Origin of the sequence: Paracoccus zhouxuedongae (assembly GCF_041927815.1) — a bacterium.
GTDB lineage: Bacteria > Pseudomonadota > Alphaproteobacteria > Rhodobacterales > Rhodobacteraceae > Paracoccus.
The window spans coordinates 1-47,116 of record NZ_JBHFHM010000016.1 but is presented as its reverse complement, the minus strand read 5'-3'; the positions used below and the strand labels follow the sequence as shown (position 1 = coordinate 47,116).

The window sequence follows — 47,116 nt, the reverse complement described above, 5'->3', positions numbered from 1 at the left end:
CCTTTGTCATCAGCCATGCCCGGTGTCATGGGCATAGCGGATCGACCGGCCGTCGACCTCGATCCGGGCCATGCGAATGCGCGGCTCGGTCTTGGGACGGTTGACGATGAACGACATCACCACCGTCTCGAAGCCGCGATTGCTGTCAAAGGCGTTCAGGCGAATGTAGTCGTCGCCATGCGCCTTGCGGCAATCGGCCAGCTCCATCATTACGCCCTTGGCATCCTTCAGGTCGAACATGGGGTTGCCCCACATTTCCCAATAGGTGTTCCGCGGGTGCGGGTCGTCGGTATATTCGACCCCGATGGCCCAGCCTTTCGACAGGCAATATTCGACCTGCGCAGTGATCTGCTCATCGGTCAGATCGGGCAGGAAGGAAAAACAGCCCTGAGTAATCCGCATCTTGTCTCTCCTTAGCTGACGCCCGGCGTGGGCACGAAGTCCGACGTGTCGGTCGAGGTATAGTTGAAGGTGATGTTGCCCCAGGTATCCAGCGCGGCCTCCAGCGGCTTGCACCACTTGGCGGCGGCGCGCAGGATTTCCGGGCCTTCGGTGGCAATCGCGCGGCCTTCGTTGCGGGCCAGAACCATCGCTTCCAGTGCGACGCGGTTGGCGGTCGCACCGGCCTGGATGCCCATCGGGTGCCCGATGGTGCCGCCACCGAATTGCAGCACGACATCATCGCCGAACAGGTCCAGCAGCTGATGCATCTGCCCGGCGTGGATCCCGCCCGAGGCCACCGGCATCACCTTTTTCAGATCCGCCCAGTCCTGTTCAAAGAACAGCCCGCGTTGCAGATCGACCGCGTTCACGTTCTCGCGGCAGATGTTGTAAAAGCCCTGCACGGTCATCGGGTCGCCCTCCAGCTTGCCGACGGCGGTGCCGGTATGCAGGTGGTCCACCCCGGCCAGGCGCAGCCACTTCGCGATCACGCGGAAGCTGATGCCATGGGTCTTTTGCCGGGTATAGGTGCCATGCCCCGCGCGGTGCATGTGCAGGATCATGTCGTTCTGGCGGCACCATTCGCTGATCGACTGGATCGCGGTCCAGCCGACGATCAGGTCAACCATCACCACCACGGACCCCAGTTCCTTGGCGAACTGGGCGCGACGATACATCTCCTCCATCGTGCCGGCGGTGATGTTCAGGTAATGGCCCTTGACCTCACCCGTCTGCGCCGACGCCTTGTTCACGGCCTCCATCACATACAGGAACCGGTCGCGCCAGTGCATGAAGGGCTGGCTGTTGATGTTCTCGTCGTCCTTCATGAAGTCCAGGCCGCCCTTCAGCCCTTCATAGACGACGCGGCCATAGTTCTTGCCCGACAGGCCCAGCTTGGGCTTGGTCGTCGCGCCCAAGAGCGGGCGGCCGAACTTGTCCAGACGCTCGCGCTCCACCACGATGCCGGTGGGCGGCCCCTTGAAGGTTTTCACATAGGCGACGGGGAAGCGCATGTCCTCCAGCCGTGCGGCCTTAAGCGGCTTGAAGCTGAAGACGTTGCCGATGATGGATGCGGTCAGGTTGGCGATGCTGCCTTCCTCGAACAGGATCAGGTCATAGGCGACCCAGCAGAAATACTGCCCCGGCGTGCCCGGCACCGGTTCGACCTTATAGGCCTTGGCGCGATACTGATCGCAGGCCGTCAGGCGGTCGGTCCAGACCACCGTCCAGGTCGCGGTCGAGGATTCGCCGGCCACGGCGGCGGCGGCCTCGATCGGGTCCACGCCCTCTTGCGGGGTGATGCGGAACAGCGCCAGAAGGTCGGTGTCCTTGGGTTCGTAATCGCCATCCCAATAGCCCATCTGCGCATATTTCAGCACACCGGCGGCATAGCGTTTCTTCTTGTCGGTGATTTCCGTCTTGCTTGCGTCGTCAGCCATGATGGTCCCTCCTCAGACGGTTTTCGGGTCAAGCGACCCATTCGCGTAACGCTTGGCCATCTCGTCCATCGGGATGACCTTGATCTTGCTGGCGTTTCCGGCGGTGCCAAAGGCTTCCAGCCGGTCGCGGCACAGGTCGCGCATGGCGTCCATGGCCGGTTTCAGGAACTTGCGCGGGTCGAATTCGCGCGGGTTTTGCTGGGCGATCTTGCGGAACTGGCCGGTCATCGCCATGCGGCAATCGGTGTCGATGTTCACCTTGCGCACGCCGTGCTTGATGCCTCGCACGATTTCTTCCACCGGCACGCCAAAGGTCTGGGGCATCTCGCCGCCATGGGCGTTGATGATGTCCTGCAATTCCTGCGGCACGGATGAACTGCCGTGCATCACCAGATGGGTGTCGGGCAGCTTCTTGTGGATCGCCTCGATCACCTTCATCGCCAGGATGTCGCCATCGGGCTTGCGGCTGAACTTGTAGGCGCCATGGCTGGTGCCGCAGGCGATGGCCAGGGCGTCAACCTTGGTGGCCTTGACGAAATCGACCGCCTGATCGGGATCGGTCAGCAGCATCGAATGATCCAGCTTGCCGGTCGCGCCGTGGCCGTCCTCGGCCTCGGATTCGCCCTCCAGCGAACCAAGGACGCCCAGTTCGCCCTCGACCGAGGCACCGACCCAATGCGCCATGCGGCTGACACGCTCGGTGATCTGGACGTTGTAATCATAGCTGGCCGGCGTCTTGCCGTCGCCTTCCAGGCTGCCGTCCATCATCACGCTGGTAAAGCCGTGGCGGATGGCGGTCATGCAGGTGGCTTCGTTGTTGCCGTGATCCTGATGCATGCACAAAGGGATCTCGGGATAGATCGCGGCCAGGGCCTCGATCATCTTGGCCAGCATGATGTCATTGGCATAGGACCGCGCGCCGCGGCTGGCCTGGATGATGACCGGCGCATCGGTGGCGCGCGCCGCCTCCATGATCGCCAGGCCCTGTTCCATGTTGTTGATGTTGAAGGCGGGCACGCCATAGCCATGCTCGGCGGCGTGATCCAGAAGCTGTCGCAGGGTGATAAGTGCCATGGGTTACTCCTTGCAGGCGCGGCGCGCGGCATCGGCCACGGCCTCGGGCGTGATGCCGAAATGGCGGTAAAGGGCGGGGGCGGGGGCGGATGCGCCAAAGCCCGTCATGCCGATGAAGGCGTCGGTCGGGCGCAGCATCAGCCCGTCCCAGCCAAAGCGCAGCGCGGCCTCGATGCCGATGCGCGGCGCGGTCCCCAGGATCTCGGCGCGATAGCCTTCCGACTGGCGGGCGAAGGCGTCGAAGCTGGGGGCGCTGACCACGGCGGCGCGGATGCCTTCGGCGGCCAGGGCCTCGGCGGCGGCGATGGCGATCTCGACCTCGGACCCGGTGGCAATCAGCGTCACATCGCGGCCATCGGGGGCGCGCAGCAGATAGGCCCCGCGCGCCGACAGATTGTCCGCACCGACGCGTTCGCGCAGCAGCGGCAGGTTCTGGCGCGACAGAACCATCAGCGTGGGTCGGTCGGTCGCGGCCATGGCGATTTCCCAGGCCTCGGCGGTTTCGACCGCATCGGCGGGGCGCAGCACGGTCAGGTTCGGCATGGCGCGCAAGGACGCCAGATGCTCGACCGGCTGGTGGGTCGGGCCGTCCTCGCCCAAGCCGATGCTGTCATGGGTCATGACATAGGTGACCGGAACCCCCATCAGCGCCGACAGCCGGATCGAGGGGCGGCAGTAATCGGCAAAGGCCATGAAGGTGCCGCCATAGGGCCGGAACCCGCCATGCAGCGCGATGCCGTTCATCGCTGCCGCCATCCCGTGTTCGCGGATGCCGTAATGCACATAGTTGCCGCTGAAGTCGCCGGGCTTCACCGATTGCTGGCCCTTGGTCCGGGTCAGGTTCGATCCGGTCAGGTCGGCCGATCCGCCGATGGTGTTGCTCAGCGCGGCATTGACCACGCCAAGCGCCATTTCGCTGGCCTTGCGGGTGGCGACCTTGGGGCGGTCGGCGATCAGCCCGGCCTTGTAGTCGGCCATCGCGGAAGCCAGCCGGTCCAGCCCGTCGCCCCGCTGGGCGGCGTCGAAATCGGCGGCCTTGGCACTGGCCTTGTGGCGCGCCAGCCAGTCGGCGCGGGCTTTGGCACCACGCGCGGCGACGGCGTGCCATTGGTCATAGACAGGCTGCGGGATGACAAAGGGATCATGCGGCCAGTCCAGCCACGTGCGGGCAGCGGCGATCTCGTCCCCGCCCAGGGGGGCGCCGTGAACATCATGCCCGCCCTGCTTGTTCGGCGCGCCAAAGCCGATGACCGACCGGCAGGCGATCAGGCTGGGCCGGGCGTCGGCGCGCGCGGCGGAGATGGCGCGGGCGATGTCGGCGGGGTCATGGGCGTCGCAGGCCTCGGTATGCCAACCGGCGGCGGCAAAGCGCGCGCGTTGGTCGGTCGAGGTCGACAGATCGGTGTCACCGTCAATGGTGATCTTGTTGTCGTCCCACATCACGATCAGCCGACCCAGGCCCAGATGCCCGGCCAGGTCGATCGCCTCATGGCTGATGCCCTCCATCAGGCAGCCGTCACCGGCGATGACATAGGTGTAGTGGTCCACCAGATCATCGCCCCAGCGGGCATTGGCCAGACGTTCGGCCAGGGCCATGCCGACTGCGGTGGCGATGCCCTGACCCAAGGGGCCGGTCGTCACCTCGATCCCGTCGGCATGGCCGTATTCCGGGTGCCCCGCCGTGCGCGCGCCAAGTTGGCGAAAGGCGCGCAGCTGATCCATCGGCATGTCGGCATAACCCAGCAGGTGATGGATGGCATACACCAGCATCGAGCCATGCCCGGCGGACAGCACGAACCGGTCGCGGTCGGGCCAGGTCGGGTTGGCCGGATCGACGCGCATGAACTGGTCAAACAGCACCGTCGCCACATCGGCCATGCCCATCGGCATCCCCGGATGGCCCGAATTGGCCGCCTGAACCGCATCCATCGCCAGCGCGCGGATGGCGTTCGCCATCGCGCGGTTGGTCATGTCGGGGCGGGTGATCGCAGCGTGGCTCATGGTCTCAGGCCCTTTTCGCGGTGTCGACGATGCGCAGGATCAGCGGCGTCAGGATCAGTTGCATCGCCAGATCCATCTTGCCGCCCGGAATGACGATCGAGTTCGCGCGGCTCATCCACGACCCGTTGATCATCGAGGTCAGATAGGGGAAGTCGATGCCGCGCGGGTTCTTGAACCGGATCACGACCAGCGATTCATCCGCCGTGGGGATCCAGCGCGCGACAAAGGGGTTCGAGGTGTCGACCACCGGCACCCGCTGAAAGTTCACGTCGGTTTCGGTGAATTGCGGGCAGATGCAATGGACGTAATCATGCATCCGGCGCAGGATCACATCGGTTACCGCCTCGGTCGAATAGCCGCGCTGCGCCCGGTCGCGGTGGATCTTCTGGATCCATTCCAGGTTGACGACCGGCACCACGCCGACCTTCAGATCGGCAAGCGCCGACAGGTTCACCGTGTCATTGCGCACCGCGCCATGCAGGCCTTCGTAGAACAAGAGGTCCGACCCGGCATCCAGTTCGCGCCAGGGGGTGAACTCACCGGGGGGGGTGCCGTATTTCTCGGCCTCGGCGGCGTCATGGACATAGTTGCGGGTCTTGCCCATGCCGGTCGCGGCATAGTCGCGGAACACTTCCTCCAGCTTTTCCAATTCGTTGGCATCATAGGAGAAGTGCGAAAACGTGTGGTTGCCCTCGGCGGTGCGGCGCGCCAGTTCGGCTTTCATCTCGGCGCGGTTATAGCGGTGGAAGGCATCGCCCTCGATGCTGACGGCGGTGATCCCCTCGCGCCGGAAGATCTGGTCGAAGGTGTGCTTGACCGTCGATGTGCCAGCCCCGGACGAGCCGACGACCGAAATGATGGGGTGTTTCTTGCTCATGGCTCAGCTCCTGAACAGGCTGCGGTTGCCGAACAGGCCCGAGGTCTCGGCGGTCGGCAGATCGTGATAGGCGGCGACGCGGGCGACCTTTTCGGCCGACCCAAAGACAAAGGGAGTGCGGGCGTGCAGCCGGTCGGGGGTATTGCCCAGGATGCGGTCGCAGCCGTCGGTGGCCTGACCGCCGGCCTGTTCGACCAGCATGGCAATCGGCGCGCATTCATAAATGTGGCGCAGGCGGCCGCGCTCATATCCTTTGCGGCTGTCGCCGGGATACAGGAACACGCCGCCACGGGTCAGGATGCGGTGGGTTTCCGCGACCAGGCTGGCGATCCAGCGCATGTTGAAGTTCTGGCCGCGCGGACCCTCGGCACCCTTCACCAGATCGTCGACAAAGGCCCGGATCGGCGCCGGCCAATGCCGGTGGTTCGAGGCGTTGATCGCATATTCGCTGGTCGTCGCGGGGATCGGCGGCAGCGCGCCCACGGCGACAAAGGTGCGGCTGTCGGGGTCCAGGATCCAGCGCCGCACCCCCGCGCCGGTGGTCGCCACCAGCACGCATTGCGGCCCATAGATCACATAGCCCGCCGCCACCTGATCGCCCGCCGGGCGCAGAAAGGTGGCATCGCCGTCGCCCGCTGCGGGCATGATCGAAAAGATCGTGCCGATCGACACATTGGCGTCGATATTCGATGATCCGTCCAGCGGGTCGATGGCCAGGCCCAGGTTGCCATCGGCGTTCAGTTCGACCACATCGGCCTGTTCCTCGCTGGCGAAATAGCGCACGGCGCTGCCCGCCAGGGCGTTGCGGAACAGGTCATCCGCGATCACATCCAGCGCCTTTTGCGCATCGCCATGGTCGCTGGCATCCACGGTGGCGGCCAGATCGTTGCCCAGGCCGCTGCCCGCGATGACCCGCGCCAGCTCGGCCGCGGCGCCTGCCACCCGCGCCAGCACATCCGCCAGTGCCGGGTCGTCCGCCAAACTTGACCGGTCGATGATCTGCATGACAAAGCCCCCTGCGTCCTGTCCTGCGCCAAGACTTGCCAGCGGGTTCCATAAATGAGAATTATATTGTCATGGTCGAATATTCAGAAAAATTGAACACCTCAGCCCTGCGGGCGATGGCCCCGCGCGGGCTGCGGGCGCTGCTCGCCGTGGCGGAAACCGGGTCTTATGCGGCGGCGGCGGATCGGCTGGGGCTGACCGCCCCGGCGCTGCACGCCCAGATCAAGACGCTTGAAGGCTTGCTGGGCGCCGACCTGCTGCGCCGGGTCGAGGGCGGCGGCTCCGCCCCGACCGAGATCGGCGCCCATGTCTGCGACACCGCGCGGCGCATCGACGAACAATTGCTGCGCATGGCCGAGGATGTCGCGGCGCTGCGCAGCGGCCGGGCCGGGCGGGTGGTGCTGGGCACCGTGTCCACCGCCAAGTATTTCGGTCCGCTGCTGGTGCGGATGCTGCAACAGGCCCTGCCCGAACTGGAACTGCGACTGCGCGTCGGCAACCGGCAAGAGGTGATCGACGGCATCGCCAGCGGGCGGCTGGATCTGGCGATCATGGGCCGCCCGCCCCGCGCCCCGGCAGTCGAGGCGGCGGTGATCGGGCCGCATCCCCATGTCATCGTCGCCCCGCCGGGCCACCGCCTGTCTGGCCAGCCCGCGATTCCGGTGCCCGAACTTTACGCCGAGACCTTCATCCAGCGCGAGGATGGGTCGGGCACCCGCATCCTGGCAACCCGCTGGCTGGACCGCGTGGGCGAGGGCTATCCCTTTACCCAGATCGAGATGGACAGCAACGAAACCATCAAACAGGCGGTGATGGCGGGCATGGGAATCGCCCTGCTCAGCCAGCACACCGTGACGCAGGAACTGGCCGATGGGCGGCTGGTGACGCTGCCGCTGCCGGGCCTGCCGATGGAACGCCACTGGTTCCTGGTGCGCGCCGCCGACCGCCCGCCGAACCCGGCGCGGGCGCGGGTCTGGGATCAGATCGTGGCGATGCAGGGCAGCTTTCTGCCCAGCCCGCCCTAGGCCAGCAGCGCCCGCCCCTGTCGCAGGTGCCGCGCGGCCAGATCGCGCGCGTGGGCGCCCTGCACGATTGGCCGCACCGGGTCGGGGAAGGTGCCGTGGTCGCGCAGATCGGGGAACAGCGCCAGAATCTCGTGCTGCGTGTCGGCATCGACAGCGGCCATCGACAGCGGCGCGGGCAGGAAGCTTTCGGTCGCCGCGCCTTCGGACAGCACCAGTTCATGCCGATCGAACAGCAGGTGGACATAGGTGACGCGCGGCTGATCCTGCGCGATCTCGACCCCCGGCAGGGCCAGCAACTGCCGCGCGGCGACCAGCACCTCGGGCGTGCCGAACAGCCGCTGCGCCAGGTCGGACCGCAGCAGGATGCGGTGCTGCGGCGATACCAGCAGATCACGCACCGGCACCCCTGGCGCCAGCGACCCGGCCCGCAGGCGGATCGGTCGAAGCTGCGGATTGTCGTCCAGATCGGCCGCCGACAGCCGCCGCATCCCGACCCAGCGCAGCGGGCGCGGGCCGCGATCCAGCGTCACCACCAGATCACCGGGCCGCAGCCGATGCGCGGCCACCGGCCCCGAGGGCGTCAGGATCCGCGTCTGCGCGGCAAAGCACAGCAGCTTGCGGGTAAAGCTGGCATCGCGGTCGGTTCGGAAATAGCCATCGGTCCGCCCGGTCAGGTTGAAGCCAGGGCTGACGTTCAGCTCGACCTGCTGGCCGGTCTGATTCAGCGTTCCCGCAAAGACGATATTGGCGGTGTCCGACCGGATGATCGTGCCGGTAAAGCTGCGGGCAACGGGCGGCGTGGCGGCGTTGTTATCGTTATCGAACAGAAAGCTGATGGTGACCGTCGCGCCCACCGACATCACGAAACCGCTGTTGCCGCTGGTGGTGATGGTCAGATTCGAGGTGGTCGTGACATTCTGATAGCGCGTCATCGCGCCACCGCTCATGTTGCCGATGCCAGTGCCGAAGGCGACCGAAAAGGCCGTGTTCGGGATGTCGGAAATCGTCTTCATCGCCGCCCCCCTGCGTGGCGGCGATTCTTATCATTGCCGCAGCCTTGCGGCACGGGAATAATCGCGGGAAAGGATCAACTTTCCCGCGATTTTCACCCTAGAAGCACAGCACTTCAGCTTCGGCCTGCGCGCGCTTGAGTTCTGCGAAAATCGCCGCGGCCGGGGCGCTGTCGCGGAAGATGCTGGCCCGCTCGCCCGAGGTCTGGCGCATCGCCATCACCGTCTCGGCCTCGACATAGCTTTCATAGGGCAGGATCGAGGCGATCGTGTCGATCGAACAGGAACAGCGCCGCAACGCATCGGCGGTCTGGCCGTTCACCCCCATGCAGGCAAAGACATATTCCGCGCGCGCCTCGGTCGGATAGTCGTTCAGATGGGCGGTGTCGGCAAAGGCCGAAAGTGGCACTGCCAGTGCCAGAACCGTCGCGCGGATCATGGCTTCACCCGCGCGGTGATCGCCTCATGATAGCCGCCCTCGACGGTTTCGGCGGTCAGGCTTTCGAAATAGCCGGGCAGGCCGTCCTTCATGCGGATGGTCAGCTTCAGCTTGGCAAAATCGCCCATGCGCGGCGCGTTCGGATCTTCGGCAAAGGGCTGCATGACGACCTGCGTCACGCCGTCGCCCGCCGGTTCGGCCTTGGCCTTGCTCAGCGCCTCTTTCATGCGGTTGCGGATATAGAACGGGCTCCCGCCGGCGATGGCCGCCATCGATCGGGTGACGTCCTCGAGGAACACCATCAGCACCGGGTTGCCGCCCGAGGCCGGGAACTCTTGCATCTCGCGGCGTTGGCCGTTCTGTTCAATGGCCATCTGCACGGCGGGTTCGGCCCCGGTCTCGGCCGCCTTGGCGGTCAGGATGATCGCGCCGCCCTCGATCGTGCGGAAGCCCTCGGCCTTGGGGCCGCTGCGGGTCTGGTCATAGGTCACCACCTGGCCGGGGGTCAGGGCCTCGACCACGCCGGTGCGGAACATGGCATCCGATCCGGTATCGGCATGGCCGGGCAACGCCAGCAGAACAGCCAGCGCGGGGATCAGGGTCAGGGATTTCAGAATGGTCACGCGCTTTCCTCCAGCATGAAGCCGCGCCCGCGCAGGGTGCGGATGGTGACGCCCGCGCCGGGCAACTGCGCCAGCTTGCGGCGCAGATAGCCCAGATAGACATCGACATTGTTTTCGGTGGCCCCGTCATGGGCGCCCCAGACCTGATCGAACAGCCGGTGGCGCGGCACTACCTGACCCGCCTGCGCCAGCAGACAGGCCATCAGCGCGGCCTCGCGTTCGGTCAGGCTGACGGGCGGGTCGCCGGGCGCGGTCAGCTCGCCGCGCACCGGATCAAAGGTCAGCGACGCCAGCCGCATTGGCGCATCACCGGGGGCGGGGCGCGGCGGGGCGGGCGGGCGCGGGGCCTCGGCCCGCAGCAGCGCGACCCGCAGCCGGGCGGTCAGTTCGGCGAACTGGAACGGCTTGACGACGTAATCATCGGCACCGGCGGCCAGCCCCTCGGCCCGATCCTCGACCCGCGACAGCGCCGACAGCACGATCAGCGGAAGGGTGACGCCGCGTCGGCGCAGGTGCTGGATCAGGTCCAGCCCGTTCTCCGGCCCCAGCATCCGGTCGATGATCGCCGCGCCAAAGCCGGGCAGGCTGAGCATGTCCAGCGCCGCGCCAGGGTCGGCAGTCCAGTCGGGGGCGAAGCCCTCGGCCCGCAGCCCGCGCATCAGCACCGAGGCGATGTCAGGGTCATCCTCGACGATCAGAACCCGTGTCATGCCACCCGCCTTTCGCCCGCAGCCACCAGCGGCAGCGACAGGGTGACGGCCAGCCCGCGCCCGTCCGGCCCACGGCCCAGATCCAGCGATCCGCCATGTTCACGCGCCACCCAGCCCGCCAGGGCAAGGCCCACGCCGAAGCCGCTGCCCCCCGCATCGCCGCGTCGGAAACGGCCCGGAACGGCGGCATCGGGCAGGCCGGGGCCGTCATCTGTCAGCACCAGCGCGGCGTGGCCCGCACCGCTGGCGCGCGTCGTCAGGGTCACCTGCGCGCCATTGCCAGCGTATTTCACCGCATTGTCGATCAGCCCCGACAGCACCTGCCGCAGCCAATCGCCATCGCCCGCCACCACCAGACCCGGTTGCAGATCCAGCACCGGGTCGATGCCCGCGCGGCGCAGCAGGGGCGCCATGTCATCCACCGCCAGCCGCGCCATCGCCGCCAGATCGACCGGCGCGTGATCCAGATCCAGCACCCCGGAGTCCGACCGCGCCACGCGCAGCATGTCGTCGATGCGCCGGTTCAGCCGTGCGGCGCGGGTGCGGATCACCGACAGCGCCGCCGCAAGGTCGGGGTCGTCGGTGCGCGCCAGCTCGGTCTCGGCCAGGATGACGGTCAGGGGGGTGCGCAGCTCATGCCCGACATCGGCGAAGAACCGGCGGCGGTCGGCGTCGATCTGCGCCAGCCGGTCGTGGGCTGCCTGAAGATCGGCAGTGCGCGCGGCGATCAGCGTCTGAAGGTCGCGCCGGTCCGCCTCGACCCGCGCACGGCGGCGATCCAGACCGGCGGTGACGCGGTTGATGCGGGCGAACAGCAAGCCCAGTTCGTCGCGCGCGGTGACCGGCAGCCGCCCCGCCGCCACCGCCCCCGAGGCCGCGCCGATGCGCCGGATCAAGGGCCGGATCACCCCGGCATAGACGGCGGCCAGCACGACCGGCGCGGCCAAGGCGATGGCGATGGCCAGCCACAGGCTGCGGCGCGCCCAATCCTGCGCAGCGGCCAGCGCGCCATCGCGGCGGACACGGGCGGCGTTGATCTGTTGGTCGATCACCGGCGCATAGGCAGCGCCAAAGGCATTCAGCGCGGCGTCGCGCGCGGCGGTGTCATCACCGGCCTCGCGCAGGCCCTGATCCATGCGGTCGACAAGCCCGCGGATCAGCGCCAGATCGCGGGCGGCGCGGGCGGCGGCCTCGGTGCGGGCGAGGTCGGGGGCGGCGGCAAGGTCGGCACGGATCAGCCCGTCCAGCGCCGCCAGTCCGATGCCGACCCCGGCCATCGCCTCATCCGCTGCCGCATCGCGGGCCAGCACGCGGGCGGTGATGCGGGCGGACAGGGCGCTGTAGGCCTCGATCCGGGCCTGCGCGGCATCGGCCTGGGCATTCCAGTGATCGGCGCGGGTCAGCGCCAGAACCGCACCCCCGGCGGCCAGCATCGCCAGCAGCGCAAGCGCCGCCGCCGCCACCGTCAGCCGGACGCGCAGCCCGGTCACGGCGCCAGCCCCAGCAGGCCGCGCAGCGCGGCACGCAATTCCTCGGGGGCGACGGGTTTTTCCAGCACGCCGATACCGCGTTCGCGGCAGTCGCGCTGCATCGCCGGGTCGCGGTTGGCCGTCACCACCACCGCCGGCAGGTCGGGCTTGCGCAGCCGCGCGCGCACCGCATCGATCGCCGCTACGCCGGTATCGCCGCCATCCAGATGGTAATCGGCCAGGATCACCTGCGGCGGTGCGCGACGGGTCGGCAGATGCGCCAGCGCCTCGGCGGTCGAGGCGGCGGGCATCACCTTCATCCCGGCCTCATCCCCCAGCACAAGCCGATAGGCATGGGCCATCGCGGCATCGTTTTCGATGACCATCACCCGGCGGCCACGCAGCAGCCCCCGGCGCTTGGCCGGTTGCGGCGCCGGGCCGGGGGCGGCGGCGGGACCGGTGACGATCGGCAGGCCGATGCGGAACACCGAGCCGCGCCCCGGTTCGGATTGCAGGCTGATCGGATGGCCCAGCTTCTGACAGGCGCCGCGCACGATCGACAGGCCCAGCCCCATGCCAGGCGCGGATTGGTCGGGGTTGATGCGCTGAAACTCATCGAAGATGCGGTTGCGATCCTCGGCGGCGATGCCCACGCCGCTGTCGCGCACCTCAAGCCAGGCACGCGCCCCGCGCCGCCGCACCCCCACCAGCACGCCGCCGCGCTCGGTGTATTTCAGCGCGTTCGACACCAGATTCTGCGCGATGCGGAACAGGAAGGTGGGGTCGCTGTCCACCCGGACCGAGCTTTGCGCGAACCGCAGTTCCAGCCCGCGTTCATGGGCGACATGCTGGAACTCGGCGTTCAGGCGCTGAAACAGGTCGCGCAGGGCGACAGGGCGGCGGTTGAACTCGATCCGCTGGCTGTCCAGGCGGGCGATGTCCAGCACGGCGTGCATCAGTTCCTCGACCAGCCCAAAGGCACTGGCCAGCCTCGCCACCAGATCGCCCTGACCTCCGTCCAGATCGGTATCCTGCAACATCGCCAGAAACAGCTTGGCCGCCGACAAGGGTTGCAGCAGGTCATGGCTGGCGGCGCGCAGAAAGCGGTTCTTGGCGCGGTTCGCCTCGACCGCGGCGGCGCGGGCCTGGGCCAGTTCGGCATTGCGCTGCGACAGGTCGGACAGCGCCTCAAGCAGCTCGCGGTTGCGGGTCTTGATCTCGCGCTCCAGCGCCATGGCGGCCTGGAAGGTGGCATAGGCCGAGCCGCGCGCTTCATCCTGGCGATCCAGGCGGCCGATCAGCGCAGCGTTGATCCGTTCCAGCTTGGCGATGCGGTCGCGCAAGTCGGCGGTTTCGGGCAGCGGGGTCAGGCCTGGGGTCGTCATGTCATTCGGCGGCACGGCTGGACCCCTGCGGCAGGAAGGCCAGCCCGACAAGGGTCTGGTTCACATGCATCCCGCCGTGCTGTTCGCCATAGGTGTTGAACCCCGCCAAGCGATACCGCGCGGCCAGGGCGCCGATCTGCGGCCCCAGGCCCAACTGTTCCACGGCGATTCGCCGAAGGATGCAGTCAAAGGTTAACACAAGACAGGGCGGCGCGGGCAGGGCGTCGAGTTGCGCCTGCAAACCCTCGGTCAGATCCTCGGCCAGGCCCAGGGTCAGCACCGAGCCGGGTTCGATGGCCGACATCAGCTTCAGCCCGTCATCGCGCGTCACCTCGCTGATGGCGCGGACGTAGTGGCGACCGCCCATCCGCACCATCAGCGGATGGCGGGCAAAGACGCGGGGCGACAGGTCGGCCACCGGCACCCCGACCAGCCGGGCGTATTCCTGCGCGGCGGGTTCGGCGTTCAGTTCCAGCATCAGCCGATCCTCGGGGCGGGCGTCGGTCACGACCATGCGGGTCGCGGTCGGGCGGAAATGCGCAAAGACGATTTCGTGCAGGTCCAGATCGGTTTCAAACAGCCCGAAGATCGCGGCATTGTTGAAGCCCTGATCGTCCAGCACCAGCAGCGTGCGGGTGAAATCCAGCCCGTCACCCGCGGACCCGCCAATGATCGGCATCCCCGGCAGGGCGGCATCCAGCGTGGCGACGACGACTTCCTCTTGCCCCGACAGGCCATCGGCCAAGAGCAGGCCAAAGACCGACCGGCCCGGCGTGCGGCAGCAGGTCTCGCGCAGGCTGCGGATCTCGGCCATCCAGTCCGAGACCGGCAGACGGTCGACATCACGCAGCACCGAAACCGCGCCGGCAAAGATCGACGCCGGAAAGGCAATAGCGGTGACGGTGCCGCTGCAATAGCCCGCCGCGCCGACCTCACCCGCAGATGAACAGCCCAGGATGCGGCAATCCTGCGGCAGCAGCGGGCGCAGCGCACGGGCGACATTCAGCACCGCGTCATGGGGCGAGGCGAACAGCAGCACAAAGGCCGGGTCGGCCCCGATCCGCGCCGCGATCTGGCGCGCGGCCAGTTCGGCATCCCCCGCCGGAACCGAGGCCGACAGCGGCGCCCGCCCCTCGGCGCAGACCGGCGCACTGTCGATTGCCTGATCGGCCAAAGCGCCCCCTTAATCCGCCGGGAACAGCCGCGCGGCATTGGCCAGCAGAACGGCCTGGGTGCGGCGGCGGGTGTTGATCTTGTTCATGATCGCGGTGACATGGGTCTTGACCGTCGCCTCGGCGATGTTCAGCTCATAGCTGATTTCCTTGTTCGCCTTGCCCGCGCAGATCAGCCGCAGGATGCGCATCTGCTGCGGCGTCAGGGTGGCGAACTTGCGGGCCAGTTCGGCGCGCTTGTCCTCTTTCGAGGGGTCGTGCTTGTCCAGGTCGATGCCCGGCGGCAGAACGGTTTCGCCCGCCCACATCCGGCGCAGCCCCGAACACAGCACATCGCGCGAGGCGGTCTTGCTGATGTAACCGGCGGCCCCTGCGGCGACGACCGCCCCCACCATCTCGGGGTCGACCTCGGCCGAAATCACGGTGATCGGGGTGTCGGGCAGCATCCGGCGCAGCGTCACCACGCCTTCGGCACCGCGCGCGTCGGGCAGGTTCAGGTCCAGCAGCACGGCATCGGGCCGCCGCCCCGACCGCAGCGATTCCACCGCCGCGGCAAGGGTCTTTTCGGTGCGCACATGGCGCAGGCCAAAGGCCATTTTCAGGGTCAGCGCCAGCGCGTCGCACATCAGCGGGTGATCGTCGATGATCAGCAGATCATCCACGGTGACCGGCGCGGCGGGCGGCGGGTTCTGGTCGGGGCGCCGGGCGGCACCCGTGGTCGCGGCAGATGCCATTGTCTTCCTCCATCGACGCAGGCGGCGGCGCAACGGGGCGCGCGCCCCACCAGCCTAAGGCTTGCGGCGGGTCGGGCAACCCGAAATCCGGGCGCTACGACTTTGGATTGATTGAAGCGCCCCTGAAGCGATGCCATCCTTTTGGCGGATCACGCAAGATGGGGTGGGGCGATGACGACGATGTGGGGCAAGTGGTGCGCTGTCGCTGTGGCGGTGCTGGCGCTGACAGGCGCGGCCGAGGCGCGCGAGTTGAAGGTCGGCGCGCTGAAATCCGGCACGGTGAACTGGGAATTGCAGACCATCCGCGACAAGGGCTTCGACAAGGCCAACGGCTTTGACCTGACGGTGACCGAGCTGGCCGGCAACCCCGCCACCCAGGTCGCCTTTCAGGCCGGTGAGGTCGACACCATCGTGACCGACTGGCTGTGGGTCGCCCAGCAGCGGGCCGAGGGGCAAGACGTGGTGTTCATCCCGTTCTCGACCGCCGTGGGCGGGCTGATGGTCAAGGCCGACAGCCCGGTGCAGACGCTGGCCGATCTGAAGGGCGCCAAGATCGGCATCGCGGGCGGCCCGGTCGACAAAAGCTGGCTGATCCTGCGCGCCTATGCGCAAAAGGAATACGGCATGGATCTGGCGGGGCAGACCGAACAGGTGTTCGGCGCGCCGCCGATGATCATGGAAGCCGCGCTGTCGGGCGAGGTCGGCGGGGCGATCAACTTCTGGCACTTCATGGCCAAGATGAAGGCCAAGGGGATGCGTCAGGTGGTCAGCGTGGCCGATGCTGCCACCGCGCTTGGGCTGGACCCGCAGACGCCGCTGCTGGGCTATGTCGTCAAGGGCGATCTGGTCCGCGACGAACCCGACCTGGTGGACGGGCTGCGCAAGGCCTCGCGTCAGGCCAAGGATCTGCTGGTCAACGATGACGCCGCCTGGGACGGACTGCGCCCGATCATGAATGCCGCCGATGATGCCGAGTTCACGGCCCTGCGCGACGGCTGGCGCGCCGGTGTGCCGGCGACCGATGCGGTCGACGTTGCCGAGGTCGCCAAGGTGTTCGCGCTGATGGCCGAACTGGGCGGGGCAGAGCTGGTGGGCAAGGCCACGACGCTGCCCGATGGCGTGTTCCTGACCGCCGAATGATCCGCGGGTGAGGGGCAGCAGCCAGACCAGCGGCCTTGTGACCGCGATCCTGTCGGCGGCGGGATTCGTCGCGGTATGGGCGGCGGCTGCGGCGTTGATCGGGCAGCCGCAGCGCCTGCCCTCGCCCGCCGTGGTGGCGGCGGTGATGGCGGATGAGGCGGCCTCCGGTCGGCTGTGGCTGCATCTGGGGGCGACACTGGCGCGGGTCGCGGCGGCCTTTGTGCTGGCCCTGTCGATCGGCGCGGCGCTTGGCCTGGCCCTGGGGCGGATGCCCCGGCTGGACCGCTGGCTGAACGCCTGGGTGGTGATCTTCCTGAACCTGCCCGCCCTGGTCGTGATCGTTCTGTGCTATATCTGGCTGGGCCTGAATGAGGTGGCGGCGGTGCTTGCCGTCGCCATCAACAAGATCCCCATGGTCACCGTCATGCTGCGCGAAGGCGCGCGCGCGCTGTCGCCCGCGCTGGACGACATGGCCCGCGCCTTTCGCATGTCGCCCGGCGCGCGGCTGCGCCATGTGGTGATCCCGCAACTGGCGCCGCATCTGGCCAGTGCCGCCCGCGCCGGGCTGGCACTGATCTGGAAGATCGTCCTAGTGGTCGAGTTCCTGGGCCGGTCGAACGGCGTCGGCTTTCAGATCCATCTGGCGTTTTCGATGTTCCGCGTGGCCGAGGTGCTGGCCTATGCCCTGGCCTTTGTCGCGGTCATGCTGGCCGTCGAATATGCGGTGCTGCGCCCGATCGAGGCGCGGGCGAACAGGTGGCGGCATGATCCTTGAAATTGCAGGAAAATCCTTTGGCAGCCGCGCCATTCTGGGGCCGATCCGGCTGGCGCTGGACCCCGGCGAACGGGTGGCTGTGCTGGGCCCGTCGGGGATCGGGAAATCCACGCTGATGCGGATCGTGGCGGGGCTGGACCCGGCCTTTCCCGCCCCTGCGGCCCGCACCGCGATGGTGTTTCAGGAACCGAACCTGCTGCCCTGGCGCGACAGTCTTGCCAATCTGGTGCTGACCACCGGCTGCACCGCCGATGAGGCGCGCGGCTGGCTAGCCGCCACCGGCCTTTCCGGGCATGAGGGCCATGTGCCGCGCCAGTTGTCGCTGGGCCAGCAACGCCGCCTGGCCCTGGCGCGGGCCTTTGCGGCGCGTCCCGATCTGCTGTTGATGGACGAACCCTTCGCCTCGCTTGATCGGGAAACGGCGGGTCGGATGCTGGCGCTGACCGACGATCTGCTGACCCGCACCGGCGCGGGCCTGTTGCTGATCACACACGACCCTGCCGAGGCCGACACGCTGCGCGCCCGCCGGATGCGGCTGACCGGCAGCCCGGCGGTGCTGGTCGACGATCAGAAGGTCTGATCCCAGCTTCCGCCCTCGGTATCGGTGGCGTGGACGTGAATCGGCTGGCCGTTCGGGCGATAGGCAAAGACGAACACCGGGTTTTCGGAAATCGAGATCCCGGCCTCCATCCGCCACAGCAGTTCGTCGCCCTGGCGCAGCTCAAGCTGGTTGATGAAATGCGCCGGAATGTCCAGCAGCGTCACCTGATCGCGTTGCAGGCCCGAGTTATTCGGGTGCCTTATCATCAGCTTGCCCTGCGACCGGCCATCCGGCAGCGGGGTCGCGGTGAACCGCATCTGGCCCATCTGATCAGCCCCCGACTTGCCCGCCGGTGCCGCGCATCCACCCGAGGCGCGCACAAACCTGCCCGCCATCAGCCGATTGCCGTCATCCAGATCGGCGACGGCGCGGACGTTGGAATAGGCGTTGACGCGCAGCCGCAGTTCAAGATCCAGAGGCGCCATCGCGGGGCCAAAGGCGAAGGTCGCGGCGACCGGCGCGGGGTTCTCATCAACCACGACCGAGGCCGCGGTGATCGTCGGCTGACCCGCAGCCTGCACCAGATGCACCGGCACCAGGGCCGGATCGGCCGCGCGCAACGGCGCGATCAGGTCAAGCCGGGCAGGGTCGACGGGCGGGTCTGTATCGTCGGGAACGACCGTGGCGCGCAGGTCGGACCAGGTCGTCGTGGTGGTGTCCAGCGGGTTGTCGACCGGCTGCGCCAGACCCGCGCCCGCCCAGACCGAAACCGCCAGCAAACAGATCAGATGGCGCATATCCGTTCCCCCCTGTCGCCAGTATCGACGGGGCTACCCCATGGGCATAGTGCGACTTTCGTCGCAGATGTCGTGCCCCATCCCTGTGCTAGGCTGGCGGCGGAGGTGCCGATGTTCCACCTGATCGCCAGCCTGTGCCTGACCGCCCAACCCGGTGTCTGCGCCGACACGCTGCTGCCCGCGCCGCAGGCCGAGACCGCCGCCGAATGCAGCGCCCGCGCGCCGGGGCGGATCGAGGATTTCCAGCGCGATCATGGGGTTACGGCAACCGGCTGGCGTTGCACCGATGCCCCGCCTGCGCTTGATCTGACGCCGGTCGCGCCGGGAATCTGGGCCTATTTCGCGACGACAGAACCTTTGTCGCCCGCCAATCGCGGCATGATCGCCAATGCGGGGGTGATCATCACCGATCAGGTCACAGTCATCGATCCGGGCGGCACGCGCGCGCAGGGGGCGGCGCTGTTTGCGGCGATCCGGGCGCGCACGGATGCGCCGATCCGGCGCGTCATCCTGACCCATGGCCACCCCGATCACATCTATGGCGCCGAGGTTTTTATCGAGGCAGGGGCAGAGGTTACGGGGCATCACGCGCTGCCGGACTTCGTCGCGGCGCGGGCAGAGACATGGGCGGAATCGATCCCGCGTCAGATCGGGGATGCTGCGTTTCTGGGCAGTCGCGCGGTGCTGCCGGGCCATGTCGTCACCACCCCCGAGCTGATCGACATCGGCGGCGGTCACGTGCTTGAACTGACCCCGCAGATGCCCGCCCATACCGGCAACGACATGACCGTTTTTCACCCGGCCAGCGGCACGTTGTTCACCGGTGATCTGGTGTTTCACGGCCTGACGCCGGTGGTGGATGGGTCGCTAACAGGTTGGATTGACTGGCTTTCCCAGCCACCCGATCCGCGCGTCAGCCGGGTCGTGCCAGGCCATGGCGGTGCCGCGATGGGCTGGGATCAGGCGACCGCGCCGATCCGGCGATACCTGACCGGGCTGGCCGATCAGACCCGGGCCGAGATTGCCGCAGGCGCCCCGATCAGCGAGGCGGTGACCCGGATCGGGCGCGATCTGTCGATGATGGACGGCAGCCACCCCTGGGCCGGGTTCGACGAAACCAACAGCCGCAACGCGACCGCCGCCTTTGCGGAACTTGAGTGGGAATAGCCCGTCATTTCGCCGTATCTCTGGCGTATCTTCCCTGTATCTTTTGCGTATCACGTTTGTCGATACGCCCGCTTAGGGTGGCGGCAGATGCGCGGCGATGGCGCGGGACAGCGCATAGGCGCGCTGTTCCAGGATGACCGGGGTTTCGCAGACATAGGTCAGCGACTGGCGGCGTTCGTCGAAGATCCGCGTGTCCCAATCAAGCTGCTTTTCGGCGGCGTCGATGGCGTCGAAATCGGGCTTGGCGGCGGCCTCAAGCTGGGACATCTGCGCGCGACCCTGTTCCAGCCGCGTGGCAAGCGCCTGTTGGCCGATGGCATAGCGGTCGATACCGTCGATCAGGCGTGCGCGGTGCGTGTCGATGCGGTCGAACACCGCCTGAAACAGGCCCGTCAGCGTGGCGGCATCGGCGGTCTGGGCGAAATCGGCGATGGCGGCCTCGGCCTGGTCCATCGGGGTGCGGCGCAGGGCGAGACGGTCGGCCAGCGCCTGCACCGCGGGGGTTTTCGCGGCGGCGTCGCTGGCGGCATCCGGCACCGGGCCGGTCCACAGCGCGCCGACCGACAGCCGCGGCACCTTGCGCTGGATGCAGGGCCAGTTCGGATCGGACGGGTCGGCGGCGGCATGGGCCACCCCGGTGGTCAGCATCAGACAGATCAGTGCCGAACGCAGCATCTTAGCCCCCCTTGCGTTTCGCCCACAGCCCCTTGGCCGGGTCATACATGAACACCGCCGCGCCGAAGAACAGCACCAGGCAACCCAGTGTGACGGCAAAAGCCAGCGGATTGAACTGCTGATAAAGTGCAAAGCGGATCAGCTCGACCGCGTGGGAAAACGGGTTCCATTCGCAGATCCGCGCCAGAAGGACCGAGGATTCCCGCATCCGCCACAGCGGATAAAGCGCGGTCGAGGCGAAGAACATCGGGAAGATCACGAAGTTCATCACCCCGGCAAAGTTTTCCAACTGCCGGATCGCGGATGAGATCAACAGGCCGAGCGCCCCCAGCATCAGCCCGGCCAGGATCAGCGCGGGCAGCACCGTCAGATAGCCGATCGGCGGCGGCTCGACCCGCCAGAACCAGGCGATCGCCAGGAAGGCGTAGACCTGCAACACCGCGACCAGCACCCCGGCCAGCAGTTTCGACCCCAGCAGGAACCAGCGCGGATAGGGGCTGACCAGCAGGGTGCGCATCGCCCCCGTCTCGCGGTCGTAGACCATGGATAGCGACGACTGCATCCCGGAAAACAGCAGGATCATGCCGCACAGGCCGGGGGTGACGTAGACCTCATACAGGACATAGGTCTGATAGGGGGGGGTGATCGACAGGCCCAGCACGGCGCGGAAGCCGGCGGCAAAGATGAACAGCCAGACCAGCGGGCGGACAAGCGCGGCCAGAAAGCGTTCGCGCTGGCGGATGAAGCGCAACGCCTCGCGCCACAGGATGCCGCGAAAGGCGACGGTCCAGCCAGTCATGCGGGCGCCCCGGTCATCGACAGGAAGGCGGCGGACAAATCACCGCCCTGGGCGATGTCGCCCGCGCGGCCATCGGCCAGCACCCGGCCCCGGTGCAGGATGGTGATGCCGTCATCGGGCTGCACCTCGTCAAAGATATGAGTGGCCCACAGCGCGGACACCTGCCCACCCGCGATCAGGCGGCGGACAAGGGCCAGAACCTCGGCGCGGGATTTGACGTCAAGGCCCACGGTGGCTTCATCCAGCAGCAGCAGCTCGGGGCGATGCAGCAGCGCGCGGGCGATTTCGGCGCGGCGTTGCTGGCCGCCGGACAGCGCGCTGACCCGCGCCCCGGCACGGTCGGACAGATCAACCATCTCAAGCACTTGCGCCGCGCGTTCCCGGCCCTGACGGGGCGGGATCCCGTGCAGCGCGGCGTGATAGGCCAGGTTCTGCGCCACCGTCAGATCGGCATCCAGCGCGCGCGACTGGAACACCACGCCAAGCGCCGCCAAGGCCCGCGACGGCGCGCGGCGCAGGTCATGCCCGGCAACCTGAATGCTGCCGGACGCATTGGTGTAAAGCCGGGTAATCAGCGAAAACAGCGTGGTCTTGCCCGCGCCATTCACCCCCAGCAGCGCGTGAAAGGCCCCGCGCGGCACCACCAGCGACACGTCATCCAGCGCCTTCACCTTGCCGAAGGCGTGACTGACATGGGCGATGTGCAGCGCGGGTTGATCCATCACTGGATGGTAAACACGGCCTGCTGGCTTTCGCCAGAGCTTCCGGGGATCGACAGCGTATAGCGGCCCGGCGTGACGGCGACAAAGCTGATGCGCGCCTCGCCCGCGTCGTCGAACTCAAGGCTGTGGATGCCCAGGGGGCGGATTTCGATGCCGTTGATCACGACCTCATTCACCCAGATCGCGCGGAAGAAATCGCCGCCCGACAGCGCCAGTTCGGCCGAGCCGTCGGCGGTGATGCTGATGCGATAATAGCCGCCCGATTTCAGCGTGTATTCGCCACCTGCCACCGGCTTGCCCGAGGCCAAGGTCAGCGGCGCCAGATCGGTGCGGTTGTCGCGCGCCATGATGCCCGAGGGGCCAAAGTCGAACTTGCCCGCCGCCTGATAGGTGCCGGAGGGCGCGGCCTCTTGTTCGGCATCGTCATCGGCTTCGGCCTCGGCGGCCATGCCCTCCATCCCGGCCATGCCCTGCTGCCCCTCGGCAAGCGCGGGCAGGGTCATCGCGGCGGACAGGATCAGCGCCAGGGTTGCGTCTTTGATCTGCATGGGGTTCTTCCTTTCGGGTCAGTTGGGGGCGACGACGACGCCCCAGGGCTGTTGGCCGACGGCCACGGATTTCACGACCTTGCGCGCGGCGACGTCGATCACCGACACATCGTTCGAGTTGCCATTGGTGGTGAACAACAGGCTTTCATCGGGGGTGAAGGCCATCTGCCACACGCGCTGACCGGTCAGCAGATAGTCCTCGACCTCCCATGTCTCGCCGTTGACCACGGCGACGCGGTTGGCGGGGCCAAGGGCGACGAACACCGTCTTGCCGTCGCCGGTGACGCGGACGCCGACCGGCTGGATCGCCTCGGGCAGGACGCCGGGAATGTCGAAGGTGATCTTGTGGATGATCTCGCGCGTGGTGGTGTCGATCACGCTGACCGTGCCGCCGATTTCGGCGCTGACATACAGATATTTGCCGTCATCGGTGAACTGGGCAAAGCGCGGGCGTTGGTCGACCAGCACATTCGCCACGATTTCATAGCTTTGCGCGTCGATGAAATGCGCCATGTTGGTGGTTTCCGAGGTGTTCACCACGAACTTGCCATCGGGGCTGATGCCCATGCCTTCGGGTTCGACGCCGACCGGGATTTCGGCCAGCATCTTCTTGGTCTGCGTATCGACGACCGTCACCAGGTTGTCGTCCTCATTGGCGATGTAAAGCGGATTGCCCGAGGGATGCAGGATGAACAGCTCGGGGTCGGGACCAGAGGGCAGGGTGTGCAGTTCCTGATAGGTCTCGGGGTCGAACACCCGCACCAGATCGTCATCGCTGGCGCAGACATACAGTTCCTTGCCATCGGGGCTGATGGTGATGCCGCGCGGGCGGTTGCCGGCGGGGAAGGTGGCGATCACCTCAAGCGTCTGGCTGTCCAGAACGGTGATGTCATTGCCCTTTTCGTTGCTGACAAAGACCTTGTTCGCCAGTGCCGGGGTGGCGGTGGTCAGCAGAAGCGTGGCCAGAAGCGCGCGGATCATCGGATGCCTTTCGTGCAGGTGGTTTCGGGGCGGTCGGTGCCGAGGGTGTCCAACTGGCTGACCTGATGCAGGAACGCATCCTGCGGGCTGACCGAGGCGGTCAGGATGCCGGTGGTCAGCAGCACCGGCTGGCGCAACTGGCCGTCCCAGTCGCGGATCGTCAGTTTCTGTCCCTTGAAGGCCGCCAGTTCCATCTTGTCGGACCGGATGAAGGCGTCCAGCGCGGCCCAATCGCCGGTATTGGCGCGGGTCGCGGCCTCGCCCAGCAGGCGCAGGGCCATCCAGACCTGGTAATCCTGATCCCGCATGGCGCGGCCTGACTGGGCCTCAAATCGGTTCTGGAACTGGGTGGCGCCCCAGGCCTCAAGCGCGGGGTGCCAGGATCGCGGCACCAGCCCGGCGGACCCGGCAACGGGGCGCGCGTCCCAGGTGTGATAGGGCAGATAGGCGGCGAAAACCCCGGCGGTGTCGGCGGCGATCACCACCTCATGCGCGGCGGCGTTCTGGGTAAAGACCGGCATCTGGGCCTGCACCTGCACATGGCCGGTATCGGTGCGGCGCGCCCCGCCGGTGTCCTCGAAGGTGCGTTCCTCGGTGATGCGGGCGCCGAACTTGGTGGCGGCGCGGCGATAGGCGGCGGCAAGGGCCTGATCGGCGGGGTGGCTGCCCGCGATCAGGAACCAGTCGTCCCATTTCTTCCAGACCAGAAACTGCGCCAAGGCATCGGTCAGCATCGCATCCGACGGCGCGGTGTGGATCAGGTTCGACCGGCAATCGGCCCCGCGCAGCGCATCATCGGCGGCAAGCGCATTGACGATCAACGCCTGATCCCCCGCCGCATCGGCCATGGCCAGCGTGGTCGGCGCATCCGCCAGCGTCACGATGAAATGTGACCCTTTGGCGATTGCCGCCTGCACCGCCGCCACCGCGTCCTCGGCGCTGACCGCGACCTCATCGGTGATGAAGTTCTGGCCCATGAAGGCCCCGGTCGTGGCATTGTCGGCATTGGCCAGCCGCGCGCCCTGAAAGCCCAGATCATCCGGCGGCAGATCGAGGCGCGAGATCGGCGGCAACCGGTCGCGGTCGACGCGGATCACCGTCGCACGGATGTCAACGGGGTCAGCGGCTAGCGCCGGGGCGGCCCCGGCCAGCGTCAGCGCCGCGGCAAGAAGGCTGGGTCTGGTCATGTGTCATCTCTCCCTTCGGGCATTCGGGCATGGGCTCGGGGTTGGGTCAACCCGCCCGAAGGTCGTCCTTTCGGATGAGAGATTGATAAGAAGCGAGCGACTGCCGCATCATACTTAGGTGGCATTGCGGGGGTCTGGCGGCGGGCGCAGGATCACCCCCGACATGACCCGCTGGATCGCCCCCCTTGCTGCGCTGATGATCGGCCTGACCCCCGCCGGGGCCAAGCCGGTGGGCGCGCCCGATTTTCCGACCGGCAGCGTGGCCTTTTTCGGGCTGCATTTCATCGACACCTCGACCGAGGGTGCGGTGAACGGCGCGCGCCCCGATCAGGCGCAACGCCTTGATATGGCGCGCGATTTCGTGGCCGAGCAATTCAGTAGCGCGGGTTTTGATATGCTTGACCTGGCCCCGGTTCAGGCCACGCTGGACCGCACCGCCAATCCCGCCCATTGCAACGGCTGCGAGGTCAAGATGGCGCGCGAACTGGGTGCCGATTACGCGCTGGTGGGCGAGGTTCAGAAGGTCTCGAACCTGATACTCAGCATGAATCTGGTGTTGCGCGACGCAGAGACGGGGCGGGCGATCCGCGCCGCCGCCGTCGATATTCGCGGCAATACCGACGACAGTTGGCGGCGGGGGATTTCCTATCTGCTGCGCAATCGCATTTTCCACGACACGACGGGAGGACGAAAATGAAACGACGCATGGTGCTGGCCGGGATGGCCACGGCGGTAGCACTGGCGATGACCGGGACGGCGGCGCTGGCGCATGGCCCGTCGCGGCAAAAGGTGGCGCTGGAGGTCAAGCTGAACGCGACCCCGGCCGAGGTCTGGGCCGTCGTCGGCAATTTCTACGACATGAGCTGGCACCCGGTTGTCGCGGAAACGCAGGGCGACGGGTCGATGGATGCCGACAAGTCGACGCGCGTGCTGGTGCTGAAATCCGATGCCGACCCCAAGCCGACGATCAAGGAAGTTCTGGCCAAGTATAACCCCGAAAAGATGAGCTATGGCTATCGGATCGAGGAGGTCAGCATCGACGTGCTGCCGGTCACGAACTATGCCTCGACCATCACCGTCAAGGATGATGGCGGCAAGGCAACGGTCGAATGGAAGGGCGGCTTCTATCGCGGCAACCCGCTGAACAACCCCGAACCGCAGTATAACGACGAAGCCGCCGTGAAGGCGGTGACCGCCGTCTATCAGGCTGGTCTGGACGCCTTGGCCGAAAAGTTCGGCAAGCGCGAATGATCCGGGCGCTTGCCCTGATGCTAATGCTGTCCCCGGCCAGTGCCGGGGACATTGCGTTTGTGACCTCGCAGAATGCGGGGGTGGTCAGCCGGGTGGATCTGGGCAGCGGCGCGATCCTGTCGCAGACGGCGATTCCCGGCGACCCGGCGGCCGTGGCGGTCACGCCCGATGGTGGGGCCTTTGTGGTCAGCGCCAGCAACGCGACGCTGCACCGGCTGGATGCCAAGGGCGCCGAGGTCGGGCAGGTTGTGCTGGGTGGCGGGCCGTTCGGGCTGGCCATGAACCCGGCGCGCGGCGTAGTCTATGTCGCGGATTGGTATGCGACGCGCGTGTGGGAGATCGACGCCGACACCCTGACCATCCGGCGCGAGTTCGCGGTAGGCAAGTCGCCATCGGGCATTGCCGTCAGCCCCGACGGCACCTGGCTGGCGGTGGCCGACCGCGACAGCGATCAGGTCAGCCTGATCGACGCGGAAACCGGCGCGGTGCGGGCGGTGCCCGTTGGCGCGCGGCCCTTTGGGGTGACGATCCACGACGGGCGGGTGTTCGCGGCCAATGTCGGGTCCGACTCGGTGTCCGTCATCGACCCGGTGGCGGGCGCAGTGATCGGCACGGTTCCAGTGGGCGAGCGGCCCTATGCCGTGGCCTTTGCCGCCGGGCGCGGCTTTGTGACGAACCAATATGCCGGCAGCCTGACGGTCTTTGACGCGGCCAGCCTGGCGGTGATCGACACGATCGAGGTCGGCGAATACCCCGAGGGGATCGACGCCGACAGCGCGGGGCGGGTGATCGTCGCGAACTGGATGTCGAACCAGTTGATCGCGGTGAACGCGACCAGCCTGGCCATCGAAGGCGACTGGGAGATGCCGGACGGCCCCCGCGCCTTTGGCGACTTCATTCGACCGGCTGCACCGTGACCAGGCTGCCGCCGGCGGCGGACCAGCCGTCGGTGCCGCCGGGATACCAATGCACGCCGCTGTATCCCCAGCCGATTGCGCGCCTGGCGGCGTTCCAGCTCATCCAGCAGTCGGCGCGACAGAAGATCACCACCGGGGCGACCTTGTCGGGCGCGGCGCGGGCCAGACCGTCGCGCAGGCGCGCTTCCTCGGTCGGGTTCAGGCGGTCATAGCCAGTGTTGGGCAACCAGACCGCGCCGGGGATCGAGGCGTGCGGCTTTTCCACCCAGACGGTGCCTTCGGGCAGGCCCTTGGGGCGGGTCTGGCGGGGCAGCACATCCAGAAACGGCACAGCCGCATCATGCAACGCGCGGGCCTGCGCGTCGTCGATCACCACCGCCCCGGCAAGGGTGGCCGGAACGGGGGATTTGTAAGGCTCGCCATGGAAATCGGCGGGTTCCGGCACCTGGGCCAAGGCCAGCGTCGGAACCAAAAGCGCCGCCGCCAGCAGGTGCTTCATGGCGCGGCCTTCAGCGCGGTGCCGTAATCGTCGGTCACCGGCACGCCAGCCTCGATCAGGATGCGGTCGATGTCGTCCTGATTGCGGCGGATCAGGCTGTTCAACTGGCGCTTCCAGTCGTCTTCGCCGGGGCGCACGCCCATCGTGATGCGGTAGAACAGCTTGGGGGCAGGCGTGTCGCCCAAAAGCGGGATGACCGTCAGCCCGTCACGGGCCTTGGCCATCGGTCCGCCCTGCGGCCCCCACAGGATCGCAACGTCGATCTGGCCGGATTCCAGATCATCCAGCATCTGATCGGCCGAGTTGACCACGGCGCGATCCGCGAACAGCTGATAGGGCCGCGCCTTGCCAAGCAGCCCGACCCGCGCCAGATGGCTGGCCGGTGGCGTGCCCGCGATCACGCCCACCACCTTGTCCTTCAGCGCCGGATCGTCCAGCGAGGTGATGGCGGCCAGCGGCCCGCCGGCCTTGACGATCATCACATGGGTCGAGGTGTAATAGGCGTTGGTATTCTGAACCAGCTCATCACCCTGGGCATAGCCGATGATCACGTCGCATCTTTTGTCGCGCAGGGTCTTGCGCACAAAGCCGGTGGCCATCGGAAACCAGGTGTATTCCAGCGGGCGTTCCAGCCGCGCCGCCATCAGTTCCGCGATCTTGTTCTCATAACCCGGCTGTTCGCGCCCCGAGGCGGGCCAGGCCGAGGGATCGGCGCAGACGCGCAAGGCGTCATGCGACGTGGCATCGGCGACCTGCGCCGCCGCAGGCGCAAGGCCCGCGGCGGACAGCAGCACCGTCAGGAGGACAGCGGCGCTGCGCATGGTCATTCCATGCAGGCGGTTTCTTTCGCCGCCAGCTCATCGCTTTTCGGGGCCTTCTTGGCCGGGCGGCCACGCGGGATGGTCTCGGTGCCACGGGCGCGCAGATAGACGTAGATGTCATCCAGATAGCACATGACGTTCTTGTTGGTGCCGAAGGCCGGCATCACGTTGTTCGAGGCGGCCCCCACAACCTCGCGCCCCGAGGCCACGACTTGCAGGAAGTCGTAGTAATCCATGTTCATCACCGAATCCTTCAGCGCCGGCGCATAGGTCGAGCCTTCGCCATCCGGCCCGTGGCAGACGTGGCATTCGGCGTGATAGCGGCGGAAGCCCGAGAAGGTGGCGAAGTCGATGGTGCCGTCCGCCTCCATCTTGAAGGTCGGGATGTCGTCTGCGGTCATCCAGACACCATCGACCTGATGGTCGGCGGCGGTTTCGGTGGTCGCGGCCATGCCGGACATTCCCGACATCCCTTCCATGAATTGCACATTGGCGGGGTTGGCCGGGGCTTCGCCCGACATGCCGGTCATGCCTGACATGCCAACCGGGCCACTTTCGACGATGGATTGCGGGATCGGCGGCGTGGTGGCGGTCTGACCTTCGGCCCAGGCCGCGCCGGTGACCGCAGCAACCGCACAGGCCGCCGACAGAATGGTGGTGATCTTGTTCATTGTTATGTCCTCCCCGGAATGAACCGCCCCAAGGTTACCCTTGGGGCGTCCATGTTTAAGTCACATTGGCTGGGTCACAGACCAAAGTCTGAGACATGTGCGACCTTTGGATTAGTTGCTGGGCGCGGCCATGCCGCTCATGCCCGACATCCCATCCATACCGGCCATACCCGACATGCCTTCCATGCCGCTCATGCCGGACATGCCCGACATGCCGCTCATGCCGGTCTGGGCCGAGCTGGTGCCAGCCAGCTTGAACACGGTCAGCTGACCGCCAAGGGCGGTATAGTCAGACAGCGACGAATAGCCGCCCACGGCCCCCAAACCTTCGTTCGGGTTGGTCAGACCGGCCGCCAGACCGATGCCCGCCCAGCCGCCGACACCCGACAGAACCGCGACATACTGGTTGCCGCCGTGCTGATAGGTCATCACGTTGCCGATGATGCCCGAGGGGGTCTTGAAGCGATACAGTTCCTCGCCGGTGTTGGCGTCGATCGCCTTCAGATGGCCTTCCAGCGTGCCATAGAACACCACGTCGCCCGCGGTGGCCAAGGCGCCCGACCAGACCGAGAACTTCTCGGGCAGGGACCATTTGATTTCGCCCTTGACGTTATCCCAGGCGATGAAGTTGCCCATGCCGCCGTGGCTGTCCGGCGCCGGATACATCGCCAGCGTCGCACCCACATAGGGCTGACCGGCGGTATAGCTGACGCGGAAGGGTTCGTAGTCCATGCAGACGTGGTTCGTCGGGACGTAGAACAGGTTGGTCTTGGGGCTGAACGCCGCCGGCTGCTGGTCCTTGGAGCCGAGCGCCGCCGGGCAGATGCCGGTGGTGTTCTCGTCCTCGCCGTTCTGGGCGGTCGAGTATTCGGCGACCACGGCCGGGCGGCCATAGGTTTCCGAGTTCGGGTCCATGTCGACGCCGGTGGTCCAGTTCACCGCCGGATCATACTTTTCGGCCACCAGCAGTTCGCCGGTTTCGCGGTCCAGCGTATAGCCCAGACCGTTGCGGTCGAAGTGGGTCAGCAGCTTGCGTGGGGTGCCGTTGAAATCCTGATCGGTCAGGATCATCTCGTTGATGCCGTCATAATCCCATTCGTCATGGGGCGTCATCTGATAGAACCACTTGGCCACGCCGGTGTCCGCGTCGCGCGCCATGATGGTCATCGACCAGCGGTTGTCGCCCGGACGCTGCGACGGGTTCCAGGTCGAGGGGTTGCCCGAACCGTAATAGATCAGGTTCAGCTCGGGGTCATAGGAATACCAGCCCCAGGTGGTGCCGCCACCGATCTTCCACTGGTCACCTTCCCAGGTGTTCGTGCCGGAATCCTTGCCGACCGGCTTGCCCAGATGGGTGGTCTTTTCGGGATCGACCAGGATGTCTTCGTCAGGCCCCATCGAATAGGCGCGCCAGGCCAGGCTGCCGTCCTTGATGTTATAGGCGGTGACGCTGCCGCGCACGCCGAACTCGCCGCCCGAGATGCCGACGATCAGCTTGTCCTTGACCGGCGTGACGGTGGCGGTGTTGGTTTCGCCCTTGGACGGATCGCCATTGACGACCGACCATTTCACTTCGCCGGTCTTGGCGTCCAGCGCCACGACGGTGGTGTCGGCCTGATGCAGGAAGATCATCCCGTCGGCATAGGCAACGCCGCGGTTCACGGTGTCGCAGCACATCACGCCGATGACTTCGGCATTCTGCTTGGGTTCATACCGCCACAGGATCTTGCCGTCGTTGTTCAGGTCCAGTGCATAGACGACGTTCGGGAACGGCGTATGAACATACATGATGTCGCCGATCACCAGCGGGCTGCCTTCGTGGCCGCGCAGAACGCCGGTCGAGAAGGTCCACGCGACTTGCAGATCCTTGACGTTGTCCTTGTTGATCTGATCCAGCGTCGAATAGCGGGTGTTGGCATAGTCGCCGGTCTGGATGGCCCACTGGGCCGGGTTGGCGATGGCCTCTTTCACGCTGTCATTGGCCAGGGCCGGTGCAACCGCGACGGTGCACAACAGGCCGGCAAGGCCGATTCCAAGTTTCTTCATGGGTTCCTCCCCTATGGCCCGATGGGCCGCGTTGGTGGCGACTTGCGCCGGTCGTCGTGACCACCCCCGCCTCACCCAGGGTCAGCCACGGTCTTATGACTTTCTTATTCGGGGGCGAGTCTGCCCTTTGGTCAACGGCCATGGCCCGATCCTAGGTCTAAAGTATGACGACCACCGGCCGGTCGGCGGTTTTGGGCGACCGCCACAAGCCTGCAACCGAATGCGCATTTGCATCCGGCGTGAAACCTGCAATAGTTCGTTTTTATTGACTACCGCCTTGAGCTTATTGAGAGACGGATGGAAGATACTTCGCAGAAATTTACGGATCTTGGGCAGGCCCTGCGGCTGCGCCGACGCGAGTTGGGGATGACCTTGCGCGATGTGGCGGACCAGACAGGCCTTTCGGTTGGCTTCATTTCGCAACTGGAACGCGGCATGACCTCGCCGTCGCTGTCGTCGCTTTATGCCCTGGCGGCGGCGCTGAAATCGCCGGTGACGGCGTTTTTCGACCCGCCGAACCGCAGCCCTGGCCTGACGCGGGTGGATACCCGTGCGATGTTCAGCACCGGCGGGCCGATGTATGAACAACTGACCAGCCAGTTTCCGGGCAGCATGTTGCAGGGTCTGATGGTGCATTACCCGCCCGGCCTGACGGGCGAGAAATCACGTCATTCAGGCGAGGAACTGCTGGTCGTGCTGCGCGGCGCGCTGACGGTCGAGCTGGATGGGGCGAAAGAGGTGATGCAGGCTGGTGACAGCCTGCATTTCGATTCCCGCCGCCCGCATCGGGTGCGCAATCACACGGCGGAGACGACGACCGTGCTGTGGTGCGGCACCTGGGATGTGTTCGGCGCGATCCCGACCGACCCGAACCACGACCCGATTCAGCCCGCGTCGTAGCGTTTCCAGATCGCCTTGTCGCCCAGTGCCGCGACAAAGGCCGCATGGGCGGTGGCCTCGGCCTCGGTCAGGCGCGGCGGCAGGGGCGTGGGCCGGGGGCGGGGGCGCCAATCAGTCTGCATCGTGCTGGTGCCGGCGCGCGGTTGATCGGTCACGGCCAGCACCAGATCGGGCTGACGACCACCGCAGAGTTCCAGATAGACAGCCGCGAGAAGCTGGCTGTCCAGCAGCGCGCCGTGCTTGTCGCGCGCCGAACTGTCGACGGCAAAGCGGCGACACAAGGCATCCAGCGTGCAGGGCGAACCGGGAAACCGCTTGCGCGCCATGGCCAGCGTGTCCAGCGCGCGGACCATCGGGATGATCGGGCGGCGGGCGGCCTCAAGTTCGGCATTCAGGAAGGCCATGTCGAAGCTGGCGTTATGGATCACCAGCCGGGAATCGGTGCCGATGAAGTCCAGAAACTCATCCACGATCAGGTGAAAGCGTGGCTTGTCCGCCAGAAAGGCGTCGGACAGGCCGTGGACAGCCTCGGCCTCGGCGGGCATCGAGCGGTTGGGGTTGATATAGACGTGGTATTCCTTGCCGGTGGGCAGGTGGTTCACCAGCTCGACCGCGCCGATTTCGACGATCCGGTCGCCGCCGCGCGGGTCTAGGCCGGTGGTTTCGGTGTCCAGGACGATCTCACGCATGGCGGGCCTTCAGTTGGGCGATCAGCGTGTGAACCTGGGCGCGGGTGGCGTCCAAGGTCAGCGTGTCGATGATATGGGTGGCGCGGGCGCGCTTTTCAGCGTCCGGCATCTGCCGCGACAGGATCATGTCCAGCCGGGCGGGGGTCATGCCCGGGCGGGCCAGCACACGGGCGCGCTGGATATCGGCAGGGGCGCTGACCACGGCCACCGCATCCATCTGATCCTGCGCGCCGGTTTCAAACAGCAGCGGGATGTCCAGCACAACCAGATCGGCCCCGTCGCGGGTGGCCTGCGCGATGAAATCGGCGCGGTCGGCGGCAACAAGCGGGTGAACGATGGCCTCGATCCGGGTCAGCGCGGTCGGGTCGGCGTCGATCAGGCGGCGCAGAGCGTCGCGGTCGATCGCATCGGGACCAAGGCCGGGGAAGGCGGCGACCAGCGGCGCGACGGCGGCCCCGCCCGGCGCGTAAAGCCGATGCACCGCCGCATCGGCATCCCAGACAGGCACGCCCGCATCGGCAAACATCGCCGCGGTGGTCGATTTGCCCATGCCGATCGAGCCGGTCAGCCCCAGACGAAAGGTCGTCATGCCAACACCGCGTCGCGCAGCGTCTGGTCAACCTCGGGGCGGTGGCCGAACCAGCGTTCAAAGCCGGGCGCGGCCTGATGCAAGAGCATCCCCAAGCCATCGACGGTGCGGCAGCCAAGCGCCGCCGCCTGTTCCAGGAATGGGGTCATCAGCGGCGTATAAACGATGTCGGTGACAACGGCGCTGGGAGGCAGCGCCTCCATCGGGACGCGCAGGTCGGACTTGCCCGCCATGCCCAGAGAGGTGGCGTTGACCACGGTCGCCGCGTTTTCGAACATGTTGCCCGCGCGGCCCCAGTCATAGACGACCAGTCGCGCGCCGAACTCGGCCCGCAACGATTCCGCCCGCGCCTGGGTGCGGTTCGAGATGCGGATTTCCGGCACCCCGGCCTCGAGGAATGACGCGATGACAGCCCGCGCCGCACCGCCAGCACCCAGAATGGCGGCCGGTCCGGTCTCGGGCTGCCAATCGGGGACGGCTTGGCGCAGGTTGGCCATGAAACCGTAACCATCTGTATTATCGGCGTAAATACGGCCATCGCCGTGAAAGACCAGGGTGTTGGCAGCGCCGATCAGCGCGGCGCGATCGGTCACGCTGTCGGCAAGGGCCAGGGCGGCCTCTTTATGCGGGATGGTGATGTTGCAGCCAACAAAGCCGGCGCGGGGCAGGGCGCGCAGCACCTGTTCCAGATGCTCGGGCGCGACATCCATCGGGATGTAATGGCCGCGAATGCCATAGCGCGCCAGCCAATGCCCGTGCAGGCGCGGCGAACGGGAATGGGCGATCGGATGGCCGATCACCCCGGCCAGAGGAATGCGGGTCAGGTCAGTCATGATGTTCCAGTCTGCCGGATGCGCAGCCAGTTGAGAAGTTCGATCAAGGGCAGGCCCAGGATGGTGAAGTGGTCGCCCTCGACACGGGAAAACAGGCGGACGCCCTCGGCCTCGATCAGGTAGCCGCCGACGGAGTGACGGATGCTGTCCCAGTAGCGGGCGACGTAGTCGGCGATTTCGGTGGGGCTGAGCGGGTGCATGGTCAGCCGTGCAGTGCCGACATGGCGCCAGATCGGTTCGCCATCGCGCACCACCACGGCGGCGGAGAGCAGGCGGTGGGTCTGCCCCGACAACCGGCTGATCTGGGCGACGGCGTCATCGGGGGTCGCAGGTTTGGAAAACACCTGCCCGTCCAGTTCCAGGATCTGATCGCCGCCCAGAACGAACGCGCCGGGGCATTTCAGGCTGACCTTCTGCGCCTTGGCCTGTGCCAGGGCGTCGGCCATGTCGCGCGGACTGGCACCATCCAGCGCGAGCGCATCGCGGATCGCCTGTTCATCGACGCGGGCCGGGCGTGCGTCGAAATCAAGGCCGGCGGCGCGCAGCATGGCAATCCGGCTGGCCGAGGTCGAGGCAAGGATCAGGGGCGTGTTCATCATTCTGTGGACAACTGCCGGGACAGGTCTGGGGGTCAGGGTGGGCCAGCGGAGGCCTGTGGGTCAATGCCCCTTTCCTGCCCGGAACAAAGGGGCATTGTCCACAGTGGGACAAAGGCCGCGCCGACATCGGGATAAGATGTTGCCGCACAGGCCCAGGTGCATCGCCCACAAGGTTATCCACATCCCGCGAACCAGGATTGATCTGGTATCATTCTGAAATCACGATGTTTTTCGCCCTCTCGCGCGATCATGTCATGTAACGGGGAAAAGATTGTCCCGCAGGGAAAAGCCTGTGGACAGGATATTTTTTCCAGTTACCCCCAAGGCCAACAAAATCATCATTCTTTCTTTATCTTTCTTCTTTTAAGAAGAGGATGACGAACGGAGGGTGCGATGACCGATGTCCTGGCCATAGGCTATTTGTGGATCAAGGCGATCCACGTCATGTCTGTGATCGCCTGGATGGCAGGGCTGTTCTATTTGCCACGCCTGTTCGTCTATCATGCCGAGCGCGGGCAGGTGCCGGAACCGGTCAACAGCTTTGTCATCATGGAGGACAAGCTGCTGCGGGTGATCATGAACCCGGCAATGATCGCGACCTGGGTGTTTGGGTTGATGCTGGTGTTCACGCCCGGGATCGTCGACTGGACGATGATCTGGCCCTGGACCAAGGCAGTGGCGGTGATTGCGATGACGGCCTTTCACATGTGGCTGGCGGCGCGACGTCGCGACTTTGCGGTGGGGCAGAACCGGCTGAGCGGGCGGCAGTGGCGGATGATGAATGAACTGCCGACGCTGCTGATGATCGTGATCGTGCTGTCGGTGATCGTGAAGTGGTAAGCCGGCTTCATTGACTTTCCCGCGCGCGCGGCGTATTGGCTGCGCCAAGCCCGACCGTCCGGTCCGGGGATTCCCTGATGACATCCGAAGATCAGCGCCATTCGGCGCGGAAAGGGTCATATCGTGACCGATGAACTGCCCGATCGTTTGAACCTGTCCGACCTGAAGGCGATGAGCCCCAAGGATCTGCTGGCCATTGCCGAGGATTGGGAGATCGAGAACGCCTCGACCATGCGCAAGGGCGAGATGATGTTCTCGATCCTGAAAGAGCACGCCGAAGAAGGCGTCGAGATTGGCGGCGACGGTGTGCTGGAGGTGTTGCAGGATGGTTTCGGCTTTCTGCGCAGCCCCGAGGCGAACTATCTGCCCGGCCCTGACGACATTTATGTCAGCCCCGAGATGATCCGCCAGTATTCGCTGCGCACCGGCGACACGGTCGAAGGCGTGATACGCGCGCCGGGCGAGAATGAGCGGTACTTTGCGCTGACCGGGGTCGAGCGGATCAACTTTGAGGATCCCGACAAGGCCCGCCATAAGGTCGCCTTCGACAACCTGACGCCGCTGTATCCGAATGAGCGGCTGAAAATGGAGATCGAGGATCCGACGATCAAGGATCGGTCGGCCCGGATCATCGATCTGGTGGCGCCGATCGGCAAGGGTCAGCGCAGCCTGATCGTGGCACCGCCGCGCACGGGCAAGACGGTTCTTTTGCAGAACATCGCGCATTCGATCGAACGCAACCACCCGGAATGCTATCTGATCGTGCTGCTGATCGACGAACGCCCCGAGGAAGTGACCGACATGCAGCGGTCGGTGAAGGGTGAGGTGATCTCGTCCACCTTTGACGAACCGGCCAGCCGGCACGTCGCCGTTAGTGAGATGGTGATTGAAAAGGCCAAGCGCCTGGTCGAGCATAAGCGAGATGTTGTTATTCTGCTGGATTCGATCACAAGACTTGGCCGCGCCTTCAACACCGTTGTTCCGTCCTCGGGCAAGGTGCTGACCGGCGGTGTGGATGCGAACGCGCTGCAACGGCCGAAGCGGTTCTTTGGTGCTGCGCGAAATATCGAAGAGGGCGGGTCGCTGACCATCATCGCCACCGCGCTGATCGACACCGGCAGCCGCATGGACGAGGTGATCTTTGAGGAGTTCAAAGGCACCGGCAACAGCGAGATCGTTCTGGACCGTAAAGTCGCGGACAAGCGCGTCTTCCCGGCGATGGACATTCTGAAATCCGGCACGCGCAAGGAAGAGCTGCTGGTCGATCAGAAGGATCTGCAAAAGACCTATCTGCTGCGGCGGATTCTGAACCCGATGGGAACGACCGATGCGATCGAGTTCCTGATCTCGAAGCTGAAGCAGACCAAGAGCAACAGCGAGTTTTTCGACTCGATGAACGGCTGAGGCGCGCATGGGCGACACGATCTTTGCGCTGGCGACGGCGCGTGGAAAGGCCGGAGTCGCTGTGGTGCGGGTGTCGGGATCTGAGGCTTGGGATGCGGCAGAGGCCTTGGCCGGTGATCTGCCGCCTGTTCGGCAGGCGGTCCTGCGCGGCTTTCGTGACCGCGGTGAACTGATCGACAATGGCTTGCTGATCCTTTTCGAAAAGGGTCAGTCCTTCACCGGTGAGCGGGTCGCCGAGTTCCAGTTGCATGGCTCGGTCGCGGTTGTGAAGCGGCTTTTGGCGACGCTGTCAGCTTTGGGCTATCGCAGTGCCGAGCCGGGTGAATTTACGCGCCGCGCCCTGGAGAATGGTCGGCTGGATCTGACGCAGGTCGAAGGTCTGGCTGATTTGATTGACGCAGAGACTGAGGCACAGCGACGGCAGGCCTTGGCCGTGGCAGAAGGTGCCGCGCGCGATCAGGTGCAGAGCTGGCGACAAAGGCTGATCCGTGCCGCAGCGTTGATCGAGGCCACCATCGATTTTGCGGATGAAGACGTGCCCGAGGATGTGACGCCGGAAGTTCGCCAACTGATCGGTGAGGTGTCGGAGGGGCTGCGTCAAAGCCTCGCCGGGGTTGGCATGTCCGAGCGCATCCGTGAGGGGTTCGAGGTCGCCATCATTGGAGCGCCGAATGTCGGCAAATCGACACTTTTGAACAGGTTAGCTGGGAGGGAAGCGGCGATTACCTCGGCTGTCGCGGGAACGACGCGCGATGTGATTGAGGTGCGGATGGAGTTGGCCGGGCTGCCGGTGACATTTCTGGACACGGCGGGTTTGCGTGAGACCGATGACGTGGTTGAGTCAATCGGCATTGCACGCGCACGGGAGCGGGCTGAGCGGGCGGACCTGCGCATTTTCCTGACGCTGGGTGAGGCGGTTGATCAAGATCTGGTAAAGGACGGCGACCTGGTTCTTCGGGCCAAGGGAGATGTAAGCGTCGGGGGCGCGAGCAGCGTTTCGGGAAAGACTGGCCAAGGTGTACGTGAGCTGGTGGACCGTGTTTCTGAGATATTGGAAGGGCGGGCGGCGGGCGCCGGTCTGATGTCGCGCCAACGTCATCGTGAAGCGATGTCCATGGCGATCGGGTCTTTGGAATCGGCCGTTGATCGGCTACAACTGGATGCGGTCGAGGCGGATTTGATTGCAGAAGACCTGCGGCAGGCGCTGCGTGCGTTGGGATCGTTGATCGGACATGTGGATGTTGAGCATCTGTTGGACGAGATCTTTTCCAGCTTCTGCATCGGAAAATAGGTGTTTCACGTGAAACAATTTGACGTGATTGTGGTCGGTGGCGGACATGCCGGTGTCGAAGCAGCCCATGCGGCGGCCAGGATGGGTGTGTCGACCGCGCTTGTCACGCTTTCTGCCGATGATCTGGGTGTGATGTCCTGCAATCCGGCGATTGGCGGGCTTGGAAAAGGCCACCTTGTCCGTGAAGTTGATGCTTTGGACGGCGTTATGGGGCGGGCCGCGGACTTGGCCGGAATTCAATTTCGGCTGCTGAATAGGCGGAAGGGTCCGGCGGTTCAGGGGCCGAGGACGCAGGCTGATCGGGCACTATATCGACAGGCGGTCGTGGTCCTGACAAAGGCGCAGAAAAATCTGACTGTTGTCGAGGCCGAGGTTTTCGACCTGATTGTCGAGAATCAGGGCGTGATAGGTGTCGTTCTGGCCGACGAGTCACGGATCATGGCAGATGCAGTCATCTTGACCACCGGCACCTTTCTGCGAGGCAAGATTCACATTGGCGATCGTCAGATCATGGCCGGACGAATGGGTGCCCGGCCAAGCATTGCCCTTGCCGATCGATTGAAGAGCTTGGATCTTCCGTTGGGAAGGCTGAAAACCGGCACGCCGCCCCGCTTGGATGGTCGGACGATCAATTGGGCCGGGCTTGAGATGCAGCCGGCGGATGATGATCCTGTCATGCTGTCATTTCTGTCCGACAAGCCGACCGCCAGGCAGATTTCCTGTGGTATCACCCACACCAACCCGCGAACCCATGACATTATCCGCTCTAACCTGTCGCGATCGGCCATGTATGCCGGTCAGATCGAGGGCGTAGGCCCACGGTATTGCCCGTCGATCGAAGATAAGATCGTTCGCTTCGCCGACAAGGAATCGCATCAGATTTTCCTTGAACCAGAAGGACTTGGCACTGATCTTGTCTATCCCAACGGGATTTCATGCTCACTACCCGAGGATGTGCAGGCCGACTATGTTCATTCGATTGCGGGGCTGGAGAGCGCACTGATCGTGCAGCCTGCCTATGCGATCGAATATGATTACGTAGATCCGCGCGCGTTGCGACCCACACTGGAGCTGAAGGCGCTGACCGGGCTTTACCTTGCGGGCCAGATCAATGGAACGACTGGTTATGAAGAGGCGGCGGCCCAAGGACTGATTGCGGGTCTGAACGCTGCAGCCGCTGTTGACGGAAGGGGCGAGCAAACTCTGAGCCGCAGCAACAGCTACATCGGCGTGATGATTGACGACCTGATCACACGCGGTGTGACCGAACCCTATCGCATGTTCACATCGCGCGCTGAATATCGCCTGACGTTGCGAGCTGACAATGCTGACCAGCGGCTGACTTCTTGGGGCCGTGATCTGGGCTGTGTGGGCGAGGATAGGTGGATCGCGTTTTCTGATAAGGCCGCTTCGTTGTCCAAGGCGCGCAGCGTGCTTGAGGGGGAGCGCCTCACCCCGGGTCAGGCGCGCGACATAGGCATCCCCGTCAGCCATGATGGCCAGCGACGATCCGCCCTTCAGCTCATGGGTCTGGCGGACGCACCGCTTGCTGCCATCCACGCGCTGTCGGATCAGACGTCTATGATCCCCCAGCCGATCTTCGATCAGCTCGCGCGCGAGGCCCTTTACGCGAATTACACCGACCGGCAGGAACGCGACGCTCAGCGCCTGCTCGCCGACGAACGGATGACTATTCCCGGGGATTTCGATTACGGGGCGATTTCCGGCCTCTCTCACGAGTTGCGACAAAAGCTGGACAGCCGTCGCCCCGCAAGCATCGCTCACGCCAGTCGTATCGAAGGCATGACGCCTTCGGCCCTCATGCTTATCGTTGCCAGGCTCCGGGCGGCTCAGCGCGCTGTGAGGGCAATGTGACGGCGCTGGCGACCCTTCTGGGATTTGATGTTTCACGTGAAACAACCAGTAGACTCGAGGCCTATGCGGCGCTCATCAGTCGCTGGACACGGGCCATCAACCTGGTCTCCCCATCCACGGTTGGCGACATCTGGCGGCGTCATATTATTGATTCTGCTCAACTTTTTCCCCTCATCCCGAAGGAGGCCAACCATCTGGTCGATCTGGGAAGCGGCGCTGGCCTGCCTGGGCTGGTCCTGGCAATCTTGGCGCAAGATCATCTGCCGGAGTTGAAGGTGACTCTCGTCGAAAGCGATGGCCGCAAGGCGACCTTCATGCGCACCGCACTGCGCGAGACGCAAACCGCGGCACAAGTCTTGACGGCGCGGATCGAATCGCTCCCGCCGCTTCGCGCGGATGTTGTGACATCGCGCGCCTTGGCGCCGTTGAACCGCCTTGTCCCCCTCGCCACGCCACATCTGGTACCGGGCGGTCGCATGATCTTTCTCAAGGGGGCAAACTGGCAAAGCGAATGGGATCAGCTTGATCCACCGATGGCGATCCAACCTATCCCAAGCCGAACCTCTGCCGAATCCATGATTCTCATCCTGCAGCCCCGACCCGAGGCCTTGACATGACTGATGCACCCCGGATCATCGCCGTCACCAACCAGAAGGGTGGGGTTGGCAAGACGACGACCGCTATCAACCTGGGCGCTGCCTTGGCTGAGCGTCAGCTCCGTGTGCTGCTGATCGACCTTGACCCGCAGGGGAATGCCTCAACCGGGCTGGGCATTGACCCCGAGTTGCGCGCAAATACCACCTATGATCTTCTGATCGAGGGCGCGGCGCCGGACGATCTGGTTCTGAACACGGTGACCCCCGGCCTTGATGTCATCCCCGCGAACGCCGACCTCGCGTCAGCCGACATTGTCATGTCCGGCATTACGAACCACAGTTTTCTGCTGCGCAAGGCACTGGACGGCCGGTTGGGCGATTACGACTACGTTCTGATCGATTGTCCGCCTTCGCTCAGCTTGCTGACCATCAACGCGATGACCGCTGCGGATTCGATCCTTGTCCCGCTCCAGGCCGAGTTCTTCGCGCTTGAGGGCCTGTCGCACCTCATGCTGACCCTGCGTGAGGTGCGTGAACGCGCCAATCCCGATCTTCGTATCGCAGGGATTGTGTTGACCATGGCGGACAGCCGCAACAACTTGTCCCAGCAGGTCGAGGCTGACGCGCGCGCCACCATGGGTGATCTGGTCTTTCAGACCGTGATCCCCCGCAACGTCCGCCTGTCCGAGGCCCCCTCGCACGCGCGCCCGGTACTGGAGTACGACACCAATTCCCGCGGCAGCGAAGCCTATCGCCGCCTCGCCGCAGAACTCGATTCCCGCAACGCCTAGACCCGAGGTTCACATGACCACCGATAAAACCCCCGAACGCAAAGGTCTTGGTCGTGGCCTGTCGGCGCTGATGGCCGACATTGGCCCGCTGGACAACGCCCGGCCGCGCCGGTCGGATCAGGTGATGGCGATCGAAAAGATCCATCCCAACCCCGACCAGCCGCGCCGCACCTTTGCCGCCGAGCCGCTGGAAGAGCTGTCTCGATCGATCCGCGAAAAGGGCATTATCCAGCCGCTGATCGTCCGCCCCGACCCCAATCGTCCTGGCCAGTATCAGATTGTCGCCGGGGAACGCCGGTGGCGTGCGGCCCAGCAGGCGCAACTGCACGAAGTGCCCGTCATCATCCGCGACTTCGACGACACCGAGGTGTTGGAGGTGGCAATCATTGAAAACATTCAGCGCGCCGATCTGAACCCGCTCGAGGAGGCGCAGGGCTATCGCACGCTGATGGACCGCTTTGGTCATACCCAGGAAAAGGTGGCACAGGCGCTGTCGAAAAGCCGCAGCCATGTCGCCAATCTGCTGCGCTTGCTGACCCTGCCGGATGAGGTGCAGACGATGCTGCGCGATGGCAAGCTGACCGCCGGCCATGCCCGCGCGCTTGTCACCGCAGATGCGCCTGCCGATCTGGCCCGCCAAGTGGCCGCACGCGCGATGTCCGTGCGTGAGACCGAAGATCTGGTCCGTCGTGCCAAGACCCCTGGCGACCAGGCCAGATCGCGGCCCGCGCAGCCCGAGAAAGACGCTGACACTGCCGCGCTTGAACGGGACTTGTCCGCAACATTGGGTATGTCGGTCAAAATCGAACACAAAGGGTTGGATGGCGGATATGTCTCGATCCGCTACCGCGATCTTCACCAGCTTGACCGCATCTGCCAGGCGCTTGGCGGGTTTTAGGCGTCAGGTCGCGTCCAGATAAACCCAGCGATGGCGGCAATGATGACGGCCTGACCGATCACCACCTTTGGCGGCAGGCCGATCAGCACAGCCGCAGCCGGTCCCATCGCCATCGCCAAGGTAGACAGGATTTTAACTCGTCTTGCGATGGCGCCTCGACGCAGCCAGTCGCGCAGAGGTCCGCCAAATTGCGGGTGTCGCATCAGCCAACGGTGCAGCCGTTTGGATGACCGGGAAAAGCAGAACGTCGCCAGCAGCAAAAATGGCACGGTCGGCATCACCGGCAGGGCCGTGCCGATCAGCGCCAGGGCCAGGCTCACATAGCCGCCCGCCAACCACAGATAACGGATCATGGCAGCAGCGCCCGAATGACGGCGTTCAGAACGGCGCGCCCGGCGGCAGTGGCCTGCAACCGGTCGCCCTGCTGCTGCAACAGCCCCAGATTAACCATCTCCTTCAGCGCATCTGCGGGCAGGGGGTGGCCTGCCATCCGCGTATAGCGCCCCACATCCACGCCGTCGCTGATCCGCAGACCCATCATCAGGTATTCCGCCGCGCGATCTGCATCCCCCACGACCTGCCGCGGGGCCTCACCGCTGCGCCCAGCCTCAACAGCGGTTAACCATTCCTGCGGCGCCAGCGGGGTCTCGGTCGCCCAGCGGCGCCCACCCAGGGTCAGCCGCCCATGCGCCCCCGGCCCGATGCCCCCCCAATCGCCCGCGCGCCAATAGATCATGTTGTGACGGCTTTCGTTGCCCGGCGCGGCATGGTTCGACACCTCATAGGCGGGCAGGCCCGAAGCCGCCGTCATCTCTTGCGTCAGGGCGAACATGTCGGCCCCCAGATCCTCATCCGGCAGGCCGCGCAGGCCGCCGGCCTGATGGCGCGCATAGAACGCCGTCCCCGGCTCAAGCGTCAGTTGATACAGCGACAGGTGATCCGGCCCCATGCTCAGCGCCTGTGCCAGCTCGGCCTGCCAGCCTGCAAGCGTCTGATCCTGACGCGCATAGATCAGATCAAAGCTGACCCGGCCAAAGGCCCCGCGCGCCACATCCAGCGCCAGCAGCGCCTCGTCCACCGAATGAATGCGGCCCAGGCGGCGAAGATCGACATCGTTCAGCGCCTGCACACCCAGCGACACGCGGTTCACCCCTGCCGTTGCATAGCCCGCAAAGCGGTCAGCCTCGACGCTGCCGGGATTCGCCTCCAGCGTGATTTCGACATCATTGGCAAGCGGCCACCGTGCCGCCACGCGATCCAGGATCGCAGCCACAACCCCGGCCTGCATCAGCGATGGCGTGCCGCCCCCGAAATAGACGCTGTTCAGCACCCGGCCTTCGGTCTCATCCGCCAGCCTATCGATTTCGGATAGATAGGCGGCCTGCCAACGCGCCTGGTCAATCGACCCCGCGACATGGCTGTTGAAGTCGCAATAGGGGCATTTGGCCGCGCAGAACGGCCAGTGCAGATACAGGCCAAAGCCCCCGTCGCGCCAATCATCCGGCAAAGGCGGTAACCTCGATTTCGACCTTCATTTCGGGGCGGATCAGCCCGGCGATCACCATGGTTGCGGCAGGGCGGATGTCGCCCAGAACCGACCCCAGGACCGGGACCAGATCATCGACCAGGGCCGCATCGGTGACGGTATATTGCACCCGCACGATGTCGGCCATGGCAAAACCCGCTTTGTCCAGCACGCTGGCAATCGTCCCAAAACAGTTGCGCGCCTGGTCGGCGATCGCGTCGGGCATCACCATCGTCGCGTAATCATAACCAGTCACGCCCGAGACGAAACACCACGGTCCCTTCACCACCGCCCGGCTGTAACCCATCGTGCGCTCGAAGGGCGAACCCGTTGAAATCAGGATGGTTTCCGTCATGTGAAGCAGGCCATCAGTTGCCGGAACGCATCGGCCCGGTGGCTGATCGCGTTCTTCTGTTCGGCGGGCATTTCGGCATAGGTGACGTCATGGCCTTCGGGCTGGAACATCGGATCGTAACCATGACCCTGCGCCCCGCGCATCGGCCAGACCAATTGCCCCTCGGCCTTGCCTTCGAACACCTCGTCGTGGCCATCGGGCCAGGCCAGCACCATGGTCGAGCGGAACCGTGCGGTGCGAGGGTAGGGCGCATTCCGCGCCTCAAGCTCGGTCCAGGTGCGGGTCATCGCCATCACGAAATCGCGGCCCGTGGGCGTCGTCGCCCAGTCCGCGGTGTAGACGCCGGGCGCGCCGTCCAACCCGTCGACCTCGATCCCGCTGTCATCGGCAAGCGCGGGCAGGCCGGTGGCCTGCGCGGCGGCATGGGCCTTGATCCGGGCATTGCCGACAAAGGTGCTTTCGGTCTCCTCCGGCTCGGGCAGGCCCATCTGGCCGGCGCTGACGCAGGTGATGCCCAAGGGCGCCAGCATCGCCGCGATTTCTTCCAACTTGCCGGCGTTGTGGGTCGCCACCAACAGCTTATTGTCGCTGAACTTACGCATCCAGCGCGGCCTTTTGCGCGGCCACCAGCGCGGCCATCCCGCCTTCGGCCAGATCCAGCAGCTTGCCCATCTCGTCACGGCTGAAGGTCGCGCCCTCGGCCGACATCTGCACTTCGATCAGCCGACCCTTGCCGGTCATGACAAAGTTGCCGTCCGTCCCGGCCTCGCTATCCTCGGCATAGTCCAGGTCCAGCACCGGCTGGCCCGCATAGATGCCGCAGGACACCGCGGCGACGTGATCCAGGATCGGATCGCTGGTCAGCACCCCGGCCTTCAGCAGTCTGTTCACCGCCAGCCGCAGCGCCACCCAGCCCCCGGTGATCGAGGCGCAGCGCGTCCCGCCATCGGCCTGCACCACGTCGCAGTCAACGACGATCTGCCGCTCACCCAGGGCCACCCGGTCAATCCCGGCGCGCAGGCTGCGCCCGATCAGCCGCTGGATTTCCTGCGTGCGGCCCGATTGCTTGCCCGCCGCGGCCTCGCGCCGGTTGCGGCTGGTGGTGGCGCGCGGCAGCATCCCGTATTCCGCCGTGACCCAGCCCAGCCCGGTGTTGCGCAGGAACGGCGGCGGCTTGTCCTCGACCGTGGCGGTGCAGATCACATGGGTGTTGCCCATACGGATCAGGCATGACCCCTCGGCATGCATCGTCACCCCCGTTTCAATTGAAATCGGGCGCATATCGCTTAAGTTCCGGCCAGAGGGGCGCATCATTCGTCCTTTCATTCGCTTGCGGCCAGTTACCGCCCATCCGCCCCGCGATGCAAGGACGCCATGCCCGACCTGTCACCGATCCTGTCCGAAATGAACGACCGCGCGCGTGAGGTGTTCCGCCGCGTCGTCGAAGGCTATCTGACCTCGGGCGAGCCGGTCGGATCGCGCAGCCTGACGCGCGACTTTTCCGAACGCATCAGCGCCGCGACGATCCGCAATGTCATGCAGGATCTTGAGTTTCTGGGCCTGCTGGACAGCCCGCATGTGTCCGCCGGGCGCATCCCCACGCATCTGGGTCTGCGCTTGTTCGTCGATGGCCTGATGGAGGTGGGCGAGGTCGCCGCCGCCGACCGCGCCCAGATCGACGCCAGCTTGGGGACCGATCAGGGCGACCTGGGGATGATGCTGGACCGGGTGTCGCAGGCCCTGTCCGGCCTGACCCACTCCGCCAGCCTGGTGCTGACCCCCAAACACGAAGCCGCCATTCGCCATATCGAGTTCGTCAGCCTTGGCCCCGACCGTGCGCTGGTGGTGCTGGTGTTTTCCGATGGCCATGTCGAAAACCGCATCTTCCGCCCGCCGGTCGGCCAAACGCCCTCGTCCATGCGCGAGGCCGGCAATTTTCTGAATGCCATGGCCGAGGGCCGCACCCTGTCCGAGCTTCGCGGCCATATCGCCCGCCAGATCGCCCTGCGCCGGGCCGAGTTGGACAGCCTGGCGGCGCAGCTTGTTGAAAGCGGTCTGGCTTTGTGGGACGGCGAAGGTGGCGGGCCGGGGCGGCTGATCGTGCGGGGGCGTGCGAACCTGTTGGCCGATGACGCCGCCAACCTTGATCTGGTGCGTAGCCTGTTTGACGACCTGGAACGCAAATCCGATATCGCACAATTCCTTGAACTGGCCGAGGGCGGCGACGGTGTGCGCATCTTTATCGGCGCCGAGACGAAATTGTTTTCGCTTTCGGGTTCCTCTCTGGTCGTCTCTCCCTATATGAACGCTGACCGTAAGATCATTGGTGCGGTCGGGGTCATCGGCCCCACGCGGCTGAATTATGGCCGGATCGTGCCGATCGTGGACTATACCGCGCAGCTTGTCGGGCGGATGCTGACGGGCGACCGGAAAGGGTAAGACGAATGACAGACGACACACGCGATGAACGGACCGAGGATCAGGTCAATCTGGATGAAGCCCTGTCGCAAGAGGGCGAGATCGAGGCGCTGATCGCCGAACGCGATGAGTTCCGCGACCGCTTCATGCGGGCCTTGGCTGATGCCGAAAACGCCCGCAAGCGCGCCGACAAGGAACGCCGCGACGCCGAGAATTATGGCGGGTCCAAGCTGGCCCGCGACATGCTGCCCGTCCATGACGCACTGACCCGCGCCCTGGACATGGCCAGCGACGAGGCCCGCGCCGTCGCCGCCCCTCTGTTGGAGGGGGTCGAGCTGACCTTGCGCGAATTGCAGAATGTCTTCGCCAAGCACGGCATCACCGTGATCGCGCCGCAGGTGGGCGATACGTTCGACCCGCAGGTGCATGAAGCCATGTTCGAGGCCCCGGTGCCCGGCACCCAGGCGGGCGACATCATTCAGGTGATGGCGACCGGCTTCATGATCCACGACCGCCTGTTGCGCGCCGCGCAAGTCGGCGTGTCGTCCATGCCGCGGTCCTGATGGCGGGCG

At 65.7% G+C, this 47,116-nt stretch carries 51 protein-coding genes and 1 pseudogene; 18 read left to right on the top strand and 34 right to left on the bottom strand.

The window, feature by feature from the left end; all coding sequences use genetic code 11:
* Positions 1 to 9: 9 nt before the first annotated feature.
* From ACEYYA_RS14250 to ACEYYA_RS14225, 6 genes are read right to left on the bottom strand one after another with little or no spacing between them, the layout of a single operon-like run.
* Positions 10 to 402, bottom strand: coding sequence for a ribulose bisphosphate carboxylase small subunit (locus ACEYYA_RS14250; protein ID WP_374801582.1), 393 nt, complete (start codon positions 400 to 402; stop codon positions 10 to 12).
* Between the two features lie 11 nt (positions 403 to 413).
* Complete coding sequence (locus ACEYYA_RS14245) at positions 414 to 1,880, bottom strand: form I ribulose bisphosphate carboxylase large subunit (protein ID WP_374801581.1); 1,467 nt, start codon at positions 1,878 to 1,880, stop codon at positions 414 to 416.
* Positions 1,881 to 1,892: 12 nt separating this feature from the next.
* Positions 1,893 to 2,954 (bottom strand): class II fructose-bisphosphate aldolase, encoded by a 1,062-nt coding sequence (gene fba / locus ACEYYA_RS14240; RefSeq protein WP_374801580.1) that lies wholly within the window; start codon positions 2,952 to 2,954, stop codon positions 1,893 to 1,895.
* Positions 2,955 to 2,957: 3 nt separating this feature from the next.
* The gene (gene tkt / locus ACEYYA_RS14235; protein WP_374801579.1) at positions 2,958 to 4,955 is read right to left on the bottom strand and encodes a transketolase; all 1,998 of its coding nucleotides are present in this window, start codon (positions 4,953 to 4,955) and stop codon (positions 2,958 to 2,960) included.
* 4 nt (positions 4,956 to 4,959) lie between these two features.
* On the bottom strand, positions 4,960 to 5,832 hold the full coding sequence (locus ACEYYA_RS14230; protein ID WP_374801578.1) for a phosphoribulokinase: 873 nt from the start codon (positions 5,830 to 5,832) through the stop codon (positions 4,960 to 4,962).
* 3 nt (positions 5,833 to 5,835) lie between these two features.
* Positions 5,836 to 6,837 carry a class 1 fructose-bisphosphatase gene (locus tag ACEYYA_RS14225; RefSeq protein ID WP_374801577.1) on the bottom strand — a complete coding sequence of 334 codons (1,002 nt, stop codon included), beginning with the start codon at positions 6,835 to 6,837 and terminating at the stop codon, positions 5,836 to 5,838.
* Positions 6,838 to 6,908: 71 nt separating this feature from the next.
* Here ACEYYA_RS14225 and ACEYYA_RS14220 point away from each other — a divergent pair, with 71 nt between their 5' ends.
* Entirely contained in the window at positions 6,909 to 7,862 is a 954-nt protein-coding gene (locus ACEYYA_RS14220) for a LysR family transcriptional regulator (protein WP_374801576.1), read from the top strand.
* Here the strand turns inward: ACEYYA_RS14220 and ACEYYA_RS14215 are convergent.
* The 8 genes from ACEYYA_RS14215 to ACEYYA_RS14180 all read right to left on the bottom strand — a co-directional run bounded on the left by ACEYYA_RS14215 (position 7,859) and on the right by ACEYYA_RS14180 (position 15,404).
* The gene (locus ACEYYA_RS14215) at positions 7,859 to 8,875 is read right to left on the bottom strand and encodes a Hint domain-containing protein (protein ID WP_374801575.1); all 1,017 of its coding nucleotides are present in this window, start codon (positions 8,873 to 8,875) and stop codon (positions 7,859 to 7,861) included. The genes ACEYYA_RS14220 and ACEYYA_RS14215 overlap by 4 nt on opposite strands.
* Positions 8,876 to 8,972: 97 nt before the next feature.
* Positions 8,973 to 9,311 carry a hypothetical protein gene (locus ACEYYA_RS14210; protein ID WP_374801574.1) on the bottom strand — a complete coding sequence of 113 codons (339 nt, stop codon included), beginning with the start codon at positions 9,309 to 9,311 and terminating at the stop codon, positions 8,973 to 8,975.
* On the bottom strand, positions 9,308 to 9,934 hold the full coding sequence (locus tag ACEYYA_RS14205) for a hypothetical protein (protein ID WP_374801573.1): 627 nt from the start codon (positions 9,932 to 9,934) through the stop codon (positions 9,308 to 9,310). The genes ACEYYA_RS14210 and ACEYYA_RS14205 overlap by 4 nt, the downstream gene beginning before the upstream one ends.
* On the bottom strand, positions 9,931 to 10,644 hold the full coding sequence (locus tag ACEYYA_RS14200) for a response regulator transcription factor (protein WP_374801572.1): 714 nt from the start codon (positions 10,642 to 10,644) through the stop codon (positions 9,931 to 9,933). Before ACEYYA_RS14200 ends, ACEYYA_RS14205 begins: the two co-directional genes overlap by 4 nt.
* Positions 10,641 to 12,134 (bottom strand): sensor histidine kinase, encoded by a 1,494-nt coding sequence (locus ACEYYA_RS14195; RefSeq protein WP_374801571.1) that lies wholly within the window; start codon positions 12,132 to 12,134, stop codon positions 10,641 to 10,643. The genes ACEYYA_RS14200 and ACEYYA_RS14195 overlap by 4 nt, the downstream gene beginning before the upstream one ends.
* Positions 12,131 to 13,498 carry an ATP-binding response regulator gene (locus ACEYYA_RS14190; RefSeq protein ID WP_374801570.1) on the bottom strand — a complete coding sequence of 456 codons (1,368 nt, stop codon included), beginning with the start codon at positions 13,496 to 13,498 and terminating at the stop codon, positions 12,131 to 12,133. The genes ACEYYA_RS14195 and ACEYYA_RS14190 overlap by 4 nt, the downstream gene beginning before the upstream one ends.
* A 1-nt stretch (position 13,499) precedes the next feature.
* The gene (locus ACEYYA_RS14185) at positions 13,500 to 14,672 is read right to left on the bottom strand and encodes an FIST N-terminal domain-containing protein (protein ID WP_374801569.1); all 1,173 of its coding nucleotides are present in this window, start codon (positions 14,670 to 14,672) and stop codon (positions 13,500 to 13,502) included.
* Between the two features lie 9 nt (positions 14,673 to 14,681).
* Complete coding sequence (locus ACEYYA_RS14180) at positions 14,682 to 15,404, bottom strand: response regulator (RefSeq protein ID WP_374801568.1); 723 nt, start codon at positions 15,402 to 15,404, stop codon at positions 14,682 to 14,684.
* A gap of 171 nt (positions 15,405 to 15,575) precedes the next feature.
* Between ACEYYA_RS14180 and ACEYYA_RS14175 the strand changes: the two genes are divergently transcribed.
* From ACEYYA_RS14175 to ACEYYA_RS14165, 3 genes are read left to right on the top strand one after another with little or no spacing between them, the layout of a single operon-like run.
* Entirely contained in the window at positions 15,576 to 16,544 is a 969-nt protein-coding gene (locus tag ACEYYA_RS14175) for an ABC transporter substrate-binding protein (protein WP_374801567.1), read from the top strand.
* A gap of 7 nt (positions 16,545 to 16,551) precedes the next feature.
* Positions 16,552 to 17,319 carry an ABC transporter permease gene (locus tag ACEYYA_RS14170; RefSeq protein WP_374801566.1) on the top strand — a complete coding sequence of 256 codons (768 nt, stop codon included), beginning with the start codon at positions 16,552 to 16,554 and terminating at the stop codon, positions 17,317 to 17,319.
* Positions 17,309 to 17,899: an ATP-binding cassette domain-containing protein gene (locus ACEYYA_RS14165; protein WP_374801565.1), complete on the top strand. Its 591-nt coding sequence runs from the start codon at positions 17,309 to 17,311 to the stop codon at positions 17,897 to 17,899. Before ACEYYA_RS14170 ends, ACEYYA_RS14165 begins: the two co-directional genes overlap by 11 nt.
* On the opposite strand, the gene ACEYYA_RS14160 is transcribed toward ACEYYA_RS14165, so the two are convergent.
* On the bottom strand, positions 17,887 to 18,657 hold the full coding sequence (locus tag ACEYYA_RS14160; RefSeq protein ID WP_374801564.1) for a quinoprotein dehydrogenase-associated SoxYZ-like carrier: 771 nt from the start codon (positions 18,655 to 18,657) through the stop codon (positions 17,887 to 17,889). The genes ACEYYA_RS14165 and ACEYYA_RS14160 overlap by 13 nt on opposite strands.
* Positions 18,658 to 18,768: 111 nt before the next feature.
* Between ACEYYA_RS14160 and ACEYYA_RS14155 the strand changes: the two genes are divergently transcribed.
* Positions 18,769 to 19,824, top strand: a complete 1,056-nt coding sequence (locus ACEYYA_RS14155; RefSeq protein WP_374801563.1) for a quinoprotein relay system zinc metallohydrolase 2 — start codon at positions 18,769 to 18,771, stop codon at positions 19,822 to 19,824.
* Positions 19,825 to 19,896: 72 nt separating this feature from the next.
* Here ACEYYA_RS14155 and ACEYYA_RS14150 read toward each other — a convergent pair whose 3' ends face one another.
* The 6 genes from ACEYYA_RS14150 to ACEYYA_RS14125 all read right to left on the bottom strand — a co-directional run bounded on the left by ACEYYA_RS14150 (position 19,897) and on the right by ACEYYA_RS14125 (position 24,736).
* Complete coding sequence (locus ACEYYA_RS14150; protein WP_374801562.1) at positions 19,897 to 20,499, bottom strand: hypothetical protein; 603 nt, start codon at positions 20,497 to 20,499, stop codon at positions 19,897 to 19,899.
* Between the two features lies 1 nt (position 20,500).
* On the bottom strand, positions 20,501 to 21,298 hold the full coding sequence (locus tag ACEYYA_RS14145) for an ABC transporter permease (protein ID WP_374801561.1): 798 nt from the start codon (positions 21,296 to 21,298) through the stop codon (positions 20,501 to 20,503).
* Positions 21,295 to 22,020 (bottom strand): ATP-binding cassette domain-containing protein, encoded by a 726-nt coding sequence (locus ACEYYA_RS14140; RefSeq protein WP_374801560.1) that lies wholly within the window; start codon positions 22,018 to 22,020, stop codon positions 21,295 to 21,297. Before ACEYYA_RS14140 ends, ACEYYA_RS14145 begins: the two co-directional genes overlap by 4 nt.
* Positions 22,020 to 22,487: a cupredoxin domain-containing protein gene (locus ACEYYA_RS14135; protein ID WP_374801586.1), complete on the bottom strand. Its 468-nt coding sequence runs from the start codon at positions 22,485 to 22,487 to the stop codon at positions 22,020 to 22,022. Before ACEYYA_RS14135 ends, ACEYYA_RS14140 begins: the two co-directional genes overlap by 1 nt.
* A 99-nt stretch (positions 22,488 to 22,586) precedes the next feature.
* A complete protein-coding gene (locus ACEYYA_RS14130) occupies positions 22,587 to 23,549 on the bottom strand; it encodes a YVTN family beta-propeller repeat protein (protein ID WP_374801559.1) in 963 nt (320 codons plus the stop codon).
* Positions 23,546 to 24,736 carry an ABC transporter substrate-binding protein gene (locus ACEYYA_RS14125; RefSeq protein ID WP_374801558.1) on the bottom strand — a complete coding sequence of 397 codons (1,191 nt, stop codon included), beginning with the start codon at positions 24,734 to 24,736 and terminating at the stop codon, positions 23,546 to 23,548. The genes ACEYYA_RS14130 and ACEYYA_RS14125 overlap by 4 nt, the downstream gene beginning before the upstream one ends.
* Before the next feature lie 163 nt (positions 24,737 to 24,899).
* Between ACEYYA_RS14125 and ACEYYA_RS14120 the strand changes: the two genes are divergently transcribed.
* The 3 genes from ACEYYA_RS14120 to ACEYYA_RS14110 are packed head-to-tail and all read left to right on the top strand — an operon-like array spanning position 24,900 to position 26,904.
* Positions 24,900 to 25,433 carry a DUF3280 domain-containing protein gene (locus ACEYYA_RS14120; RefSeq protein ID WP_374801557.1) on the top strand — a complete coding sequence of 178 codons (534 nt, stop codon included), beginning with the start codon at positions 24,900 to 24,902 and terminating at the stop codon, positions 25,431 to 25,433.
* The gene (locus ACEYYA_RS14115) at positions 25,430 to 25,987 is read left to right on the top strand and encodes an SRPBCC family protein (RefSeq protein ID WP_374801556.1); all 558 of its coding nucleotides are present in this window, start codon (positions 25,430 to 25,432) and stop codon (positions 25,985 to 25,987) included. Before ACEYYA_RS14120 ends, ACEYYA_RS14115 begins: the two co-directional genes overlap by 4 nt.
* A 17-nt stretch (positions 25,988 to 26,004) precedes the next feature.
* Positions 26,005 to 26,904 carry a Vgb family protein gene (locus ACEYYA_RS14110; RefSeq protein ID WP_374801555.1) on the top strand — a complete coding sequence of 300 codons (900 nt, stop codon included), beginning with the start codon at positions 26,005 to 26,007 and terminating at the stop codon, positions 26,902 to 26,904.
* Here the strand turns inward: ACEYYA_RS14110 and ACEYYA_RS14105 are convergent.
* From ACEYYA_RS14105 to ACEYYA_RS14090, 4 genes and pseudogenes are all read right to left on the bottom strand, one after another.
* Complete coding sequence (locus ACEYYA_RS14105; RefSeq protein ID WP_374801554.1) at positions 26,882 to 27,403, bottom strand: PQQ-dependent catabolism-associated CXXCW motif protein; 522 nt, start codon at positions 27,401 to 27,403, stop codon at positions 26,882 to 26,884. The two genes, ACEYYA_RS14110 and ACEYYA_RS14105, sit on opposite strands and share 23 nt — an antisense overlap.
* Positions 27,400 to 28,230 carry a quinoprotein dehydrogenase-associated putative ABC transporter substrate-binding protein gene (locus ACEYYA_RS14100; RefSeq protein WP_374801553.1) on the bottom strand — a complete coding sequence of 277 codons (831 nt, stop codon included), beginning with the start codon at positions 28,228 to 28,230 and terminating at the stop codon, positions 27,400 to 27,402. Before ACEYYA_RS14100 ends, ACEYYA_RS14105 begins: the two co-directional genes overlap by 4 nt.
* The gene (locus ACEYYA_RS14095; protein WP_374801585.1) at positions 28,227 to 28,694 is read right to left on the bottom strand and encodes a c-type cytochrome, methanol metabolism-related; all 468 of its coding nucleotides are present in this window, start codon (positions 28,692 to 28,694) and stop codon (positions 28,227 to 28,229) included. The genes ACEYYA_RS14100 and ACEYYA_RS14095 overlap by 4 nt, the downstream gene beginning before the upstream one ends.
* Positions 28,695 to 29,144: 450 nt before the next feature.
* Positions 29,145 to 30,941, bottom strand: a pseudogene (locus ACEYYA_RS14090) (methanol/ethanol family PQQ-dependent dehydrogenase); the annotation flags it as partial.
* Between the two features lie 297 nt (positions 30,942 to 31,238).
* On the opposite strand from ACEYYA_RS14090, the gene ACEYYA_RS14085 reads away from it, so the two are divergent.
* Entirely contained in the window at positions 31,239 to 31,841 is a 603-nt protein-coding gene (locus ACEYYA_RS14085; protein ID WP_374801552.1) for a cupin domain-containing protein, read from the top strand.
* On the opposite strand, the gene dnaQ is transcribed toward ACEYYA_RS14085, so the two are convergent.
* From dnaQ to ACEYYA_RS14065, 4 genes are read right to left on the bottom strand one after another with little or no spacing between them, the layout of a single operon-like run.
* Complete coding sequence (gene dnaQ, locus ACEYYA_RS14080) at positions 31,826 to 32,530, bottom strand: DNA polymerase III subunit epsilon (RefSeq protein WP_374801551.1); 705 nt, start codon at positions 32,528 to 32,530, stop codon at positions 31,826 to 31,828. The two genes, ACEYYA_RS14085 and dnaQ, sit on opposite strands and share 16 nt — an antisense overlap.
* Complete coding sequence (coaE, locus tag ACEYYA_RS14075) at positions 32,523 to 33,119, bottom strand: dephospho-CoA kinase (RefSeq protein ID WP_374801550.1); 597 nt, start codon at positions 33,117 to 33,119, stop codon at positions 32,523 to 32,525. Before coaE ends, dnaQ begins: the two co-directional genes overlap by 8 nt.
* Positions 33,116 to 33,952 carry a shikimate dehydrogenase gene (locus ACEYYA_RS14070; protein ID WP_374801549.1) on the bottom strand — a complete coding sequence of 279 codons (837 nt, stop codon included), beginning with the start codon at positions 33,950 to 33,952 and terminating at the stop codon, positions 33,116 to 33,118. Before ACEYYA_RS14070 ends, coaE begins: the two co-directional genes overlap by 4 nt.
* Positions 33,949 to 34,551 carry a Maf family protein gene (locus ACEYYA_RS14065; RefSeq protein WP_374801548.1) on the bottom strand — a complete coding sequence of 201 codons (603 nt, stop codon included), beginning with the start codon at positions 34,549 to 34,551 and terminating at the stop codon, positions 33,949 to 33,951. Before ACEYYA_RS14065 ends, ACEYYA_RS14070 begins: the two co-directional genes overlap by 4 nt.
* Before the next feature lie 393 nt (positions 34,552 to 34,944).
* Between ACEYYA_RS14065 and hemJ the strand changes: the two genes are divergently transcribed.
* From hemJ to ACEYYA_RS14030, 7 genes are all read left to right on the top strand, one after another.
* Positions 34,945 to 35,391: a protoporphyrinogen oxidase HemJ gene (gene hemJ, locus ACEYYA_RS14060; protein ID WP_374801547.1), complete on the top strand. Its 447-nt coding sequence runs from the start codon at positions 34,945 to 34,947 to the stop codon at positions 35,389 to 35,391.
* A 135-nt stretch (positions 35,392 to 35,526) separates the two neighbouring features.
* Positions 35,527 to 36,795, top strand: a complete 1,269-nt coding sequence (gene rho, locus ACEYYA_RS14055; protein WP_374801584.1) for a transcription termination factor Rho — start codon at positions 35,527 to 35,529, stop codon at positions 36,793 to 36,795.
* 7 nt (positions 36,796 to 36,802) lie between these two features.
* Positions 36,803 to 38,086 (top strand): tRNA uridine-5-carboxymethylaminomethyl(34) synthesis GTPase MnmE, encoded by a 1,284-nt coding sequence (gene mnmE, locus ACEYYA_RS14050; protein WP_374801546.1) that lies wholly within the window; start codon positions 36,803 to 36,805, stop codon positions 38,084 to 38,086.
* Positions 38,087 to 39,961 (top strand): tRNA uridine-5-carboxymethylaminomethyl(34) synthesis enzyme MnmG, encoded by a 1,875-nt coding sequence (mnmG, locus tag ACEYYA_RS14045; protein WP_374801545.1) that lies wholly within the window; start codon positions 38,087 to 38,089, stop codon positions 39,959 to 39,961.
* Complete coding sequence (gene rsmG / locus ACEYYA_RS14040; protein WP_374801544.1) at positions 39,958 to 40,578, top strand: 16S rRNA (guanine(527)-N(7))-methyltransferase RsmG; 621 nt, start codon at positions 39,958 to 39,960, stop codon at positions 40,576 to 40,578. Before mnmG ends, rsmG begins: the two co-directional genes overlap by 4 nt.
* Positions 40,575 to 41,348 carry a ParA family protein gene (locus tag ACEYYA_RS14035; RefSeq protein ID WP_374801543.1) on the top strand — a complete coding sequence of 258 codons (774 nt, stop codon included), beginning with the start codon at positions 40,575 to 40,577 and terminating at the stop codon, positions 41,346 to 41,348. Before rsmG ends, ACEYYA_RS14035 begins: the two co-directional genes overlap by 4 nt.
* A 13-nt stretch (positions 41,349 to 41,361) precedes the next feature.
* The gene (locus ACEYYA_RS14030; RefSeq protein ID WP_374801542.1) at positions 41,362 to 42,246 is read left to right on the top strand and encodes a ParB/RepB/Spo0J family partition protein; all 885 of its coding nucleotides are present in this window, start codon (positions 41,362 to 41,364) and stop codon (positions 42,244 to 42,246) included.
* Here ACEYYA_RS14030 and ACEYYA_RS14025 read toward each other — a convergent pair.
* The 5 genes from ACEYYA_RS14025 to rph are packed head-to-tail and all read right to left on the bottom strand — an operon-like array spanning position 42,243 to position 45,437.
* On the bottom strand, positions 42,243 to 42,599 hold the full coding sequence (locus ACEYYA_RS14025) for a YbaN family protein (RefSeq protein ID WP_374801541.1): 357 nt from the start codon (positions 42,597 to 42,599) through the stop codon (positions 42,243 to 42,245). The genes ACEYYA_RS14030 and ACEYYA_RS14025 overlap by 4 nt on opposite strands.
* The gene (hemW, locus tag ACEYYA_RS14020) at positions 42,596 to 43,753 is read right to left on the bottom strand and encodes a radical SAM family heme chaperone HemW (protein ID WP_374801540.1); all 1,158 of its coding nucleotides are present in this window, start codon (positions 43,751 to 43,753) and stop codon (positions 42,596 to 42,598) included. Before hemW ends, ACEYYA_RS14025 begins: the two co-directional genes overlap by 4 nt.
* On the bottom strand, positions 43,743 to 44,126 hold the full coding sequence (locus ACEYYA_RS14015; RefSeq protein ID WP_374801539.1) for a RidA family protein: 384 nt from the start codon (positions 44,124 to 44,126) through the stop codon (positions 43,743 to 43,745). Before ACEYYA_RS14015 ends, hemW begins: the two co-directional genes overlap by 11 nt.
* Entirely contained in the window at positions 44,123 to 44,728 is a 606-nt protein-coding gene (gene rdgB / locus ACEYYA_RS14010) for an RdgB/HAM1 family non-canonical purine NTP pyrophosphatase (protein ID WP_374801538.1), read from the bottom strand. Before rdgB ends, ACEYYA_RS14015 begins: the two co-directional genes overlap by 4 nt.
* The gene (gene rph, locus ACEYYA_RS14005; protein WP_374801583.1) at positions 44,721 to 45,437 is read right to left on the bottom strand and encodes a ribonuclease PH; all 717 of its coding nucleotides are present in this window, start codon (positions 45,435 to 45,437) and stop codon (positions 44,721 to 44,723) included. Before rph ends, rdgB begins: the two co-directional genes overlap by 8 nt.
* 63 nt (positions 45,438 to 45,500) lie before the next feature.
* Here rph and hrcA point away from each other — a divergent pair, with 63 nt between their 5' ends.
* Together hrcA and ACEYYA_RS13995 are read left to right on the top strand one after the other, a co-directional pair.
* A complete protein-coding gene (gene hrcA / locus ACEYYA_RS14000) occupies positions 45,501 to 46,565 on the top strand; it encodes a heat-inducible transcriptional repressor HrcA (protein WP_374801537.1) in 1,065 nt (354 codons plus the stop codon).
* A 5-nt stretch (positions 46,566 to 46,570) separates the two neighbouring features.
* Positions 46,571 to 47,107 carry a nucleotide exchange factor GrpE gene (locus ACEYYA_RS13995; protein WP_374801536.1) on the top strand — a complete coding sequence of 179 codons (537 nt, stop codon included), beginning with the start codon at positions 46,571 to 46,573 and terminating at the stop codon, positions 47,105 to 47,107.
* Positions 47,108 to 47,116: the final 9 nt, after the last annotated feature.

Coding starts and splice junctions, on each gene's coding strand:
- ACEYYA_RS14250 (WP_374801582.1), bottom strand. CDS start 402: ATGCGGATTACTCAGGGCTGTTTTTCCTTCCTGCCCGATCTGACCGAT.
- ACEYYA_RS14245 (WP_374801581.1), bottom strand. CDS start 1,880: ATGGCTGACGACGCAAGCAAGACGGAAATCACCGACAAGAAGAAACGC.
- fba (WP_374801580.1), bottom strand. CDS start 2,954: ATGGCACTTATCACCCTGCGACAGCTTCTGGATCACGCCGCCGAGCAT.
- tkt (WP_374801579.1), bottom strand. CDS start 4,955: ATGAGCCACGCTGCGATCACCCGCCCCGACATGACCAACCGCGCGATG.
- ACEYYA_RS14230 (WP_374801578.1), bottom strand. CDS start 5,832: ATGAGCAAGAAACACCCCATCATTTCGGTCGTCGGCTCGTCCGGGGCT.
- ACEYYA_RS14225 (WP_374801577.1), bottom strand. CDS start 6,837: ATGCAGATCATCGACCGGTCAAGTTTGGCGGACGACCCGGCACTGGCG.
- ACEYYA_RS14220 (WP_374801576.1), top strand. CDS start 6,909: ATGGTCGAATATTCAGAAAAATTGAACACCTCAGCCCTGCGGGCGATG.
- ACEYYA_RS14215 (WP_374801575.1), bottom strand. CDS start 8,875: ATGAAGACGATTTCCGACATCCCGAACACGGCCTTTTCGGTCGCCTTC.
- ACEYYA_RS14210 (WP_374801574.1), bottom strand. CDS start 9,311: ATGATCCGCGCGACGGTTCTGGCACTGGCAGTGCCACTTTCGGCCTTT.
- ACEYYA_RS14200 (WP_374801572.1), bottom strand. CDS start 10,644: ATGACACGGGTTCTGATCGTCGAGGATGACCCTGACATCGCCTCGGTG.
- ACEYYA_RS14190 (WP_374801570.1), bottom strand. CDS start 13,498: ATGACGACCCCAGGCCTGACCCCGCTGCCCGAAACCGCCGACTTGCGC.
- ACEYYA_RS14180 (WP_374801568.1), bottom strand. CDS start 15,404: ATGGCATCTGCCGCGACCACGGGTGCCGCCCGGCGCCCCGACCAGAAC.
- ACEYYA_RS14175 (WP_374801567.1), top strand. CDS start 15,576: ATGACGACGATGTGGGGCAAGTGGTGCGCTGTCGCTGTGGCGGTGCTG.
- ACEYYA_RS14165 (WP_374801565.1), top strand. CDS start 17,309: ATGATCCTTGAAATTGCAGGAAAATCCTTTGGCAGCCGCGCCATTCTG.
- ACEYYA_RS14160 (WP_374801564.1), bottom strand. CDS start 18,657: ATGCGCCATCTGATCTGTTTGCTGGCGGTTTCGGTCTGGGCGGGCGCG.
- ACEYYA_RS14155 (WP_374801563.1), top strand. CDS start 18,769: ATGTTCCACCTGATCGCCAGCCTGTGCCTGACCGCCCAACCCGGTGTC.
- ACEYYA_RS14150 (WP_374801562.1), bottom strand. CDS start 20,499: ATGCTGCGTTCGGCACTGATCTGTCTGATGCTGACCACCGGGGTGGCC.
- ACEYYA_RS14145 (WP_374801561.1), bottom strand. CDS start 21,298: ATGACTGGCTGGACCGTCGCCTTTCGCGGCATCCTGTGGCGCGAGGCG.
- ACEYYA_RS14140 (WP_374801560.1), bottom strand. CDS start 22,020: ATGGATCAACCCGCGCTGCACATCGCCCATGTCAGTCACGCCTTCGGC.
- ACEYYA_RS14135 (WP_374801586.1), bottom strand. CDS start 22,487: ATGGCCGGGATGGAGGGCATGGCCGCCGAGGCCGAAGCCGATGACGAT.
- ACEYYA_RS14130 (WP_374801559.1), bottom strand. CDS start 23,549: ATGATCCGCGCGCTTCTGGCCACGCTTCTGCTGACCACCGCCACCCCG.
- ACEYYA_RS14125 (WP_374801558.1), bottom strand. CDS start 24,736: ATGACCAGACCCAGCCTTCTTGCCGCGGCGCTGACGCTGGCCGGGGCC.
- ACEYYA_RS14120 (WP_374801557.1), top strand. CDS start 24,900: ATGACCCGCTGGATCGCCCCCCTTGCTGCGCTGATGATCGGCCTGACC.
- ACEYYA_RS14115 (WP_374801556.1), top strand. CDS start 25,430: ATGAAACGACGCATGGTGCTGGCCGGGATGGCCACGGCGGTAGCACTG.
- ACEYYA_RS14110 (WP_374801555.1), top strand. CDS start 26,005: ATGCTAATGCTGTCCCCGGCCAGTGCCGGGGACATTGCGTTTGTGACC.
- ACEYYA_RS14105 (WP_374801554.1), bottom strand. CDS start 27,403: ATGAAGCACCTGCTGGCGGCGGCGCTTTTGGTTCCGACGCTGGCCTTG.
- ACEYYA_RS14100 (WP_374801553.1), bottom strand. CDS start 28,230: ATGACCATGCGCAGCGCCGCTGTCCTCCTGACGGTGCTGCTGTCCGCC.
- ACEYYA_RS14095 (WP_374801585.1), bottom strand. CDS start 28,694: ATGTCGGGAATGTCCGGCATGGCCGCGACCACCGAAACCGCCGCCGAC.
- ACEYYA_RS14085 (WP_374801552.1), top strand. CDS start 31,239: ATGGAAGATACTTCGCAGAAATTTACGGATCTTGGGCAGGCCCTGCGG.
- dnaQ (WP_374801551.1), bottom strand. CDS start 32,530: ATGCGTGAGATCGTCCTGGACACCGAAACCACCGGCCTAGACCCGCGC.
- coaE (WP_374801550.1), bottom strand. CDS start 33,119: ATGACGACCTTTCGTCTGGGGCTGACCGGCTCGATCGGCATGGGCAAA.
- ACEYYA_RS14070 (WP_374801549.1), bottom strand. CDS start 33,952: ATGACTGACCTGACCCGCATTCCTCTGGCCGGGGTGATCGGCCATCCG.
- ACEYYA_RS14065 (WP_374801548.1), bottom strand. CDS start 34,551: ATGATGAACACGCCCCTGATCCTTGCCTCGACCTCGGCCAGCCGGATT.
- hemJ (WP_374801547.1), top strand. CDS start 34,945: ATGACCGATGTCCTGGCCATAGGCTATTTGTGGATCAAGGCGATCCAC.
- mnmE (WP_374801546.1), top strand. CDS start 36,803: ATGGGCGACACGATCTTTGCGCTGGCGACGGCGCGTGGAAAGGCCGGA.
- ACEYYA_RS14035 (WP_374801543.1), top strand. CDS start 40,575: ATGACTGATGCACCCCGGATCATCGCCGTCACCAACCAGAAGGGTGGG.
- ACEYYA_RS14030 (WP_374801542.1), top strand. CDS start 41,362: ATGACCACCGATAAAACCCCCGAACGCAAAGGTCTTGGTCGTGGCCTG.
- ACEYYA_RS14025 (WP_374801541.1), bottom strand. CDS start 42,599: ATGATCCGTTATCTGTGGTTGGCGGGCGGCTATGTGAGCCTGGCCCTG.
- ACEYYA_RS14015 (WP_374801539.1), bottom strand. CDS start 44,126: ATGACGGAAACCATCCTGATTTCAACGGGTTCGCCCTTCGAGCGCACG.
- rdgB (WP_374801538.1), bottom strand. CDS start 44,728: ATGCGTAAGTTCAGCGACAATAAGCTGTTGGTGGCGACCCACAACGCC.
- rph (WP_374801583.1), bottom strand. CDS start 45,437: ATGCGCCCCTCTGGCCGGAACTTAAGCGATATGCGCCCGATTTCAATT.
- hrcA (WP_374801537.1), top strand. CDS start 45,501: ATGCCCGACCTGTCACCGATCCTGTCCGAAATGAACGACCGCGCGCGT.
- ACEYYA_RS13995 (WP_374801536.1), top strand. CDS start 46,571: ATGACAGACGACACACGCGATGAACGGACCGAGGATCAGGTCAATCTG.